The organism is Pseudomonas silensiensis, from assembly GCF_050434865.1.
GTDB lineage: Bacteria > Pseudomonadota > Gammaproteobacteria > Pseudomonadales > Pseudomonadaceae > Aquipseudomonas > Aquipseudomonas fluorescens_W.
Window position 1 is genome coordinate 1 of the sequence record NZ_JBNDJH010000028.1, and the last position, 54,176, is coordinate 54,176.

The window sequence follows — 54,176 nt, forward strand, 5'->3', positions numbered from 1 at the left end:
GCTTTTTCATGGCCTCGCCCTCGCTGTCGTTGGCTTCTATAAGAATGCCACCGTGGCGCACAGACGCCTCGGCTTGGGCGAGTCCATTCAATTACAGGTTTACACGATCCCTTGTAGGAGCTGTCGAGCGAAGCGAGGCTGCGATCTTTTTAATTAAACTCATCCCCAATCGGATACCGACTGGCATTCAAGCTTTCCTTGATCTTGCGCAAATGCGGCTGGAAGTCCACGCCTCGGCGCAAGGTCATGCCAGTGGCGAGCACGTCCAGCACGGTCAGCTGAATGATCCGCGACGTCATCGGCATATAGATGTCGGTGTCTTCCGGCAGCGGAATGTTCAGGCTCAACGTACTGGCCTTGGCCAGCGGCGAACCTTCGGCGGTCAGACCCAGCACCGAAGCACCGTTTTCCCGGGCAATACGCGCCACTTCCACCAGTTCGCGGGTACGCCCGGTGTAGGAAATGATCACGAACAACTCGCCGGTGTGTGCCACCGAGGCAATCATGCGCTGCATCAGCACGTCGGCATGGGCGGTGACCGCCAGGTTGAAGCGGAAGAACTTGTGCTGCGCATCCAGCGCCACCGGGGCCGAGGCGCCGAGGCCGAAGAAGTGGATCTGCCGGGCCTGGATCAGCAGGTCGACGGCGCGGCTGATCAGGTTCGGGTCCAGCGCCTGCAAGGCACTGTCCAGCGAAGCGATGGCGCTGCCGAAAATCTTCTTGGTGTACGCCTCGGGATTGTCGTCGGCCTCGACCGCACGGCTGACATACGCCGCGCCGCTGGCCAGGCTCTGCGCCAATTGAAGCTTGAGTTCCGGGTAGCCGCTGACGCCGAACGAACGGCAGAAACGGTTGACCGTCGGCTCGCTGACCTTTGAGGCCTGGGCGAGGGCGGCGATGCTGAACCGGGTGGCCTGCTGTGGGTTGAGCAGGATCACCTCGGCGACTTTGCGTTCTGCCTTGTTCAGGTCTTCAAGGCGATTCTGGATCTGTTCCAGTAAATTTCGCACGCGGTCCATATGGTTTCCTTGGTTCGCCTACAAGAGTGCATCTGCAATGCAAACAAGCGTGTTGCTATGCAAATTGGGCCTTTGATGCGGCCCCAAACGGTGGCCTATCCTACTGATGGCTCCGACCGTCCACCACTCGGAATCTGTATTTTGCGAAAATGTTGTGGTTATTACTACATTTTCCCTTGAGTGATGCCTTGAAAAAAGGTATTTGTAGCTTAACTTGATAAAAGAACAAACATCATGCCTTCGATTACGGTTGAACCGTGCACCTTTGCCTTGTTCGGCGCCCTTGGCGATCTGGCCCTGCGCAAGCTGTTTCCTGCCCTTTATCAGCTCGATGGCGCAGGCCTCTTGCACGAGGACACGCGAATTATCGCGCTGGCCCGTGAGCCTGGCAGCGAGCAAGAGCATTTGGCGTTCATCGCCTCCGAGCTGCGCCGCTACGTCGTCGCCAAAGAGCTGGACGAAGCCGTGGTCGAACGCTTTCTGGCCCGCCTGAGTTACCTGCACGTCGACTTCCTCAAGGCTGACGATTACGTCGCCCTGGCCGAAATGGCCGGCAGCGCCCAGCGAGTGATTGCCTACTTCGCGACACCGGCCGCCGTTTACGGCGCGATCTGCGAGAACCTGTCGAAGGTCGGCCTGACTGAAAACACCCGCGTGGTGCTGGAAAAACCCATTGGTTCGGACCTGGAATCCTCGCGCAAGGTGAACGACGCCGTGGCGCAGTTCTTCCCGGAGAACCGCACCTACCGCATCGACCACTACCTGGGCAAAGAAACCGTCCAGAACCTGATCGCCCTGCGTTTCGCCAACAGCCTGTTCGAAACCCAGTGGAACCAGAATTATATCTCCCACGTGGAAATCACCGTGGCTGAGAAAGTCGGGATCGAAGGCCGCTGGGGTTACTTCGACAAGGCCGGCCAGCTGCGGGACATGATCCAGAATCACCTCCTGCAACTGCTCTGCCTGATCGCCATGGACCCGCCGGCCGACCTGTCTGCTGACAGCATCCGTGACGAGAAAGTCAAAGTGCTCAAGGCGCTGGCGCCGATCAGCCCGGAAGGCCTTACCACTCAGGTGGTGCGCGGTCAATACATTGCCGGTTACAGCGAAGGCAAATCGGTTCCCGGTTACCTGGAAGAGCCGAACTCCAACACCCAGAGCGACACCGAAACCTTCGTTGCGCTGCGTGCCGATATCCGCAACTGGCGTTGGGCCGGTGTGCCGTTTTACCTACGTACCGGCAAGCGCATGCCGCAGAAGCTGTCGCAGATCGTCATCCACTTCAAGGAACCGTCCCACTACATCTTCGCTCCCGAGCAGCGCCTGCAAATCAGCAACAAGCTGATTATCCGCCTGCAACCGGACGAAGGCATTTCCTTGCGCGTGATGACCAAAGAACAAGGCCTGGACAAGGGCATGCAGCTGCGCAGCGGTCCGTTGCAGCTGAATTTTTCCGACACCTGGCGTAGCGCGCGGATTCCCGATGCCTACGAGCGGTTGTTGCTGGAAGTGATGCGCGGCAATCAGAACCTGTTTGTCCGTAAAGATGAAATCGAAGCCGCGTGGAAGTGGTGTGACCAGTTGATCGCCGGGTGGAAAAAATCCGGTGATGCGCCCAAGCCTTACGCGGCCGGGTCCTGGGGGCCGATGAGCTCCATTGCTCTGATCACGCGGGATGGGAGGTCGTGGTATGGCGATATCTAATTTGCAATTGCCTCAGGGCGTCAGCGCCCATGCGTTCAAAAGCCCGGTGCTGCTGGCCGAAGGCTTGGCGCTGAATGTGGCAAAACAACTGAGCGAGGCGATCGATGCCTCGGGCGCTGCGACGCTGGTAGTTTCAGGCGGCCGTAGCCCGGTGGCATTTTTCCAGCACCTGGCCAAGCAGACGCTGGACTGGTCAAAAGTCGTGGTGACCCTGGCCGACGAGCGCTGGGTACCGGTTGAACACGCCGACAGCAATGCCGGTCTGCTCAAGCGCTATTTGTTGCAAGGCCCAGCGGCCAAGGCTCAGTTTCTGAGCCTGTACAGCGCTACCGCGAACCTTGAGCTGGCAGCCGAGCAGGCGGACCGTTTGCTCGCCGAGTTGCCGCCGATCGACGTGCTGATACTCGGCATGGGCGACGACGGTCACACCGCTTCGCTGTTCCCCAACAGCCCGAACCTGAGCGATGCCTTGAAAGCCGACGGCACACGTCGTTGCTACCCGATGCTGGCGCCGACCGTGCCGCATCAGCGCCTGACCATGAGCCGCGCGCTGCTGGCCTCGGCCAAGACCACCGTTCTATCGATTTCCGGTCAGTCCAAGCTGACCACCCTGAGTGCCGCATTGGCCGGTGATGATGTCGCCGCCATGCCGATTCGCGCGTTTCTGCAACCTACGTTAGAGATTTACTGGTGCCCATGAGCCAAGGAACAGCCGCTATGACAACCCCATCCCCGACCGTTTCCATGGCGGACAAAGTTGCCCTGATCGACAGCCTCTGCGCCAAGGCGCGGATCCTGCCGGTGATTACCATCGCTCGCGAGCAGGACATCCTGCCGCTGGCCGACGCCCTCGCGGCCGGTGGCCTGACAGCCCTGGAAGTGACCCTGCGTTCACAGTTCGGCCTCAAGGCTATCCAGATTCTGCGCGAGCAACGCCCGGAACTGGTGACCGGTGCCGGTACTGTGCTGGATCGCAACATGCTGGCGGCTGCCGAAGCGGCCGGTTCGCAGTTCATCGTCACGCCGGGCATCACCCGTGACCTGCTGGAAGCCAGCGTCAACAGCCCGATTCCGCTGTTGCCGGGCATCAGCAACGCCTCCGGCATCATGGAAGGCTATGGCCTGGGTTATCGCCGCTTCAAGCTGTTCCCGGCGGAAGTCAGCGGCGGTGTCGCGGCCATCAAGGCCCTGGGCGGCCCGTTCGGCGAAGTGAAATTCTGCCCGACTGGCGGCGTCAGCCCGGCCAACATCAAGAGCTACATGGCGTTGAAAAACGTGATGTGCGTGGGCGGTAGCTGGATGCTTGATCCCGAGTGGATCAAGAACGGCGACTGGGCCCGCATTCAGGAATGCACCGCCGAGGCTCTGGCGCTGCTGGACTGATCGGCTTTACCAAACACTTCGTTGTGTGTTCTACGGCTTTACGGTGCGCTTGGTCGGTGCACCGTTTTTTTTTGCCCGGTGAAAACCGTGCAATGCGATAAATAATTACCGCACATCGGTTTTCGTCCCGCCCTAACCTGCGTTCATCTTATGGAAGAGAGAACGTCATGGACGACAACACTGCGGTTTCACCCTCACCAGCGGTTTACCTGCTTTCACCTGAACAGATCGCCGGGCCTTATTTCCGAAATCCGAAATTGATCAGACGAAACATCAGCGAAGGCATGGATGGCATCCCCTTGGTGCTGAGGCTGACGATCGTCGATGCCATGACGGGGCAGCCGGTGACAGACGCCCTGGTAGATATCTGGCATTGCAATGCACGCGGGGCGTATTCGGGCTGGACCAAGGTCAATCCGGACAAGGAAGTCGACGTCGGCGACATAGGCTCGATCCCGCGCACCGACGACGACACTTACCTGCGAGGCGGGCAGTTCACGGACAAAAACGGCATCGTGCGATTTACCACGATCTATCCGGGGTTCTATGCCGGCCGTGCCCTGCACATTCACGTCGTGGTACGCATTATGGAAGGCAACAACTACCTGGAAGAGCGACATGTTGCCTGGGTCGGTCAGCTCTACTTTCCCGAGGTGGCCTCGCGCTCGGTACTCAACGCCAGGGAGTACCGCGGCCGAGCCGTTTCGCCGCGGACCAACGAACAAGACTTTTTCTATGAAAACATGGGCGGCGAAGCCTCGACGCTGACCGTTCACACCCTGAGTCGAGATTCGAATAAAGACGGCTACTTCGGGCACACGACCATCGGCATCGACACCTTCGCGGTATCGACGCAGATCAAGCCCGAGGACTTCGACAAATACACCGTGTGACGTCAGCGCAGTTCGGTCAACGCCCGGACCAGTAGATCCATGTCTGCACCGGTGGTGGTAAGCCCCGGGGTGATGCGAATGCACGGACCACTCGCGGCACCACTGCGCGCCACGGTAAACAGGTTGTAGTCCTTGAGCAGCCGCTCGACCATCACCTGTTGATCGGCATGCCGGGTAAAGCGCATCGAGGTGATGCCGCAATACAGTCGCGGGTCGTCCGGGGTCATGACTTCGATCCCCGGCAACTCGCGTACCGCGCTCACCCAGCGGTTGCGCAGGTAATTGAGCCGAGCGCCCTTGGCGGCGGAACCGCCCATGGCCTGATGTTCCTCGAACACCAGCGGCAGGGTCAGCAGCGCCGGAATGTTGGGCGTGCTGTATGGCGTGCGGGCGCGAATATCGGTAGCCGGGAAATGCATCTCGCCCATGTCCGGATCGATGTCCGCCAGGCGGTCGGGGGCGATGTACATGAAGCCCAGCGTCAGCGGTGCACCGATCCATTTGTGCAGGGTGTAGCCAGCAAAGGCGATGCCCAGTTTATCGAGATTGAACTCGAGTTGGCCGAACGCATGGGCGCCGTCGAGGATCACGTCGATGCCATGTTCCCTGGCGGCTGCGGCAATGGCCTGCACCGGCATCACCAACCCGGAGCGATGGGTGACGTGGGTCAGGGCCATCAGTTTGAGTCGCGGATAACGCACGAAAGCTTCGCGGTAAGTGGTCAGCAAACTGTCGAAACTGGCGGGGTGCGCGTGTTCGATCTCGATCACCTCGACGCCGCGATGACGTGCCAGCCAGCGCATGGCCCCTTTGACCGTGTCGTATTCCAGATCAGATATCAGCACCTGGTCGCCCGGTGTCAGGCGGTTGTAGTTGCGGATCAGCGATTGCAGACCGTCCGAAGCGTTGCGGGTGAGGGCGACGGTGTCGGCGGGTACGCCCACCAGATCGGCGAGCTGTTTGCGAATCTTCAGGCTTTCGCCCTGTTCGAAGCGTTGTCGCACGTGCACCGAGTTGCTGCGATTGATCAGCTCGATATTGCGCTGATACTCCTCGACCACCGTGCGCGACATGCGCCCGAAGTACCCGTTTTCGAGGTTGACCGGGCCGGGTTCAACCGCATATCGGTCGGCAAAGGTTCGCCAGAAGGCTTCATCACGGGCACGGCGGGTGTTATCGGGCATGGGCTACTCAATCAGGGGCCAGGTATGGATGTCGGGTCAATGGCGCGGTGCGGGTTTGCCATGTTTGGCGCGTAGCGGTTCGAGCAGCTCCGACAAGCCGTTGTGATCGATTTCCTGCATCAAGGCCAGCAAGCCGCCGAGTTCACCATGGGGGAAACCTTCCCGGGCGAACCAGTTCAGGTATTGGCCGGGGAGGTCGGCAATGATCCGGCCCTTGTATTTGCCGAAGGGCATTTCACGGGTAATCAACAGTTCGAGCTTTTCAGGGTTCATCAATCAGTCGTCTTGATTCAAACAGTCTGGAAAATACAGGCATTCTGCATGCAGGCCAAATGACAGATCATGCAAAAAAAGCGGATACAGATTTCGGGTTGATCGATAAGCAATTGAAATATAAGAAATAATTTATCAATTCAAAGCTGGCATGCAGGGTGCAATACCTATTGCATCTTTCATCAACCCGCGAGGAATTGAAAATGACCGACATGAATAAAGAAGCCATCTCTGTACTCAACGACCTGATTGAAACCAGCAAAGACGGTCAGGAAGGGTTCAAGACTTGCGCTGAAGACATCAAACACCCTGAACTCAAAACCCTGTTCGTGCAACGCTCGGCGGACTGCGCCACTGCGGCTTCCGAACTGCAAGCGCAGGTGCGTTCGCTAGGCGGCGATCCGGAAACGTCCACCAGTGTCAGCGCTGACCTGCACCGTCGCTGGGTCGACGTGAAAGCGATGTTCACCGGCAAGGATGAAGAAGCCGTGCTGAACGAAGCCGAGCGGGGTGAAGACCATGCACTGAAGGCTTACAAAGAAGCCATGGAAAAAATCAACAAACACAACCTGGTGGGCATTCGTGACCTGGTTGAGCGTCAGTACCACGGCGTGCAACGCAATCACGATCAGGTAAAAGCCCTGCGTAACCAGGCTCGCGCACGCTCGTAAGCGTTCGTTGTCTGTCAAAAACGCCAGCCAGTCTGGCGTTTTTTTGTGTCCGGGAATTAGCACTGGACGGATGTTAGTTAGCTAGCTAATAATTTGTTTATCAAGTGACTGAACCGATCCCGACTATCGTTAAATCGTCTTTCCAAGAGTCCATTACGTGCCTATCACCCTGCAGGCTTTGTTTGCGCCTGACCGCCGCGCCTTACAGTTCGCAATCAAGACCTTGATCGGTGGCGGCCTGGCGCTGTGGCTGGCATTGCGCTGGGGCCTGGAGCAACCGGCATGGGCATTGATGACGGCGTTCATCGTCGCCCAGCCCTTGTCGGGTATGGTGGTGCAGAAGGGTTTGGCGCGATTGCTGGGGACGCTGGTCGGGACGATCATGTCCGTGGTGTTCATGGGGTTGTTTGCCCAGACGCCTTGGCTGTTTTTGTTGGCGTTGGCGTTGTGGCTGGGGTTGTGTACGGCAAGTTCGACCTTGCTGCGCAGCGCCTGGTCCTATTCATTCGTGCTGGCGGGTTATACGGTGGCGATCATCGCGCTGCCGGCCATTACTCATCCGCTGACGGTGTTCGATCAAGCCGTGGCGCGCTGCACGGAAATCTGCCTGGGCATTCTTTGCGCCACCGCCGCCAGTGCACTGCTCTGGCCGATGCGGGTCGAACGGCAACTGGCGGATCAGGCGCGAGCAGCGTGGCAAAGCGGGATGAACGCCGCGCGTGCGACCCTGGCCGGTGATGGTCAGGCGCGTAAAGGCTTGCTGGAAATCCTCGGGAGAATCGTCGCCGTCGATGCCCAGCGCGAACATGCCTGGTTTGAAGGAAGCCTGGGGCGGCAACGAGCGCGGGCGATCAGCGGCTTGAGCCAAAAGCTGTTGATGTTGCTGCGCATCGCCCGTTCGGTACGCCGTCAGTGGAAGCAATTGGAACCCCAGGAAGCCGAGCAACTGTTGCCCTGGATGACCGAGGTTCAAGAGGCGCTCGCCGGCTCCGATACCGCCACCCTCCAGGTCTTGCGGCCGCGGTTGCTCGACGCCTCCCACGGTCCACACGTCAGTTCTGCACAAAGCTATTGCCTGGTCCGTTTCACCTTGCTGGTCGATACCGCCATGGCGGCGACGGCGGCGTTGAAAGCGGTGGAGGAGGGCAAGGAAACGGTCGATCCACCGAGAACCCTGACCCCGCACCGCGACCTGTCATTGGCGCTGATGTTCGGTACCCGCAGTGCGCTGGCCTTTCTGGTGGTCTCGTGCTTTTGGCTAGCGACAGCCTGGCCTGCCGCTTCGGGTGCGTTGGTGCTGACCTGTGTGGTTTGCAGTCTGTTCGCCAGTCGCGAGAACGGTGCGCAAATCGGCATGAGTTTCCTGCGCGGGATCCTGTTGGCGATTCCCGCGGCGTTTTTCGTCGGACAGATTCTGCTGCCGCAATGGAGTGGTTTTGCGTTGCTGTGCATGGGCATGGGCGTGCCGTTGTTTCTCGGTGCATTGGGCATGGCCAAACCGCAGATCGGCGCCACGGCCACCTCGTTTTGTCTGCACTTCATTGTGTTGGTATCGCCGCTCAACACGATGAAGTTTGATGTCGCTACCTTTTTCAACAGCGCTCAGGCCATGCTGATCGGTGTTGGCGCCGCCGTGCTAGCGTTCCATTTGTTGATCCTGCGCGACCCGACGTGGCATGGCCGGCGTTTGCTGGCGGCAACCCTCGACGATCTGGTGCGCCTGACCCGGCGCAACCTGCGCGGTGCCGAAAGCTGGTTTGGCGGGCGCATGGCCGACCGCTTGCTGCAATTGGCGCGACACTATCCCGAGTTGCCGGAACCGGCGCGCAGTCGCTGGGACGATGGCCTGCTCGGCCTGGATATCGGCGACGAACTGCTGCATTTGCGTTTAAGTCTGGCGGTGGCACAGGCACCGGTCAGTGCGCCTCAGCGGCGTTATCTCGAACAGCTGCAAAAAATCCTCGAGCAAGGCCCGGCTGGCAGTCGCGCCGAGGCGTTGGCGCAGCCGAGTGAAGACTTTCTGAAGACCTTATACGCATTGCCCCCCAGCGATGCGGTGAAACTGGCCCAAGGCGCGGTGCTGCAATTGCAAAGCAGCTGGCGCGCCTGGTGCCGTCAACAGGAGCAAAGCCATGGGCTTGCGTGAGTGGTCGGTGGGTGGCGTGCTGCTCAGTCCGTTTCTGATTTATGTGTTGCTGGCGCTGCTCGTCACTGGAGCCTTGCGCATGCTCTTGCGCCTGACACCGGTGGGCCGCTGGATCTGGCACGAAGCATTGTTTGATTGCGCCTTGTACGTCTGTGTATTGACCTTGATCACCGTCGTCCTCGGACCTTTATAAGGAGTTGAAAATGCGTACACCCATACGTGTCGCGGTGACCTTGTGCCTGGTGGCGGCGGCGATTTTTGCCGGCTTCTATTTGTGGCAGTACTACATGCTCACGCCTTGGACCCGGGATGCGCGGATTCGCGCCGACGTGGTGGTGATCGCGCCAGATGTCTCGGGTTGGGTGCGTGAGCTCAAGGCTTTTGATAACCAGCAGGTCAAGGCCGGCGATTTATTGCTGAGCATTGATCGCGACCGTTTCGAAGCGGCGCTGGAGAAAGCTCAAGCGGTGGTGCAGACCCGTCAGCAGCAACTCAATCTGCGTGAACATGAAGCCAGCCGCCGTGCTGCGCTCGGTCCGCAGGCCATCAGTGCCGAGCTGCGTGAAAACGCGCAAATCAACGCCGGCATCGCCCGTGGCGAACTGCGCGAAGCCCAGGCCGAAGCCAAGGTGGCGGAACTCAATCTCGCCCGTAGTCAGGTTCATGCGCCACGCAATGGTCACATCACCAACCTGCGTCTGGCTGAAGGCAACTACGTGAATGCCGGGCAATCGGTGATGGCGTTGATCGACGATTCGACTTTCTATGTGCAGGCGTATTTCGAGGAAACCAAACTGCCACGGATTCGTGTTGGCGATCCGGTGAAGGTCTGGTTGATGAGCGCGGGGGAGGCGTTGCAGGGACATGTGGAAAGCATCAGTCGCGGGATTACCGATCGCAATACCACGCCGGATGGGCAGTTACTGGCGGAGGTGGAGCCGACGTTTAACTGGGTGAGATTGGCGCAGCGGATTCCGGTGCGGATCAAGATTGATCAGTTGCCGGAAGGGATGAATCTGAGTTCGGGGATGACGGCGAGTGTGCAGGTTGGGGAGGGTGAGCGGTCGCGGTGAGTTTTAGACCGATGCCTGATTTAAGAACCACCCCTCACCCCAGCCCTCTCCCCACGGGGGAGAGGGGGAAAGGGAGCTGATCTCTGTTGTTTCCAGAGCCTGAGTTCGACTCGGAATTACAGGTCGCAGTAGCTCGTCCAAACACCTCGGTCAGTCCCCTCGCCCCTCTGGGGCGGTCCGACGTTTCGGGAGGGTTAGGGTGAGGGGTGGATTCAGCTGACACCCCTCCCCGAATCAGCCGACGCTGATGGCCGGCAGCTTGGCCAACGTCACCGTCTGCTGCTTACGCGGCGCCAGAATCTCCGCCTCGCCATCCACGACCAACTCATCACGCTGGTTAAACACGCGAGTGGCAATCCGCACACGAAACTTCGGCAACTTCTCGAGAATCTCCAGACGCACGGTCAGCGTGTCGCCAATTTTCACCGGCTTCTGAAAGCTCATTTGCTGACCGATATAAATAGTCCCCGGCCCAGGCAACTCGCAGGCAACGGCAGCGCTGATCAGCGCACCGCTGAACATGCCGTGAGCAATGCGCTCCTTGAACATGGTAGCGGCGGCGAATTCAGCGTCCAGGTGCACCGGGTTGTGGTCGCCGGACATCTCGGCGAACAACTGAATGTCGCGCTCTTCGACCGTCTTGCTGTAGCTGGCGGTCTGGCCGACTTCAAGGGCTTCGTAAGGGGTGTTGGTAACCTGGGTCATCTGTTTCAATTCCTGTCACGAATAAATAAATTCAGAAAAAACTATTCCGATCTGGGTGGCCGACGGTGGCTCAGCGCCTGGGCGATCCAGCTCAACACGTCATTGATCACTTCATCGCGGTTGCTCTCGTTGAACAGTTCATGCCGTGCCTGCGGGTAAATAGTCAGTTGCAGGCTCCGGCTGCCGGCCGCTTGCAGCGCATGGGCCAGATCTTTCAGACGCTCGCCTTCGCTCACCGGATCACATTCACCGCCAATCACCAACAACGGCAGGCCAGGATCAATCTGAGCGAGATTGGACGCTTTGCTGATTTGCTGCAACCCACCGAGCAAATCGATCCACAGCTGATTGGTGCAGCGAAAGCCGCAGAGCGGGTCGTTGGCGTACAGGTCGACCTCCGCCGGATCGCGACTGAGCCAGTCGAACCGCGTGCGCACCGGTTTGAATTTCTTGTTGAACGAACCGAACGACAGCCATTCGATCAGCGCGCTGCGACCCTTCGGGCCCTGGCGCAAGCGTTCCAGCCGCGCAATCTGCCGCGCCGCGCGATAGAGCGCCACCGGTTGGAAGTTCGACCCACTTAGAACGGCCCCGTGCAGGCTGGCGCTGTGGTGCAGCAGATAGGCCTGGGCGATGTAGCTGCCCATGCTGTGACCGAGTAACACAATCGGCACTCCCGGATGTTGTTGGCCGATGTGCTGATTGAGGCTCGCCAGGTCGCCGACCACCTTGCACCAACCGTCATTGTCGGCGAAATGGCCGAGTGTCCCGTTTTCGGCAGTTTTGCCATGTCCACGCAGGTCCGGCGCATACACACCGTAGCCCTGATCACAGAGTTTTTCCGCCAGACGCGCGTAGCGGCCACTGTGTTCCGCCATGCCGTGCGCCAGCAGGATCACTGCTTTTAAAGGCGCGGCGGGCAGCCACTGGTTGACGAAGAGGCGGCTGCGGTCGCTCGCGGTCAGCCAGAAAGTGTCGTGGATCATGGCGGTTCCTTTGCATAGGGCTGCATGTGGCATGGACGTCGTTGCATTGTATAGCGCATCCAAAGCGTGCCGTCTGATCAGGCCACGCCACGGCAGCAAGATTCACACGATCAATGTCGACCGTGCGCATATTTGCCTGATTCGCCATAGCTGCTAGTGTCCGTGCAACCCGCTTTTTCGCTCTTTGTTTTGAAAAAGGACAGAAAAGCGGCCCCGGATAGGTTCAGGTAAAGAGGACAAGAACAATGCAACCTGATTTCTGGAATGACAAACGCCCGGCCGGCGTGCCCCTGGACATCGATCAAGGGGCCTATAAGTCGGTGATCGAGGTGTTCGAGCGTTCCTGCAAGAAATTTGCTGACCGCCCGGCATTCAGCAACATGGGCGTAACCCTGACCTACGCCGAACTGGAACGCTACAGCGCAGCGTTCGCCGGTTACCTGCAAGCCCACACCGACCTGGTGCCGGGGGATCGCATTGCGGTGCAGATGCCCAACGTCCTGCATTACCCGATTGCCGTGTTCGGTGCCTTGCGCGCCGGGCTGATCGTGGTCAACACCAACCCGTTGTACACCGCGCGGGAGATGCGTCATCAGTTCAAGGACTCCGGTGCCCGGGCGCTGGTCTACCTGAACATGTTCGGGGCCAAAGTCCAGGAAGTGCTGCCTGACACCGACATCCAGTACCTGATCGAAGCGAAGATGGGCGACCTGATGCCCGGCGCCAAGGGCTGGCTGGTCAATACGATGGTGAGTAAGGTCAAGAAGATGGTCCCGGCGTACTCCTTGCCGCAGGCCATTTCCTTCAAGAGCGCGCTGCGCCTGGGCCGGGGCCTGGGCATCAAGCCGCTGAAGGTCACGCTCGACGACATCGCTGTGCTGCAATACACCGGCGGCACCACCGGGCTGGCGAAGGGCGCGATGCTGACCCACGGCAACCTGGTGGCCAACATGCAGCAAGTGCGGGCATGCCTGGAGCAATTCGGCAATGACGGCCAGCCGCTGTTGCGCGAAGGGCAAGAGGTCATGGTCGCGCCGCTGCCGCTGTACCACATCTATGCGTTCACCGCGAATTGCATGTGCATGATGGTGTCGGGCAACCACAACGTGCTGATCACCAATCCGCGAGACATCAAGGGCTTCATCAAGGAACTGAAGAACTGGCGGTTCTCGGCGCTGCTGGGGCTCAACACCCTGTTCGTCGCGCTGATGGACCACCCGGATTTCAAGACTCTGGATTTCTCCAGCCTCAAACTCACCAACTCCGGCGGCACCGCGCTGGTCAAGGCCACGGCCGAGCGCTGGGAACAGCTCACCGGTTGCCGCATCACCGAAGGTTACGGCCTGACCGAAACCTCGCCGGTGGCCTGCACCAACCCGTACGGCGACAAGTCGCGCCTCGGCACAGTCGGCCTGCCGGTGCCGGGCACCACGCTGAAGGTCATCAACGATGAAGGCGTCGAGCAGGCGCTGGGCGAGCGCGGCGAACTGTGCATCAAGGGTCCGCAGATCATGAAGGGCTACTGGCAGAAACCCGAAGCCACCGCCGAAGTGCTGGATGCCGAAGGCTGGTTCAAGTCCGGTGACATCGCGGTGATCGACCCGGACGGTTTTGTGCGCATCGTCGATCGCAAGAAAGACATGATTATCGTCTCGGGCTTCAACGTGTACCCGAACGAAATTGAAGACGTGGTGATGGCTCACCCGAAAGTCGCCAACTGTGCGGTGATCGGCGTGCCGGACGAGCGTTCGGGGGAGGCGGTGAAGCTGTTTGTGGTGGCCCGTGAAACGGGTGTCAGCCTTGAAGAGCTGAAAGCCTACTGCAAGGAAAACTTCACGGCGTACAAAGTGCCCAAGCACATCGTCTTGCGTGAGTCGTTGCCGATGACGCCGGTGGGCAAGATCTTGCGGCGGGAGCTGCGTGATATCGCGTAATGAATTGTTAGCGACGCAGCATCAAAAAGGGGCGGCCAAATACGGACGCCCCTTTTTTTGTCTTCTGAGATTGGCTGTAAGCCCTGTTCTAGAGGGCTTTTAGCCTGTATAGAATTTTTGCTCTAAAAGAGACCATTGATTGGTCTTGAGTCACAAATGTGACTGTAGAGGCTGTTTTTGGCTCTAGTCGGCCTCTGGCAAAGCTGCTACTCTCGGCGCGCTTTGTGACTTCTCGGCCTATATATAAAGCCAGACTCACCAACACACAGACACCAATAAAAAACATACACCAATAATAATCGCATCAAATGCGGTGATGAATTCGCGTTGCTGAGGAGTGGGCTTCCATGATCGAAGACTTTTGGAAGGATAAGTACCCTGCCGGGATTGCTGCCGACATCAATCCGGACGAGTATCCGAATATTCAGGCGGTGTTGAAGCAGTCCTGCCAACGCTTTGCCGACAATCCGGCGTTCAGCAACCTGGGCAAGACAATCACCTACGGTGAACTGTACGAATTGTCCGGTGCCTTTGCCGCGTACCTGCAACAGCATACCGACTTGAAGCCGGGCGATCGAATCGCCGTGCAGTTACCCAACGTGTTGCAGTACCCGGTCGCCGTCTTCGGTGCCATCCGCGCCGGGCTGATCGTGGTCAACACCAACCCGCTGTACACCGCGCGGGAAATGGAACACCAATTCAACGACTCCGGTGCCAAAGCCCTGGTCTGCCTGGCCAACATGGCGCACCTGGCCCAGCTCGTCGTGCCGAAAACCGGCGTCAAGCACGTGATCGTCACCGAAGTGGCCGACCTGCTGCCGCCGCTCAAGCGCCTGCTGGTCAACAGCGTCATCAAGTACGTGAAGAAGATGGTCCCGGCGTATCACTTGCCCAAGGCCATCAAGTTCAACGATGTGCTGAACAAGGGCCACGGCCAGCCAGTGGTTGAAGCCAACCCGGCCAGCAGCGACGTTGCCGTGCTGCAATACACCGGCGGCACCACCGGCGTGGCCAAGGGCGCGATGCTGACCCACCGCAACCTGGTGGCCAACATGCTGCAGTGCAAGGCGCTGATGGGTTCCAACCTCAATGAAGGTTGCGAGATCCTGATCACGCCGCTGCCGCTGTACCACATCTATGCCTTCACCTTTCATTGCATGGCGATGATGCTGATCGGCAACCACAACATCCTGATCAGCAACCCGCGCGATTTGACGGCGATGGTCAAGGAACTGTCGAAGTGGAAATTCAGCGGTTTCGTCGGCCTCAACACGCTGTTCGTGGCGCTGTGCAACAACGAAGGCTTCCGCAAGCTGGACTTCTCGGCGCTGAAAGTCACCCTGTCCGGTGGCATGGCCCTGCAACTGGCTGCGGCCGAGCGCTGGAAAGCGGTCACCGGTTGCGCCATCTGCGAAGGTTACGGCATGACCGAAACCAGCCCGGTGGCCACCGTCAACCCGATTCAGAACATCCAGATCGGCACCATCGGCATTCCGGTGCCGTCGACCCTGTGCAAAGTCATCGACGATGCTGGCGTTGAACAGCCGTTAGGCGACATCGGCGAGCTGTGTGTGAAAGGTCCGCAAGTGATGAAGGGCTACTGGCAGCGTCAGGACGCCACCGATGAAATCCTCGACAGCGAAGGCTGGTTGAAGACCGGTGACATCGCGCTGATCCAGCCTGACGGTTACATGCGCATCGTCGATCGCAAGAAAGACATGATCCTGGTCTCCGGTTTCAACGTGTACCCGAACGAACTGGAAGACGTGCTCGCGACCCTGCCGGGCGTGCTGCAATGCGCAGCCATCGGCGTACCGGACGAGAAGTCGGGCGAGGCGATCAAGATCTTCATCGTCGCCAAACCGGGCGTGACCCTGACCAAGGAACAGGTGATGGAGCACATGCGCGCCAACGTCACGGGCTACAAGGTTCCGCGCTCCGTGGAGTTCCGCGACGCGCTGCCGACCACCAACGTCGGCAAGATCCTGCGCCGCGAGTTGCGCGACGAAGAGCTGAAGAAGCTCGGCGTCAAGAAGGTCAGCGCGTAACAAAAAAAAGCCCCGCAGATGCGGGGCTTTTTGTTGGTGCTCTTGTGGCGAGGGAGCTTGCTCCCGCTGGGTTGCGAAGCAACCCTGAAACCTGTAACCCCGTTTCGTCAGATGCACCGCGTACGCCGGGTTTGCGACTGCTTCGCAGTCGAGCGGGACGGTGCGGCGATCCGACAAGCTCCCTCGCCACAGGGGATGGGTGAAGTTACAGGCGGAACTGCGCGAAATTGACGTTGGTACCCGCCGGGCGCATGTCCTGGAGGTACGAGTCCTTGTCGGCGCTCAGTTCCAGGCTCAAGGCCGCTTTGCGTTTACCTTCGTTGCGCACCACCAGGCCTTCGAGCTTCTCGCGCAGGAATACTGTCGGCACTTTCAGGTGCAGCAGTTCGTCGGTATCCGGGGTGTGCATCAGCAGGTGAACCCACTCGTACTGACCAATGGCCAGGCGTGCGACCGGAATATCGAACCACCAGATATTACGGTTGCGGTTCAATTCGGTGAAATGGCAGTTGTTGACGCCAAGCACAGCACCGCCAAGTTCCTGGTTTCTGCGGGCAATGGCCTGCTTTTTATCGAGTTTCATAACATTCCTACGGGATTGGATCTTCAGTGCCATGGCCTGAATACGTTGCGCATTCTCGGGGGTTGGTCGGCAAACATAAAGCCCAACCTGCACTGAACGATGAAATGTCGCCGTGAAAATAAATGAAACTCCGCGCAAACGCCTCCGGTCAACCTTGTGTAACGACTTTCCCGTTGAATGGTTCACAGGAGAAACACCATGAGCAGCACTGGCGATAAAGTAAAAGGCATGGCCAACGAAGCCGTCGGCAACGTCAAGCAAGGCGTCGGCAAGGCTACCGGTAACGACAAAATGCGCGCCGAAGGCGTCGTGCAGGAAAAGAAAGGCGAAGTCCAGCAAGCGGTCGGCAAAGCCAAGGATGCTCTCAAAAAAGGCATCGACAAGGCGTGATCCGGCCTTTGATGAGCAACAGTAACGGCCATCCGCGGATGGCCGTTTTTGTGTCAGTCTGAACTTGCATAAGGAAATTGTTTCAAACTCGCCAAGTAGGCTACTTTGATGTAGAAAACGGCCCCTGAGTCGCCACGACTTCAACCTTTTTGCGGCGAACGGAGACGCTAATGTTTTTCCCACACATGAAAGGTCTGCGCCTGCACCGTGTCATGGTGCGCACGGTCACCGAGTTCGTCGACGACGAGATGTCGACCTATGCCTCGGCGTTGGCCTATCAAATGCTGTTCTCGCTGTTTCCCTTCATTCTGTTCCTGATCGCCCTGATCGGTTTCCTGCACCTCCCTGACTTCTTCTCCTGGCTGCGCCTGCAATCGGAACTGGTCCTGCCGCCCCAGGCGCTGGAACAGGTGAACCCGGTCATCGACCAGCTCCAGCAATCCAAGGGTGGCTTGCTGTCGGTCGGTATCGTGATTGCCCTGTGGACCGCATCCGCGGGTGTACGGTTGATGATGAGCGCGATGAACGCCGCCTACGACGTGGTTGAAGGCCGTCCGGCGTGGAAGCGCTTTCCGCTGTCGATTATCTACACCGTCGGCATCGCCGGCATGCTGTTGATCGCCGCCGCGCTGATGGTGCTCGGGCCGCAGGTGATGGCCTGGATCGCCTCGCAAGTCGGCCTCGAAGACTTTATCGTGACGCTCTGGACCATCGTGCGCTGGCCGGTGGTCGTGATTCTGTTGATGATGGCGGTGGCGCTGATTTATTACGTCATGCCCGACGTCAAACAGGAGTTTCGCTTCATCACCCCAGGCTCGGTGCTGGCGGTGGTGGTGTGGATCATCGCGTCGCTGGGTTTCGGTCTGTACGTCAAGATGTTCGCCAACTACAACGCCATGTATGGCAGTATCGGCGCGATCATCGTGCTGTTGCTGTACTTCTACATTTCCGCTGCGGTGCTGTTGCTCGGCGCGGAGATGAATGCCGTGATTGAGCACATGTCGTCCGAGGGCAAGAATGATGGCGAAAAAGTCCCCGGCGAACTCGCCCACGAAGAACCCAAACAACACGTGTCGGGACTGGGTCGGGACCACTCGATCAAGCCGACCACTGACGAAGTCATCAAATGATCCGTGAAATCCTGAAAATGGGCGACGAGCGCCTGCTGCGCATCGCCCCGCCGGTACCGGCCGAAATGTTCGACAGCCCGGAGCTGTGGCAACTGATCGACGACATGTTCCAGACCATGGAAAGCGTCGGTGGCGTTGGCCTGGCTGCGCCGCAGATCGGCGTCGACCTGCAACTGGTGATCTTCGGTTTCGAGCACAGCGAACGCTATCCAGACGCCGAAGCGGTGCCGCAGACGATTCTGATCAACCCGCTGATCACACCGTTGAGCCCGACGCTGGAAGAGGGTTTCGAAGGCTGCCTGTCGGTGCCCGGCCTGCGCGGTGCAGTGGATCGCTATCAGCACATCCGGTACGAAGGTTTCGATCCCAAGGGCAATCCGATCGTGCGCATAGCTTCAGGCTTCCACGCGCGCGTGGTGCAGCATGAATGCGATCACCTGATCGGCCGCTTATACCCGTCGCGCATCAGTGACTTCAGCAAGTTCGGGTTTACCGACGTGATGTTCCCGGATCTCGATCCTGCTGCAGACGACTGACGCCTTTCTGAGTCATCCAGAGGCTTCCAGCCCCATGGCGATCATCGGTTTGCTCCGCGCGTAACGGCTCAAGCGTTCCGCCATGGAGTAGGGCAGTGGCGGGTCGAAGGTAAAACCGCGACGTTCATAAAACCCGCGCAAGTCCGGATGACAAAACAGCCACACCGGGCCTTCAAGCTCCTTCAGCGCCTCGGCGATCAGCGCCGCCGCGATGCCCTGTTCACGGCAGGCCGGATCGACAAACAAACCCGTCAGCCAATGCCCGTCCGCCACCGGTCGCAAACACAGTGCGCCAATGATCTCCTCGCGCCTGGCCACCCAGAGTTGAGCGTCGCGGACGGCTTTCATCGACGATTGGTGAGCGCGATAAAACTTGTTCATCAAGGGCCATAAAGGCTCGGCGAGCAAGGTGTACTGGGTGTTGGGCATGGTCTTCGACTGTCGGTGCGCAAAGCGGGCGATTATAAAAGAACGCGCGCGCAGCGATAGGTGTATACCTGATCTCACATCCCGTATGAGTGGAGTACGTATCATGGCCAAAGGCATGGATTCAAAAAAAGCGGCAAAGAAGAAACCGGCGAAAACCGCCGATGAAAAGCGTGCGGACAAGAAGGCCAAGAAGGTGGATGTGTTCGGTCATTGATCCCGCGACAAGGGAGCCCGGCCCTCGGGCTCCTGCTGCTTCTAACGCAATAACCAAATAATCTGCAAGAAAACCCTGCGCCATTGCACAGAAGGGGACTGGTCCCCGATCTGAGCAACGCCATGCCCCATTACTTCGATACCGCCCACCGTGAAGAAATCGACACCCTGCGCCAACGCCTGACCGCTCGTACCGAGTGGCCGACCTGGCTGTTGCTGGTCGGCGTGTACGCTGGTTGGTTCAGCATTGTTTTGGGAAGCCATCGGCTGGGGCTCTGGTGGAGCACGGTGTTGTTGATTCCACTGGTGGTGCTCTGGTTATCGGTGCAGCACGAATTGCTGCACGGTCACCCCACCCGCTGGACATCGCTGAATAAGGTCCTCGGCTACGCGCCGTTCGCCGTCTGGTATCCCTACACCCTGTATCGCGACAGCCATTTGCTGCATCACCGCGACGAAGACCTGACCCTTCCGGGTCGTGATCCGGAAAGCCGTTACCTGAGCGCCGAGCAGTGGCAGGGCAGTTCACTGTTCGAACAGAGTCTGCACTGGCTGAACAAAACCGTGCTCGGCCGCTTCGCCCTCGGTGCACCGCTGGCCTTGCTGGCGCTGGCCCGGGAAGAACTGCAACGTCTGAAAGCAGGTGAGCGGCAGGCCTGGTTGATGTGGTTGAGCCATGGCACGCTGACCCTGCTGATGTTGCTGTTTATCGCCCGCTACAGCGTGCTGCCGGTGTGGCATTACCTGTTGCTGATCAGCGTGCCGGCGCTGTCGATTGCAATGATTCGCTCCTACTATGAACACCGTCCCCACGCCGAGCCCGAGCAAAGGACGGTCATCAATGAAGCCGCCTGGCCGTGGCGCTGGCTGTTCCTCAACCTCAATCTGCATTTGGTGCATCACGACTTGCCAGGGTTGCCCTGGTACGACTTGCCCCGCGCCTACCGCGCGCGTCGCGAGCAATGGCTGGCGCGCAGCGGCGAGTTTCTGGTGCAGGGTTATGGCCAGTTGTGGCGCCGGCACGGGGTGAAGGCCATCGACAGCCCTCGGCATCCGTTCAGTTGAGAAATCCAATGACTTCAGCCTACGCAGAACTTTTGATGTACGTCGCCCCCGAGACGATCCGCGAGGCCAATGAGCGCTGGCTGACGCGAATGCTCGAGGGACTGGGCGCCACCCGCCGCAACGCCGAAGGCCTTTCGCTGATGGACCTCTGGTTGTCCCCACACTTGTTGCTGACCCAAACCTGTGGCTATCCGCTGATGACCGCGTTGCGCGGTCGTGTTCGGGTCATCGGTCGTCCTCGCTATGAACTGCCGGACGCCAACGGCGGCAACCATTGCAGCCTGTTGCTGAGTCGCGCCGATGATCCACGGCGCAGCCTGCCGGCCTTTCGCGACAGCCGTGGGGTGATCAATGGCGACGACTCCAACAGCGGCATGAACCTGTTGCGCCACCGACTGGCGCCGCTGCATCGAGACGGGCAGTTCTTCGCCAGTGTCGGTATCAGCGGCAGCCACCGCGAAAGCCTGCGCTGGTTGCGTGAAGAGAGGGCGGACCTGGCGGCCATCGACAGCGTCACCTTCGCCTATCTGGCGCGGCACGCCGAAGAAGAAGTGGCCGGCCTGCGGGTCATTGCGCGAAGTGCGTTCAGTCCGACCTTGCCGTTCATCACCGCCGCGACCGTCACCGATGAACAGGCCGAGGAGCTGCGGCAGGTGATGAACACGACATTGCAGGAGTTGCCCGACGTCAGTGAAACACTCGGTCTGCGAGAGGTATTGCCGGCCGGCGAAAGCGACTATCGGATTGTGCTCGACTATCAGCAGGAGGCTGAGGCGTTGGGGTATGGGCGATTGCGGTAGGGGGGGAAGATCGCAGCCTCGTTTCACTCGACAGCTGCTACAGAAAGTCGGTGTGCATCTGTAGCAGCTGTCGAGTGAAACGAGGCTGCGATCTTTTGATGAATAATTCCAAAATAGAATATAAAAATGCTTTTTAAGTATTATTAATGAATAAGGCTCCTTGCTAGGATCGCGTCACCGGATCACCGGACATTCAGCGACCCCTAACCTTTGGAGCCTCTATGTCCGGCACCGACCTTTCCCATCGCAACGACGTGGGCGGCTTGTTCCGCGCGCATTACCCCTGGCTATGCGCACGGTTGCGCCGGCATCTGGGCGCCAGTTCCAGCGTCGAAGACATCGCAGCCGAAACCTTTCTACAACTGCTCGAATCGCCGGGGCTGACCCCGATCCGCGAGCCTCGCGCCTTGCTCACCACCATTGCCCAGCGATTGATCTATCAGCTCTGGCGCCGCCGTGATCTGGAGCGCCAACACCTCGATCAGTGGCAACACCTCGATCAGCAGCAAGCGATCTCACCAGAAGAACGGGTGCAACTGACCCAGGCGTTGCATGGCCTCGACCGTACGCTTGAGCGCTTGCCGGGCAAGGTGCGGGCAACGTTCCTGTTGTCGCGAATCGACGGTCTGACCTACCCGCAAATCGCTGCCGAACTGGGCATTTCCCAGCGTTCGGTCAGCGTTTACATGACGCGTACCCAAGCCCTGTGCGCCCGACACAGTGCCAACCAATCCTTGAACTCCCTGACCCAGAGGTCCGCATGAGATCGATCAAAACCCTGCTCGGCAGTTCGCTGCTGGCCCTGAGCCTTGTGGCAATCCATGTACCGGCCGCGGAGAAAACCGCGCCGATCCACTTCGGCGACATCACTTGGGAAAGCGGCAGCCTCATCACCGAAATCCTGCGATTGATCGTCGAGAAAGGTTACGGCTACCCGACCGATACCCTGCCGGGCAGCACCGTCAGCCTCGAAGCGGCTCTGGCCAAAAACGATATTCAAGTGATCGGTGAAGAGTGGGCCGGGCGCAGTCCGGCGTGGGTCAAAGCCGCCTCGGAAGGCAAAGTGTTTGGGCTGGGTGACACAGTCAAAGGCGCCACCGAAGGCTGGTGGGTGCCGGAATACGTGATCAAGGGCGACCCCGAACGCGGCATCAAACCCTTGGCCCCGGAGTTGAAATCCGTCGCTGATCTGGCACGTTACAAAGATGTGTTCCGCGACCCGGAAGACCCGAGCCGAGGACGCTTCCTCAACAGCCCGACCGGCTGGACCTCGGAGATCGTCAACAGTCAGAAGCTCAAGGCCTATGACCTGACCGGCAGCTTCGTCAACTTCCGCACGGGTTCTGGCGCTGCACTGGATGCCGAGGTGGCTTCGTCGATCCGTCGTGGCAAACCGGTGCTGTTCTACTATTGGTCGCCGACGCCGCTGTTGGGGCGGTTCAAACTGGTGAAACTCGACGAGCCGGCTTTCGATGCCGACGCCTGGAAAACTCTGGCCGACGCCAACAACCCGAATCCGAAAGGCACGCGGTCGATGCCGGCAAGCCTGGCGATCGGCGTGTCCGCGCCATTCAAGGCGCAGTACCCGGACCTGGTGGCGTTCTTCGAAAAGGTCGATCTGCCGATCGATCTGCTGAACCAGACGCTCGGCCAGATGAGCGAAAAGCGCCTGCAACCGCGTCAGGTGGCCGAAACGTTTTTGCGTGATCAGCCGCAGGTGTGGAAGGGCTGGGTGCCCGGTGAAGTGGCCACCAAAGTGAGTGCAAGTTTGTAGTTCGGTGGCGCTCTCGAAGGGATCTAAAGCCTTACTCCGACTCAGCGGCCAATGCAGCCTTCACGGCGGGCCGCTGATCAACCCGCGCCTGAAACTGCGCCAACGCCGGCCACTCATTCAAATCGATGGCAAACAGGTGCGCCCAGCGCAACACCGTAAACAAATACGCATCGGCAATGCTGAACCCGTCAGCCATCAAATAATCCTGGCGCTCCAGCGACTGACATAACACCGCAAACCGCTTGAACAGTTTCTCCTTGATCAGCACTTTGACCTCATCCGGGAACTGCGAACTGAACAGCCAACCCAGCCCGCCATGAATCTCGGTCGAGATGAAATTCAGCCACTCCTGCAACCGCACCCGCTCGAACGTCCCGCTCACGGGGGCCAGGTTCGCTTCGGGGCGCAGGTCAGCCAGGTATTGCAGGATCGCCGGACCTTCGGTCAGTACTTGGCCATTATCCAATTGCAGTGCCGCGACGTAGCCCTTTGGGTTGATGGCGAGAAAGTCGTCGCCGTTGGCGGTTCGCTTGGTGGTGTTGTCGACGCGGATCAACTCATATGGCAGATCGAGTTCGCGCAGCACGATATGTGGCGCCAGCGAGCAGGCGTGTGGGGCGTAATACAACTTCATCGACAGGGCTCTGGTTGGGGATTTGCGCCAGTGTCATAGTGCGCGGCACCCTCGGTAAAATTAATCTTTCAGAAAGCCGCCATAAGGAAAGCTACTGCCATGATGAATCTGATGCACTGGCGAATGGTGGTGGCCGTGGCTGACACGGGCAACATTACGCGGGCTGCCGAGCGGGTCGGCATGACGCAGTCCGGTGCCAGCCAGGCCTTGGCGTTGATTGAAGAAACCCTGGGCGTTCAACTGTTCAGTCGAGAGAATCGCCAGACTTTGCCGACGGCAATCGGCCTGTCTGTGATCGAACACGCGAGAACCATGCTTGGTGCTCTGGAAACCATTCGCAGTACTGTCGATTCCACCAAAGACATTCAGCGCGGGACGATTCGCCTGGCCAGTTTCCCCATGGTGTTGGCGACTTTCCTGCCGCCGCTGCTGCGTCAGTTCAACCGGCTTTATCCCGGCATTCAGGTGGTCGCGCTGGAGGTCAGCGACGATGAAGTGGAAACGCTGCTCGACGCCGGGTTGGTGGATGTCGGCGTGGTGTTGAACCCGGCACCGGAGCGCAATGCCGGTCGACTGGGACGTGATGCCTGGATGGCGGTGGTGCCCGGAGGCCATCCCTTGGCTCGCCGTTCGAATGAAGAAGGCGTCTCCCTGGCGGAGTTGGCGGAACAACCTTTTGTACTGGCCACAGGCGGTTGTTCGACCAACGCTCGCAGCCTGGCAGAGGATGCCGGGCTGCAACTGCTTGATGTGCGGGTCGAGGTCCGTGAATGGAGCAGTGCGTTCACTCTGGTGCGGGAAAACATCGGCGTGACGCTGGTGCCGGAGATGACACTGCCGGGCCAACTTCAGGGGCTGCGTGTGGTGCCGGTCAAACCGCGCATCGATCGAGAGTTTGCATTGGTGGCCGCTGCGAATAAGCCACCTTCGGCAGCAGTGCAGGCGTTAATGGGCATGCTCGCTGAGAAATGACGCATACCGATGCTGAACCGATTTTGTCCTCGATACTGGCCGACTAGTGGCCTTGCGTACCTTCCTCGCCTGTCTATGCTGACTCGTAACTAACTATGTCTGCCATGTGAAGGCCGTCATACACGTTAGAAGTGCGCGCAACCCAAGGCGCCGACGCTGAACAACATGGAGCTGTCCGGTCAATGGAATGTCTTATCAGAACGTTAGGGCTGGCCCGATTCCGGGCTATCAAGAGAAGGATGTCTTGATAAGAGCGTTGCAATATGGACTCTCCGATTAAACATCATTGATCACCTGACCCAGTCCTTCCTGTGGAGGGATGCGTGTGCCTGTTCCTTGGAACGTAGTGCTGGAGCTGTTGAAAGACCAAAGAACTTTCATCAAACAAAAGACCGCGCTGAAGGTGATATGACTATGTTTAACCGACGTCACAAGTCTGACTTGCTGGAAATCGAACGATTCAATTGCGCGCTGACCGAGGCTAACGCGAAGTTGGCCGCGGTCAGCCGCTCGATGGCGATGATTGAGTTCACCCCCGAAGGGATCGTGCTCGATGCCAACGACAACTTTTGCAGTGTCATGGGTTACAGCGCCGAAGAAGTGCGCGGAAAACATCATCGGATATTTTGCGAAGAAGCGTTTTATCGAAGCGAAGCCTACGCCAAGTTGTGGCGTGACCTGGCCCGCGGCGAACCGGTGAGCGGGACCTTTTTACGCTTGGACAGGAGCGGCAAGGAGATCTGGCTCGAAGCCAGCTATATGCCGGTGTTCGGCGCCGATCGTCAGGTCCGGAGTGTGATCAAAGTCGCCACTGACATCTCAGCCAGGACCTACAAGGAACACGAAAACGAGAGCGTGCTCGCGGCGATCAGTCGTTCCATGGCCGTGATCGAATTCACCCCGGATGGCAAAGTCATCACGGCCAACGACAACTTCTTGAAGACGATGCATTACTCGCTCAACGAAGTGGTTGGCCAGCACCACAGCCTGTTTTGTCATCGTGCTGAAGCTGAATCTCAGGCCTACAAAGCGTTCTGGGCCTCGCTCAATCGCGGCGAATATCAATCGCGCCGTTTCGAGCGCAAAGATAAACACGGTCATACGGTTTTCCTGGAGGCTTCCTACAACCCGCTGTTCGACACCAAGGGGCGGTTGTACAAAGTGGTCAAGTTCGCCAGCGACATCACCGATCAAGTGACCACCCTGCAAACCGCCGCAGAGTCGGCCCACAGCACCTCGGTTCAAAACGACGCCTGTGCGCAGAAGGGTTCTGAGGTGGTGCAGCAAACGGTGCAGATCATCCAGGACATTTCCAAAAACTTGAACGAAGCGGCGCTGAGCATTGATGCCGTCAGCAAACAGTCCGACATCATCGGCACCATCGTTCAGACCATTCGTGGAATTGCCGATCAGACCAACCTGTTGGCGCTCAACGCCGCGATCGAAGCGGCCCGGGCCGGGGAACACGGGCGCGGGTTCGCGGTAGTCGCCGATGAAGTTCGCAGCCTTGCGGCACGAACGAGCCAGGCAACGGTGGAGATCGTTGAAGTGGTGCGCAAGAACCACGATTTGTCATTGAGTGCGGTGTCGAGCATGCAGTCCAGTTTGGGTCGAACCGGGCTTGGGGTGGAACTGGCGAATGAGGCGGGAGCCGTGATTCTGGAGATTCAACAAGGGTCGCGGCATGTGGTGGATGCGATCAGTCAATTCAATTCGACCTTGCAGATAAGTTGATAGCGGCACATTGAAAAGGGTCCTTCGAAGGGACCCTTTTTTATTGATTGCAGGTTCGCTCGCGCCAAGGAACAACCCGAGAAACGTCGCCGAGGCGAAGGCGGCCTGATCGGAGGGTTTATGGCGCAATCGGGATATCGAACGTCTGAAACGCATCATCCACCGGCCGGTAACCCAACACCCGCATGGTTTCGCTGAGGTCCAGACGCTTGAAGCGGTTGTTGGAAATGCCGTGGGCGATCAGGTGTTGCACGCCTTCGACCTCCACCGAACGTTGCAGCAACTGTACCGCATCGCGCGGGCTCAGCCAGGCGCTCAGGTCTCGGGCATTGGTCAGTTCATGACGGTCCGGGAATTCGAAAGCGCCGATCCGTATCGCGATAGTCGAGAGGTTGCGTTTGGCAGCATAGAACGCACACAACGCTTCGCCGTAACACTTGCTGACGCCATACAGATTGGCCGGCATGACCTGCATGCCCGGGGTGATCTGCCGGTCCACCGGATAGCCTTCGATGGTTTGCGCACTGCTGGCGAACACCAGTCGTTTGCAGCCAGCCGTTACCGCAGCTTCGAACAGGTAAGTGGTGGCAAGAATGTTATTGGGCAGCAGCTCATTGAAAGTGGCAGTGGCGTGAGGAATGCCGGCCAGGTGCACGATGACGTCGATCCCTTTCAATACTTCGACCATGGCCGCGGGGCTGGACAGGTCCAGGCTGACGAAACGGTGAGGCGCATCGACCACAAAGTCGGGCTCGATGCGATCCGTCAGGACGAAGGTGTAGCGGTCTTTTGAGGCTTCGAAAAAAGTTTTGCCGATTCTGCCGCAGGCACCGGTCAGCAGTACGTTGAGTCCGTTCATGAGTCTCTCTTTTCAGGGTAGGAGCGTTGCGGGTTTGGCGTTATGGCAGGCCGTTGCAGCCATGTTTCAGGAATCCCGGGCGTTGTGCCAACCGTTGGAAATACTCGTCGATGGCCGGGTAGTCGGGGCGTTCCATCGGTGTCATCAGCCAGCGGTTGATCGACAGCCCGATGACGATGTCCGCCAGCGTGAAGTGAGGCCCGGCGACATACGCTTTGGTGGCCGCGAGCTGATGCTCGAGGATGCCCATTTTCTGATTCCAGCCGTGTACACCGGCGGCAATGTGATGCGCGTCCTGGAACTCCGGATCTTTGCGTACCAATGCCGTGAACGCATAGCTCCAGGAGGCATTGAGTTCAGTCGCTTGCCAATCCATCCACTGTTCCACCCGAGCGCGGGCCGCCGGTTCGTGGGGTAGCAGATCGGTGTTGTGGTGTTTACCGGCCAGATAGCGGCAGATGGTGTTGGACTCCCACAGCACGCCGGCCTCATCGATGATCACGGGCACCAGTGCGTTGGGGTTGAGCCTGAGAAACTCCGGCGTGTGGGTCGACGCATAACCGCCGCCCCAGTCTTCACGTTCGTAGGCAACACCCAGTTCCTCACAGGTCCACAGGACTTTTCTGACGTTGATGGACGAGGCTTTACCCAGAATCTTCAGTGCATGTTCCATTGAGCTACTCCGTTAGCGATTCGACGCTTCAGGAATCTAACAGACATTCAGCGTATTCAAACCGGATCCGGCAGCGCCGAAGTTGGCAAACCAAACGTGCGATCACATAACCAGTTGGATGAGGAACACTATCAAGGTTAGTTGAAAACCCACGGCATGGGCGATGCGCCGTTTAACGGTGCGGGTTCGCGAAGGCTGGCGACTTAACCAGCGCTCGAACAGCGTGGTGTAGATGTAATTCCAGGTCACCGCGATGGTGGTGATGATCACGGCCAATGGGCGAGGAGCGTTGATGCTCGGACAGGGGTGACTTTTGTTCGAAGAGTCACTAAGTTGCTGGCCACTTGTCTGGTTCGGACAGGGCTATCAAGGGAGTGACGGCGAGTGAACAAGGGAATGCTCAAGTGGGGCTATGTGGCAGGTTTGTTGGCGCCGATCTGGTTGCTGGTCGGTGTAGTGATTGCCGGCAGCTTGTATCCCGGATATAGCCATCTCAATCAGGCGATGAGTGAGCTGGGTGCCATCGGGGCACCGACTCATGTCCTGTCGCCACAGATCAACAACTTCCCGTTGGGTGTGTTGTTTATCGTCTTCGGTCTGGCCGCGTTCGCGACTTTCCATACCTCGAAACTCGCTCGACTGAGCGCCGTGCTGATTGTGCTGCACGGTGTTGCCAGTTTCGGCACCGGGTATTTTTCCTGCGATATCGGCTGTGCCCTGGCGAATCCCTCCGACAGTCAGAAGTTGCATAACCTTTCGGGTCTGGCGATGTTTCTGACGCTGCTGATCGCCAACGCGCTATGGATCTATCTGGCGTCGCGAGTATTGGGCTTAAAGTGGTTCGCCTGGTTTTCCCTGGTGTGCACGCTTGGGGCGTTGTCGGTGCTGCCATTGATGGGACAGGCCGTTGAGGCGGGGCAGGGGTTCGGTTTGTATCAGCGGATCAACTATGGGGTGTCAATCCTTTGGGTGGGCGTGTTTGCCGGGGTGCTGATAAGCCGACGCGCTTAGTAACCGATCGTTCCCACTCTGCGTGGGAACGATCAAGGTGCCGTGTCAGGTACTCTCGCGCACCTTCAACTCAAACCCCATGTCCTGCACCGGTTTGGCGACCGTGTTGCCAGCCATCAACGTCAACATCTGCTCCGCCGCGCGCCGGCCGATGGCTTCTCGCGGGGTGCTGATGCTGCTCAGGCGCGGCACCATGTGGGCCGAGGCCGGCAGGTCGTTGAAGCCGAGGATCGCCACTTGTTCGGGAATCTTGATCCCGCAGCGCAGGGCTTCGAGCAGTGCGCCCTGGGCCAGGTCGTCGTTGCCGAAGAAGATCGCATCGACATCGGGATGACTGGCGAGCAGTTGCAGGAACAGTTCACCACCGAGACCGACCGACGAAGAGCGAGGTGTCAGCACTTCCAGATCCGGGTCATACAAACCGGCCTTTTGCAGGGCTTTGCGGAAACCTTCGCCGCGCAGCAACGTGCGTTGATCGAGTTGCGCGCCGATGTAGGCCAGACGCTTACGACCGCGTGACAGCAAATGCCCGGCCGCTGTCTCGCCGGCAGCGAGTTGCGAAAAACCCACGCAATTCAGGCCGGCGGCGCTGTCCAGTTCCATCATGTACACGCAGGGAATGTTGCTGGCTTCGATCATCCGTCGCGAACTTTCGGTGCGGTCGAAACCGGTCAGCAGTAAACCGCGAGGCTGATACGCCATGTAGTTGCGCAGCAGGTTTTCTTCTTCATCACGTGAGTAATGGAAGTTGCCGATCAGCACTTCGAAGCCCTTTGGTCGCAAAACCTGATGAATGGCTTCTAGCGTGTCGATGAACAATAAGTTGGACAGCGACGGCACCAAAACCACCACCGAATGGCTCTGGGCCGAGGCTAACGCGCGGGCGGCGGGGTTGACCACGTAGTTAAGGTCGAGGGCGGCTTTCTGGACTTTTTCCACCAGTTCGGTGGCCACCGTGCTGACTCCGCGCAGGGCGCGAGAGGCGGTGATCGGGCTGACACCGGCCAGGCGTGCGACTTCGTTCAAAGTGGGGCGGCCAGTGGTGCGCGTATTTTTATCGTTTTTAGGGGAGATCATCGGACGGCTTGCCAAACAAAATTCGAGGCACTAAGGTAGCGCTGTCTCGACGCAGCTGCAAATGCGTGAGCGGGGTTTGCCTGATCCCCGCTTTTCGGCGTCGGGAACGAACATGCTGCAACCCACAAAAATGACAAGAAGGCGTCGGCAACTTCTACCTTTGTTCTAGTGTCATAACCGGCAAAGGTAGCGCTGTCTGCGCGCTGAGGTGTTACATGAATCATCCCATCACCGCCCTGGTCATCATGGGCGTTGCCGGTTGCGGCAAGACTTGCGTCAGCGAGGCCTTGTGCCAACTCAGCGGCGCGACCGCCATTGAAGGCGACACTTTCCACCCTGCCGCCAATATCGAAAAGATGAGCGCGGGGATCCCCCTGAACGACGACGACCGTGCCGGCTGGCTCGACAGCCTGTGCGATGAATTGCGCCGCATCGACGCCAAGGGCGAACGCCCGGTGCTGACCTGCTCGGCCCTCAAACACATTTACCGTGAACGTCTGCGCAGCGCCTTGCCGGGCCTGGGCTTCGTGTTCCTTGAACTGACCCCTGAAGTCGCCGCTGATCGTGTCTCCCATCGGCCGGGCCACTTCATGCCGTCAACCTTGATCGACAGCCAGTTCGCCACCCTTGAATCACCCGTTGGTGAGCCCCTGACCCTGGCTCTGGACGCTTCGACTCACAGCGTCGACCAATTAGCGAAGCAAGCTCATGACTGGTGGCAGGCTCATGGCCTGAAACACGCCGTATGAGTTTTGCCAGAAGAGATAGCGCTGTCCTGTTGGCTTGCGAATTACCCGCTTTAATAACAACAACAACCAGGAGACACCCCTAATGTTTGGCATGTCCCACGAGACGTTCCTGCTGCTCGATGCAGTGGTCACGGTGATCGGGCTTATCGTCCTGATCACCAAGTTCAAGCTTCACCCGTTCATTGCCCTGATCATCGCCGCCGCTTTTCTCGGGCTGACCTCCGGCATGCCGATCGGCACCATCATCAAGGCGTTCCAGGACGGCTTCGGTGGGGTGCTCGGGTTCGTCGGGATCATCCTCGCGCTGGGCACCATGCTCGGCAAAATGATGGCCGAGTCGGGCGGGGCGGATCAGATTGCCCAAACCCTGATTCGCGCGTTCGGCAAGGACAAGGTGCAATGGGCGATGATGTTTGCCGCGTTCCTGGTCGGCATTCCGCTGTTCTTCGAAATCGGCTTCGTGCTGTTGATCCCGCTGGTGTTCATCGTGGCCCGGCGTACCGGCGTGTCGATCATCAAGATCGGTATCCCGCTGCTGGCCGGTCTGTCCGCGGTGCACGGTCTGGTTCCGCCGCACCCGGGCCCGTTGCTGGCCATCGGCGTGTTCGGTGCCGACATCGGTAAAACCATTCTCTACGGCCTGATCGTTGCGCTGCCGACGGCCATCATCGCCGGCCCGATCTACGGCACGTTCATCGCCAAGTACATTCCGGGTCATCCTAACCAGGAACTGGTCGATCAATTGGCGCGCGAGCCAGACGCGGCTGAACTGCCGAGCTTCAGCATCACCCTGATCACCGTGCTGTTGCCGGTGTTCCTGATGTTGCTCAAGACCTTTGCTGACGTGGTGCTGCCGGACGGCAACTTCTTCCGCACCTTCATGGACCTGATCGGTCACCCGATTTCGGCGCTGCTGCTGGCGTTGCTGCTGTCGCTGTACACCTTCGGCCACCGTCAGGGCATGGGCTCGAACAAGATCCTCAAGTTGCTCGACGCGAGCCTTGCGCCGACTGCCGCGATCATTCTGATCATCGGTGCCGGTGGTGGCTTCAAGCAGATGCTGGTGACCAGCGGCGTGGGTGACGTGATCGGCCACATGGCGGTGAACGCACAGATCTCGCCGATCCTGCTGGCCTGGCTGGTAGCAGCGGTGATCCGTATCGCCACCGGTTCGGCAACCGTGGCGACCATTACTGGTGCGGGCATCGTGGTGCCGGTGGTGGGGATGATTCCAGGTGTGAACCGTGAGCTGCTGGTACTGGCGACCGGTGCTGGTTCGTTGATCCTGTCGCACGTCAATGACGCGGGTTTCTGGCTGGTGAAGCAGTACTTCAACATGACCGTGGCGGAAACCTTCAAGACCTGGACCGCGATGGAAACCATCCTGTCCGTGGTGGGCCTGGGCTTCATCCTGCTGTTGTCGCTGTTCGTCTGACACAAACGCCAAACACAAAAAAACCGCAGCGATGCGGTTTTTTTGTGGGTGATGAATTCATGACTCAACACATCACCATTGTAGGAGTGAGCCTGCTCGCGATAGCGGTGGCGCCAGTTCACACCTCAATTGGAGGTGATGGCCTCATCGCGAGCAGGCTCGCTCCTACGGGTTATGTGTTAACCGTTAGTTTTCGGTACCAACCCATCCGCCCGGAACATCCCGCGAATCCCGCGTACGGCCTGACGAATCCGGTCCTGGTTTTCGATCAGCGCAAAGCGCACGTGATCATCCCCATACTCACCAAACCCTACGCCCGGCGAGACGCAAACCTTGGCCTCGGCCAGCAGTTTCTTGGCGAACTCCAGCGAGCCCAAGTGCGCATAAGCCTCGGGAATCTTCGCCCAGACATACATCGACGCTTTCGGATTCTCGACCATCCAGCCCAGTTCATGCAGGCCTTTGACCAGCACGTTGCGACGCTGACGATACTGCTCGGCGATGTCTTTGACGCACTGCTGATCACCTTCCAGCGCCGCAATCGCCGCGACTTGCAGCGGGGTAAACGTGCCGTAGTCGTGGTAGCTCTTGATCCGCGCCAGGGCATTGACCAACTCGGCATTACCGACCATGAAGCCGATGCGCCAGCCCGCCATGTTGTAGCTCTTGGACAGGGTGAAAAACTCCACCGCAATATCCTTGGCGCCTGGCACTTGCATGATCGACGGGGCTTTCCAGCCGTCGTAGACGATGTCGGCGTAAGCCAGGTCGTGCACCACCAAAACGTCGTACTGCTTGGCGAGGGCGATCACCCGCTCGAAGAAGTCCAGCTCCACGCATTGAGCAGTGGGATTCGACGGGAAGCCGAGGATCATCATTTTCGGTTTCGGAATCGAGCCGCGAATGGCGCTTTCCAGTTCGGCGAAGAAGTCCACGCCCGGAATCAACGGCACCGAACGCACCTGGGCGCCGGCAATCACCGCGCCGTAGATGTGAATCGGGTAGCTCGGGTTCGGCACCAGAACGGTGTCGCCCTGGTCGAGGGTGGCCAGCATCAAATGCGCCAGGCCTTCCTTGGAACCGATGGTGACGATGGCTTCGCTTTCCGGGTCGATGTCGACCTCGTAGCGATCCTTGTACCAATTGGAAATCGCCCGGCGCAGACGCGGAATGCCCTTGGACGTCGAATAACCATGGGTGTCTTCGCGCTGGGCGACGGTCACCAGTTTTTCGACGATGTGGGGCGGAGTAGGGCCATCGGGGTTGCCCATGCTGAAGTCGATGATGTCTTCGCCACGACGACGGGCGGCCATCTTCAGCTCGGCAGTGATGTTGAATACGTAAGGGGGGAGTCGATCTATGCGCGCAAAGCGGCGCGGCGAACCTGGGTTAGCCATTGTTGCCTCGGATAACGTGAGCGCCCGGAACCGTCCGAGCGACGCTGGTCACTGCGGTGACCTGTGGCGGAATGTAAGGGCTGATGTGGCAAACTGTCCAGCGACTATGTAAACAAATTTGTCCGAAGGAAATCGGTTGATGGAATTTACCAGTGGCTTCTTGCTGAGCCTTTCGCTGTGCCTGGACATCGGCGTGGCCAACATCGCGATGATCACGCTGGCGATGCAGCGCGGCTATTTTCAAGGCTTTGCATTGGGTTTGGGGACGTGCGTCGGCGACCTGATCTACGCCGTGCTGGCCTTGGCCGGGATGACCGTTTTGCTGCAATACGAAACGGTGCGCTGGGTGCTGTGGATCGGCGGTTCGGCGCTGCTGCTGTACTTCGCGGCGAAGATGATCTATTCGGCGATTCACCATGAGGCGGTACTGGCGCAGGCCGAAGACGTGGGGCAGAACTCCCATCGACGCGAGTTTTTCCGCGGGATCTTCCTCGCCATGTCGTCACCCAGCGCCATTCTCTGGTTCGCGGCGGTGGGCGGCACATTGATCGCTCGTTCCGGCGGCGGTGGCGCCCTCAGCTCGGCGCTGTTTCTTGGCGGGTTTCTCTGTGCCGGGCTGCTCTGGTGCGTGGCTTTGTGCTTCGCGGCGAGTCACGGCGGCAAGTTGCTGGGGGACAAACTGTTGCGCTACTCCTATATGGCATCGGCGGCGATCTTCTGCTATTTCGCGGTCTACGTGATCCTATCAGGGTATAACGAGTTCGTCGGCGCAGGTGCCATCGAGCAGTTGCACGCACTGTAATTGGGCGAATCGGGTTTGGCTTCTATACTCCCAGCCGAACCCACTTTTTTGTTCCAGGAGTTGAGTCATGGATGAGCAAACAGGCGTCGAAACCGCCAAGCCACGTTTCGAGCACGGGCACTTCCTGCTCATTGCAGGGCTTGGCGGACGATTTACTGCAGACACCACTAAAGGCATTCCCGATCTCTGGGAGAAATTCATTCCCGAGATTGGCAAAATTCCCGGTCAAAAAAGCGAAGTGACCTACGGCATCTGCTGCAATCCGGATGGCAAGGGCGGCTTCGAATACATTGCTGGCGTTGAAATCAGCAAGCTCGACGACCTGCCCGAAAAGTACCGCTGGGTTGAGGTTCAACCTCAGCATTACGCGGTGTTCGAGCACAAGGGCTCTCTCGATCAGTTGCCCCAGACCTTCCAATACATCTGGAAAACCTGGCTGCCGCAGTCCGGTTATCAAGCGGCGGACGCGCCGGAATTCGAACGCTACAGCGAAGACTTCAACCCGAAGCTCAACACCGGCGTGCTGGAAATCTGGCTGCCACTCAAACCGTAATGACTGCATCGGGAGGCGGATCGGTGATTCGCCTCTCGATGTCGTGGTGGCGCTGATTTATGATCCCCAGCCATTCCCTCGCTGATTTCGAGCTGCCATGAACACCGTCATCCGCCACGTCACACCTGCTGATCTGGACCGCTGCTACGCCATCGAGACCGTTGCCTATGAAGGCGACGAAGCCGCCACCCGCGAAAAAATCGCCACGCGCATTGCCACCTGGCCCGAAGGTTTCATCGTGGCCGAAGTCGATGGCGTTGTAGCCGGTTTCATCAATTCCGGTGCGGCGTTTCAGGTAGAAATGTCGGACGAGGCGTTCAAGGAACTGATCGGCCACGACCCGGCTGGCCCGCACGTGGTGATCATGTCGGTGGTGGTGCACCCGGATTATCAGGGGCAGGGGCTGGCGAAACGGTTGATGGGCGAATTCATCGAGCGGATGCGGGTGTTGGGCAAGACCAGCATCCATCTGATGTGCAAGGAGCGGCACATTCCGCTGTATGCCGGGTTCGGGTTTGCCTACGTCAAGCCTTCAGCGTCTGACCATGGCGGGATGGCGTGGCATGAGATGGTGTTGGAGTTGTAACCACAATCTCTCGAGCACCGCAGAACACCTGTGGGAGCGTTGTGTCAGTAGAGGCTGTCGCGCACCCGAGCCGGCGCTGCTGTTGAGCATAGCCACCTCAGAAAATCAGACCCATGCGCCGTTCGTAACCGATCCGCCCCCTGTAGGCTTCGCCGCTGTCGACCCAGCCGAATTTTGCGTAAAGCGCGATGGCCGATGCGTTATCCGCATCCACCGACAACTCCAGCCCCTTTATTTCCGGAAACGCCTGACGCGCCACCTCGGGCAGGGCTTGCAGACAGGCCTTGCCATAGCCTTTGCCCTGAGCCCGATGATCGACTTGCAGTGCGTGAAGGGTGGCGCTGTGTTCATCGGCCCACGCTGGCAATACGGGCGGGCGTTTGAGCAGCAGAAAGGCTACGGGAATATCCTCAACCAGTAGCGCGAATCCTTTGACGCCGGGGCCGGGTTTGGACAGCAAGGTGTGCAACGCACCGTGGATGTCGCCGGAGAACCTGATTTGTTCTTTATGAACTTCAATGGCCTCGACCTGCTGGCGCTGGAGCGCGTTCAGGCTGTCGTAAGGCACGAGTCGGGCTGTCACTGGAGTGTCCTTTTTCCAACATAAATGTGTTTCGAATTCTAACGAGTTTGCGTCCATGGATTATTTTTTATTTGACTGTCGATTTGGCTTTTCGCCAGACGACTAAGGGTGTCTTCACAACAAAAACCACGGAGAACCACCATGAACGCTACCCACGAAATCCAGGCCCTGATCGACACCTATCGTCAGGCGGTCATCGCCAAGGATGTCGAGAAACTCATGTCCCTGTATGCCGAGGACATCGTCTCCTATGACGCGGTCAAAGCCCTGCAATTTCGGGGCAAGGCCGCCTACCGCGCGCATTGGCAGGAATGCATGGAAATGTGCCAGGGCGCGCACACGTTCGACTTCGATCATATGAACATCGTCGCGGACGAGCACATCGCCTTCGCCCATTGGCTGGCCCATTGCGGTGGCACCAACGAGAAGGGCGAAACCCAGGCCTGCTGGATGCGCGTGACTGCCTGCTATCGGCGCGACGATGGGCACTGGCGCATCGTCCACGAACACTGGTCGGTCCCGTTCGACATGATGAGCGGCACGGCACTGTTCAACCTGGAACCCTGAGCGTCAGGCCGATTCGTCGGGAATGTCGCGAAAGCGTCAATCAGCAGCCATAGTTGATCCGTTCGATTCAGGAGAGCCCCATGAAGTATTTATGCCTGGTCTACAGCAACGAGCACGAGTTGCACTCGCTGCCCGAAAGCCCGAATGACGCGGAATGCATGGCCTACGCCGAGGCGATTCAGGGCAGCGGTCGAATGGTCGCCGCCGAGGCGCTGGAGTCGGTGCAGACCGCGACGACCGTGCGTATGCGCAACGGGAAGATGTCGATCACCGACGGCCCGTTCGCCGAAACCAAGGAGCAATTGGCCGGCTTCTACCTGATCGATGCCAAGGACCTGAATGAAGCCATCCAGGTTGCCGGCAATATTCCGGCGGCCCGGGTCGGCTGTGTCGAGGTGCGTCCCGTTCGTCAGTTGAATCCCGGCGCCTGATGTCGGCCGAGTCGGTACGGGCGCAGGTTGAGCAGGTTTACCGCGAGGACTCACGGCGGATTCTGGCGACCCTGATCCGTTTGCTCGGCGATTTTGACCTCGCCGAAGAAGCCTTGCACGAGGCGTTTTTCGTCGCCGTCGAGCGCTGGCAGCGTGACGGTGTGCCGGACAATCCGCGTACCTGGCTCGTGTCCACGGGGCGCTTCAAGGCCATCGATGTGTTGCGTCGACGTGCACGCTTCATCGCGTCGCAACCGATGTTGATCGATCAACTGGAGGCGCTGGAGCAGGCCGACTGGAGTGACGAAGACGTGGAAGACGATCGCCTGCGCCTGATTTTCACCTGTTGTCACCCGGCACTCGCGGCGGACGCCCAGGTGCCGTTGACGCTGCGGGAAGTCTGCGACCTGACCACGGAAGAAATCGCCCGGGCCTTCCTGTCGGCGCCAGCGACCATCGCCCAGCGCATCGTGCGGGCTAAAGCAAAAATCCGTGACGCGAAAATTCCTTATCAAGTGCCAACCCTGGCGGAATTGCCCGAGCGCCTGGACAGCGTGCTGCGGGTGATTTACCTGGTGTTCAACGAAGGCTATTCCGCGTCCATGGGCGCGGAACTGACCCGTGAGGATTTGACCCGCGAGGCGATTCGGCTCGGTCGCCTGTTGATGGAACTGTTGCCCGAACCCGAGGTGATGGGGCTGCTGGCGCTGATGCTGTTGCATGAGTCCCGACGCCCGGCCCGGACGTCGGCGAGCGGGGAGTTGATCGTGCTGGATGAGCAAGACCGTTCGTTGTGGGACGCTTCGATGATCGAAGAAGGTTGCGCACTGGTGGAGCGGGCGCTGACGACTCGGCAATTCGGTCCTTATTGCCTGCAAGCAGCGATAGCGGCGTCGCATGCCGAAGCGCCCACGGCGGCGGAAACGGACTGGCGGGAGATTGTGGGTCTGTATGACGTGCTGTTGCGGGCGGCGCCTTCGCCAGTGATCGAACTGAACCGTGCGGCGGCGATCTCCAAACGGGATGGGCCGTTGGCGGGGCTGACGTTGGTTGAAGGGATTCTGGCGCGGGGTGATTTGCTGGATTACCACTTGGCGCACGCGGCGCGGGCGGAGTTTTGTCGGCAGCTGGGAAGGATTGATGAGGCGCGGGCGGCTTATGAGCGGGCGTCGGAGTTGACGCAGCAAGTTCCGGAGCGGCGGTTTATTGAGGCCCGGTTGCGGGAGTTAGATCGACCCCTCACCCTAACCCTCTCCCCAGGGGGTAGAGGGGACTGACCGAGGTGTTCTTTCGAGTTACATCGACCTGAAAAATCGAGTCGAACTCAGGTTCTGAAAACTATGGAGATCGAGCTCCCTTTCCCTCTCTTCCCCGTGGGGAGAGGGCTGGGGAGGGGTGGCCCTTACCATCGCCAACGCTATTCCAGCATCTTGCCAAGCAACCAACTCCCCGCCGGCCCTGGCGGATGCAGCCGCGACCACAGTGCATCGACGAACACCGGTTTCGGCCAGCCGCGCACGTCCAGTTCCTGCAACGTCCCTGGCCCAAACCGCTCCACCAGCCACCGCGGCAACGGCGCCCAGCCGAATCCGCCCTGGGCCATTTCCAGCAGCATCAGATAACTCGGCGCCGACCAGACGCGCCCCTTCGCACGGCTTTCATACGGATTGACGATCGTCGCCAGGCGCAGCTCACGGTGTTGTTGCAGCACGTCTTGATCGATGTGGTCTAGCGCCGCCAACGGATGCTCGCGGGACACGAACAGGGCAATTTCGGTCCGTTCTTCCACGGTCGAACTGACCAGGTCCGGCGGGTAACTGTCTTGCTTTTCGGCGAAGGCCACATGCGCCCGGCCCCGTTGCACCAAGGCCACCAGGTCATCGCACTCGGCGATCAGGCATTCAAGTTCCAGATCTGGATAACGTTGCTCGAAAGCACTGAGCGCCGCTTCGAAGCGGTCGGACTGATACGTGTCGGAAATCGCCACGGTCAGTTTTGGCTCGACCCCTTGGGACAGTTGGCTGGCAGTCATTTCCAGTCGGCTGGTGGCGGCCAGGATTTCCTCGGCCCGTTGCAGCATCACGTGCCCGGCCGGTGTCAGGCTCGGCTTGCGGCTGCTGCGGTCGAACAGGGTCAGGTTCAAGTCGATTTCAAGGCTGGCCACGGCGGCGCTGATGGTCGACTGACTGCGGCCCAGTTTGCGCGCTGCGGCGGAAAACGAGCCTTGAGTCGCTGCCTGAACGAAGGCCTGCAACACTTCTTGAGAGGCCATGAACTATCGCCTTGATCGATGGTTATTGGTTATGAAGTATCGGTGTGAAGAAGGATCATGGCAACCACAGTCACTCAGAGGAGTCTGGCCATGAGCGCCAACAAATCCATCACTGAACGTATTTTCCAGGCCATTGGTTTCGAATTGCTGGCCATCCTGATCTGTACCCCGTTGCTGGCGTGGATCATGGACAAACCGATGCTCGACATGGGCCTCGTGACCATGGCTCTCGCGGCACTCGCCCTGGTCTGGAACGTGATCTTCAACGGATTGTTCGACCGTGCGCTCAAACACTACGACATCGCGCACAACGCGTGGGTCCGTGTCGTCCATGCGCTGTTGTTCGAAGGCGGTCTGGTCGCGGTGGGTGTGCCGTTGATAGCCTGGTGGCTGAAGGTCAGCCTGTGGCAAGCGTTCGTGCTGGATATCGGCGTGTTGCTGTTTTTCCTGCCGTACACCTACGTCTACCACTGGGTCTATGACGTGGTGCGCGAGCGGGTGCTGATGCGCCAGGCTGTCTCGGGATAGAAGCAAAAGATCTTGGTGGCGTTTACAAAAACACCACCTGATCTCAGAACAACCGGGTGAACAACCAATACAAACTGCCCGACAACAGAATCGCCGCCGGTAAGGTCAACACCCAGGCCATCAGCAAGTTGCGGATGGTCTTCATCTGCAAGCCACCGCCGTTGGCGACCATGGTCCCGGCCACGCCCGAAGACAACACGTGCGTGGTTGAGACCGGCAGGCCGAACATGTCTGCCGCGCCGATGGTCAGCATCGCGACGGTTTCCGCCGAGGCGCCTTGCGCATACGTCAGGTGGGTCTTGCCGATCTTCTCGCCGACCGTCACCACGATGCGCTTCCAGCCGACCATGGTGCCCAACCCCAGGGCGATGGCCACCGCGATTTTTACCCACAGCGGAATGAACCGCGTGGCGTTGTCGATCTGCTGCTTGAACAGTTGCAGTTTGCCGGTGGTGTCGGCGTCGAAGTTGCCGACCTTGTTTTTGTCCATCAGGCGAATGGTTTCGCTGGTCAGGTACATGTCGTTACGCACGTTGCCCATGGCCTCGGCGGGGACTTTCGAGAGCGAGCCGTAGCCCTTCACTTCGTTACCGATATTGCCGGTCAACGCGGCGAGGGCGGGGATCAGTTGCGGCGTGACTTCCTTGCTGCGCACGTAATCGGACAGCACCGGACGCGGGTCGGCCGGCGCTGGCAGCGGCGCACTTTTGACCAGTGCTTGCTGGGTGACTTCGGCCACGGCGGCAAACTGCAGCGCCTGGTCCGCCGGCATGGTGCGGTTCAGCGCATATGCCATCGGCAGCGTGCCGACCAGAATCAGCATGATCAGGCCCATGCCTTTCTGGCCATCGTTGGAACCGTGGGCGAAAGACACGCCAGTGCACGTCAGGATCAACATGCCGCGAATCCACCACGGTGGCGGAGTGTCACCCTTCGGTGCTTTATACAGCGCACGATTCTTCACGAAAGCACGCAAGGCCAGCAGCAACAGCGCGGCAAACGCGAAGCCGATCAGCGGCGACAGCAACAGCGCATAGCCGACTTTGGTTGCCTGCGCCCAGTCCACACCGCTGGTGCCGTCACGACCGTGCATCAGGGCATTGGCCACGCCGACGCCGATGATCGAGCCGATCAGGGTGTGCGACGAAGACGCCGGCAAGCCCAGCCACCAGGTGCCGAGGTTCCACAGGATCGCGGCGATCAACAGGGCGAAGATCATCGCGAAACCGGCGGAGGAACCGACTTGCAGAATCAGCTCCACCGGCAGCAGGGCGATGATGCCGAACGCCACCGCGCCGCTGGACAACAGCACCCCGAGGAAGTTGAAGAACCCGGACCAGGCCACCGCGAAATTCGGCGGCAAGGAGTTGGTGTAAATCACCGTGGCCACGGCGTTGGCGGTGTCGTGGAAACCGTTGACGAACTCAAAGCCGAGGGCAATCAGCAGCGCCACGCCCAACAGCAGAAACGGCGTCCATGTGGTCACCACGGTGCCGAGTTCGTTCATGTCGTGCATCAGGCTGTAGGCGGTGAACAACAGCCCGCAGCCCAGCACGGCGAAGAAAATAACGATGGTCAATAAGCTGGGCTTTTTATCGAGTTGCGGTTTGGCGCTACGGGCGGGCGCCTGGGCGGCGGTGAAGGAAGGAGTAGCCATGACGGACAATCCTGAGGGAAGAAGGAGTGTCGCCCATGATCGTTGCTGAATGTTACAGGGAAGCTGCGCTGGGTCAGTGTTTTGGGTTTTTACAGATCCGTTGATCCGAGTCCACCGGTGAACCCTGTAGCAGCTGGCGAAGCCTGCTGCTACAGGTGCTGTGTGAGGCTCAATAATCCTGGCGCTTGCGAAACGCCCAACGCCCGGCGATCACGGTAAACGTCGCGACCAATGCCACCAGAATCCAGAACCCTTCCGGGTCGCCGGAAAGTGGCACGCCACCGACGTTCATGCCAAAAAAACCGGCGATGATGTTGATCGGCAACGCCAGCACCGTGACCACGGTCAGGGTGAACAGCGTGCGGTTGCTCTGTTCGTTGAGGTTGGCGGCGATTTCTTCCTGCAACAGCTTGATCCGTTCGCCCAGCGCCGTGAGGTCGTTGATGATCAGCGCGAACTCCTCGGTGGACTTGCGCAGCTCCTTGACGTCCTCCTTTTGCAACCACTGCGGCGGGCGATTGAGCAGGCGCAGCAACGAGCCCGGTTCCAGCGCCAACAAGCGTTGCAGGCGCACCAGCACCCGTCGGTTGGCACCCAGTTCGGCACGATTAGTCGACAGCCGCGAGGACAGCAGCTCATCTTCGATCTGGTCGACACTGAGGCTGGTCTTGCGCACGATCTGGGTCAGCACTTCGCCTTGATCGCGCAGCAGATGCACCAGCAATTCCAGCGGCGAGCGAAAGCACTCACCGGCCTTCACCGACGAGCGCAGCTTGTCCACCGAATGCAGCGGTTGCAGGCGTGCGCTGACGATCAGCCGACTGCGGGCGCAAACCCACAGCGTCGAAACATCGGACGAGACCATGCTGCTGAGGTTAAACACCACATCGTTGACCACCGCCAGCAACGCCGAATCCACATGCTCGATGCGCGTCGAACGGGAGCCCTCATGCAGCGCTTCGAAAAATTCGTCGGGCAATTCCAGATGGCTTTTCATCCAGCGCTCGCACGCCGCATGAGCCAGATTCAGGTGCAGCCAGAGAAATTCGTCGTTGTCGCCGGGATGTTGCAGGCACTGCAAGGCCTTGGCCGAATCGAGCTCCCGCCCGCGCTCGCCGGGGCGAAAACTGAAACCGTACAGCAGACCGAACAGGTCCGTGTCGCGATGACTTTGGTCGATGCTGTGGTTCATGAGGTCTCACTGAAGGAGGCGCTGTCGGTCACTTTGTGTAGCAGGTCGCGTTACGGCGGATTTTGCAGGTTCACTTGAGCCGCATCATCGCAAGGAGTTTTGACGGTTTTGTGACAGTTGGATGGCGGCAAAATAGTGGCCGTACCGATGGTCGGATTTCATTCAAGAACCGCTCTGGGACGCCGATTACGCTGACGTTAACTTGCACGGCTTTGGCCACGAACCAAGGTCGCAGACAGGGATGTCCGGACACCTTTCACGCCTTGTTGCGGCGTGCCTCATTCCTGTCATGAGTACCTCCCGATGTTTTTGCAAAAGTCCTTGAGAGCGCAAATTCTCGCCCTGCTGAGCGGCAGTCTGTTCGCGATGCTGCTGATCGCCCTGGCCTGCTTTCACTTTCTGTCCAGCGGTGTTCAGAACTACGCGAATCTGGTCGAAGGCCCACTGCACACCTCGCAATTGATCGATGAAGCCAACCTGCAATTCAAGGTGCAGGTACAGGAGTGGAAAAACGTCCTGCTACGCGGCAAGCAGCCTGCGGACCTGGACAAATACTGGAAGCAATTCGAAGACCGTCAGCGCGACGTGCAGGGCATCCTCGGTGAACTGGCCGGACAGAAGGGTATCGAGCCGTCACTCAAGACTCGCATCGAACGCCTGCGGGACGAACATCGTCTGTTAGGCGCGGCTTATCAGAAGGGCCGTGACGCCTACGTGGCGGCAGGCGCCGACCCAACGGCTGGCGACACTGCGGTCAAAGGGGTGGACCGCGCAACCAGCGATCAGATGAGCGAGTTGGTCAGCGAATTGCGCAAGCAGGGTGCCGAGCAATCGAAACTGATCAGCGCCGACGCCGACCGCACCGTGTTGCTGGGGATCATCGTGATGCTCGCCTCGGGTCTGCTGATCGGGTTGTTGAGCCTGTGGCTGATCAACCGCAACCTGGTCGAACCGATTCGCAAACTGATCGAATACGTGGCGCAACTCAGCCAAGGCAAGTTTGCCGAACGCGTGGCCAGCACCCGTCAGGATGAGTTGGGCAGGTTGGCGGTAGCGGCCAACACCTTGCGCGACTTCCTCGCCGAAACCTTCAGCCGTTTACAGCGCAGCGCCAAGGATCTGGACAGTGCCAGCGGTGAGCTGAATTCCATCGCCACCCTGATGGCCAGCGGCACTAACGAGCAGTTCAACCGCACCGATCAGGTGGCCACGGCGATGAACGAAATGTCTGCTACCGCACAAGAAGTCGCACGTCACGCAGCCGACGCGGCACGTGCCGCCGATGATGCCGACCAGTCCGCCCAGCAGGGCGAAAAGGTCATGCAGGGCACCATTCACACCATCACCCAAATGCGCGGCGAAATCGCCAATACCGCCACGGTCATCCGTCGTCTGGAAACCGACAGCGGGCGCATCGGCAAGGTACTGGAAGTGATTCGCGGCATCGCCGAGCAGACCAATCTGCTGGCGCTCAACGCCGCCATCGAAGCAGCCCGTGCCGGTGAAGCCGGGCGCGGTTTTGCGGTGGTGGCCGATGAAGTCCGCAGCCTGGCCCAGCGCACGGCGGCGTCGATCATCGAGATCAACCAGATCATTCAAACGGTGCAAACCGGTGCGGTGGACGCCGCTCAGGCGATTGAAAGCGGTCAGTCACGCAGTGAGGAAAGTGTCGAGCAAGTGACTCAGGCCGGCGCCATGCTGGAGCGCATCACCCTTGCCGTGGAAGCCATCCGCGACATGAACCGCCAGATCGCCACCGCCGCGGAAGAGCAGACGTCGGTGGCCGAAGACATCTCGCGCAACCTCACCGAGATCACCAGCATCGCCAGCACCAATCTGGACAACGTACAGCGCACCGAAGCGGCCAGCCACAACCTGCACGGGTTGTCGGGGCAGTTGAATGAAGTAACGGCACGTTTAAGCGCGTAACGGGAATGGCTGTGTACCGGTTTGCTTACCGAGTCGGTACACAGTCGATCTCAAGTCCGCAGTGTCGATGTCGATGACCACGGTAATCCTATAAACCCAATGGAGAACCGCCATGGTCAGCATCACTTCCGTTTCGATCCCCCCGACGGCCACGACTGCTTCGAACAAGACTGCTGTCAGCGACAGCACCGAAGACACGTCGGTCACTGCAACCGCTGAGGCGTCCAGCGACACCACCAAGGTATCCGCCGGTGGCGCCCCCGCAGCGAGCGGCAGCAGTTCCAGCAGCAGCGAAGAATCCGACACGGTGAAAGAGCTGCGCAAGCAGATCGCCGAGCTGCAAAAGCAATTGCAGGAACAACAGCAGCAACTGCAAGCGGCGCAGGCCAAACAGGAAAGCGCCGAAGCCAAAGCGGCGGACGTCGCGGCGGTTCAGTCGCAGATGGCGGCCACTTCAGCTTCGTTGCAGACCGCGACGGCGGCGTTGTTGCAGGCGTTGCAGGATGAAGGTGGCAGCACTTCCGGTTCCTTGGTCAGTACGACCGCTTAAGTCCGGATTGGAAGGCTGAAGGTAAACGTCGTGCCCTGTTGCTCGGTCGAGACCACGTCCAGTTTTTCGCCATGGGACTGCGCAATCTGACTGGCAATGTACAACCCCAACCCGAGGCCGGCCTGCGGTGTTCCGCAGGCCGATCGCGAGTAGGGCCGGAATAGATGGGGCAACGTATCCTGCGCAATCAACCCCTGATTGTTCACGCTCAGCACGAACTGTCCTTCATTGATCTGTGCGCTGATATCGATCGGGCCGTCGGGATCGCCATGAGCAACCGCGTTCGCCACCAGATTGGAGAGTAACTGTGCGACCCGCTCGCGATCACACTGAACGCTGTGCAGGTCGCCGATGGACGATTGAAGGGTACGGCCGGGATGGACGCTCTGAACTTCAGAAATCACACGCCGCAATGCATCCTCGAGATCCGGGCACGGCTTGATGTTCACTGGAATGCCACGGCCCCAAGAGCCGCGAGCGAAATCCAGAACGTCATCGACCAGTTTGGCTGCACGTCGGACGCTGGTGAGGATGTGCCGGGCCCGCTGCTGATTCGCCGGATCGGGTAGTTTGCGCAGGAACATTTCGGCACCGGCGCTGATGGCGAACAAAGGGTTGCGCAGATCATGCCCGAGCACGGCGATGAACTGTTCGCGCAGTTCGGCGGTTTCCCGTTCCTTGCGCAGCGCTGCTTCGGTTTTTTGCAGGTTCTCTTCGGCCTCGATTTGCAGCGTCAGCATCCGGGCGAAGGATTCCATGGTGCTCTGGATCGTGCTGGATTTGAGGGGCGCAGGGTTGGGGTCAAAGGCGCAGAGGGTGCCGAAAAAACGTCCGTCGGTGCGAAAAATCGGCACGGCGATGTAGCTTTCGAACGGATAGAGGCGAGGGGTGTGGTGATCGCGGTAACGCGGGTCATCACTGGCCTTGTCGATGACCACCGACTGATGCGCCTGACGAATTTCGTGGCACAGGGTCGTGACAAGATCCAGCTCATCGCCGACCTGCAAACCGACATTCAGCTGGTCGAGTACCGCACACGCTGTCCACGAATGTTCGGTGATCCGGGCCACGGCGGCGAAGCGCAGGCCCGTCAGTTCTCGGATCACTTGAAGAATCGCCGGCACCGCGCTGATCCGACCGATCATGGCGATGTCTGCTGCCGCTGCTTGCCCCATTTCAATCTATCCCTGTATGAATGGTGTGGTGGGATTCTAACGGGCTGGCGCTGTGTTGGCGCGACTTGATTGCCTGAATTTGACGTGCAAAAAAGCCGCACGATCCGAAGATCGTGCGGCTTGGTGTTTGTGCATCAGGTGTCTTGTTTGTCGCTCAGGACTTTGCCGGTGGCGGCATCGAAATCCACGTCCCACTCGGTGCCGTCAGCGGCTTTCAGTTCGACTTCGTATTCATAGTTGTTGAAATGGTTATCCAGATCCGTGTCGGTGATGGTCGCACCCGGATGCAGTTTCAGCGCAGCCTGATTCATTTCTTCCAATGGCTTGATCTTGCCGCTTTTGACCAGCTCAGGGATCTGGTCGACGCGGACATCGGCCTGGGCCAGGCCAGCGGTGAGGGTCAGCGCAGCGGCGGTGAACAGGGCAGTCAGGGTTTTCATGAGGTTCTATCCTTGGGTGATCTGTTTAAGTGGGATCAGGCTAACCGGCGCAACTTAATCCACCCTTAATTCTCCCAACGCGACTGAGCGAAGATCGCCCCCTCGTTCATCAGTAACCGTTGTTCTGCAGCAACTGCGCAACACTGGCCGCCGCCGGGCGTTTGTAGAACTTGAGCAGTTCGCTGGCGCGGTTGGTGAAAATGCCGTCGACGCCGGCGTCCATGACTTTCTGGTAATCCACGGCATCGTCGATGGTGTACACGTGCACCAACAAGCCCTGATCGTGGGTGTATTGGTTCATCCAGGGTTGCACCAGATCCGAGTAACTCTGATCACCACCCTGGGTCAGCGCGGCAGAAGGGCCGGTGCCGATTGCGCCCTGGGCTTTGGCGTACTCGACCCATTGCTGGAATTCGGCTTTGTCTTTCGGTTGCTGTTTGGCGTAGTAAGTGGCTTTGTCCTTGTCGCCGGACTCGGCAAACGTCACCTTGGATTTCGGTTCGATGCTGCCTTCGCCGACCCACAACAACAGGATTTTCGGCACTTTCGGCATTTCCTTCTCGAGCAGTTCGAGGCTGCTTTTCTCGAAGGTTTGCAGCACGACTTTACCTTTGCCCTGGCCAACCGCCAGATCGCTCTTCGCCAGTTTCGAACCCGCCGGGCTCAACCAGCCGCGATCCTGGAGTTTTTCCTTGAGGTCGCGCTCGATCCCGGGAAACTGCTTCGGTTCTTTGGTTTCGATGTACAGGCCGGGTTTGTGCAGCGGGTTGCCTTGGGCAATGTCGATGATTTCGTCGAGGGTCAGAACTTTCAGACCGACGTACGCAGGACGCGCGCGATCCGGGTAGGCGGTGTTGAACCAGCTGCCGGCATCGAGGGTTTTCAGCTCGGCGATAGTGAACTCGTTGGCCGGGCGGTCCTTGCGTTCAGGGAATTTGCTGGCGACGTCGGTGGTGCGTTGCAGGTTGTTGTCGTGCAGGGCGAAGAGCACGCCATCCTTGCTGCGTTGCAGGTCCAGTTCCAGGTAATCGGCACCCAGATCGCGGGCCAGTTTGTAGGCGGCGGCGGTGGATTCCGGTGCATCGAAGGACGCGCCACGGTGGGCGATCACGGCCGGATGCGGAATGCCCATGCGGGTGGCCAGCGCGGTGGGGCTTGGCTCGCTGGCGGCCTGTGCCTGGCCGAGACCCAGCATCAGACTCAGCAGCAGGGCACTCTTGGTGAAGGTAACAGGCATGGTCGAGGTCCTTTCGCAGATTTTCAAAGACGTATCTTTTAACAACTGAGCGCCGCTTGCGCTATCGCCAGACCGACATAAACGTGTTTAAAGCAGATTTTTTCAGCGCTTTTGTGCGCTTCTTTGCAGTACTCTTGGCCCCGGCAGTTACCCCGGCAGAGGGAACACCCATTCGCTTGCCCTGCGTGTAAACCATCGATCACCGGTCCTTTGCGACCTTCTGTGAGGTTTATCATGCGCATCACTTCCGAGCTCATCTGCCAGGCCGCCGACCAACTCAAAGGCTTCGTCGGCCTCAATCGCAAGACTGGCCAGTACATCGTTCGTTTCAGCGAAGACTCTTTCGGCATGGACGTGGCGGATGACGGCATTATTCCCACCAGCGAATTCGTCTGGGCCCCAGGTTCCGCGCAGGCCATGACGCTCAAGCGTGAGTTGATTCAGTTGTTGCTGGATCAAAATATCGATGACCGGATCAACATCACCGAGCCGTTGCGGGTGTACATGAATCGGCGGGAAGTGCCGGAGATTTCGGCGGTTCGCAGTCTGGTGCAGAGCTGTTGCGGTGGCTGTGGTGGCGTTCTTCAGAGCGCCAAGTAGTCACTGATCAAACCGATACGCCCGCTCGACCTTGCACACCCGCGTATGGCAAGATGAATACCAGGTCGAGCGCCCGCGTTCGAGAATCTCACTGTGCTCGGGATGATGTTTCCACGCCAGGATCGCCGCTTCGCTGGCCCAGTAGGACACCGTTATCCCGAGCCCGTCTTCACCCCGAGCCGATTCCACACCCAGGAAACCGGGTTGCTCACGGGCCAGTTCGACCATGCGCGTGGCGGCCTGCTCGTAACCCTGATCACCGTCGGTGCGCAGGGAGGTAAAAATCACCGCGTAGTAAGGCGCTGGCGGAGTCTTGGCGATCATGACTTCTGCCTCTTGCAAGCTGCGATCAACGCACGGACCAGCGGCGGCAGCTTGCCCTTGAGTGCTGCGCGTTCAGGTTGGAACAGCGTCGCGACGAAGAACGGATGCCCTTTGAGTTCCACCGCACGCAAGTCGCCCGAAGCATCGTGTCCAACAGCGCACAACTGTTGGGTCAATAACTCATGTTCGAACGCTGGATTAACGCCGTAGCGGCAGCGATATCCTTCGACAATCTCAGCGCTTTCGTACGCCTCGGCGATCAACGAGCCTTCAACCAGATGAATGTTGTCGACGGCCTCCACCAGGGAACAGCTCAGTGGCGTGATCAGCGCTCGCGTCGCATCGGGCGATGTCTCGCCGTGTTCGGCATCTTCCCAGCCCAGAACATGTCGGGCGTATTCGAGTACTGCGTGTTGAAAACCGCCACAGGTACCCAGGAAGGGGCGTTGCTGTTCACGGGCAAAACGAATCGCCCGCAACGCACCGTCCATATCGCGGTAAGGGCTGGCGGGCACGCACCAGAAACCGTCGAAGCCAGCCAATGGCGCATCGGTGCCGATGCGGTCGGTGGCCAACCACTGGAGCTGCACGTCTGTGTTCACATCTTCAGCGGCCATGCCGAGGGCGATGGGGATGGCCTGGTGAGCGGTGACGTGCGGGTCGTAATCGCCGATCAGTGCGATGCGGATTGGGCGGGTTTCCATGAGTGCGCTCCACGCTTGTTGATTCCTGGTACCCACTATAAATTGGCGTTCACGCACTCAATATTGGCGTTATCCCAATTGATCAATGCACCGACGCACTATCGACTGGAGTACCCCGACCTGTCCCTGATCCTCGCGCTGGTGCGCGGCGGCTCTCTGGCCCGGGCGTCGACGCTGTTGAAAGTCGACGTCTCGACAGTGTTTCGCGCGGTGCGCCGACTGGAAGCGGCGCTGGGCCAGCAACTGTTCGAAAAGAGCCGCGCCGGCTACTTGCCCACCACGTTGGCGCAAACCCTGGCCGAGCAGGCTGAGCGGGCCGAACAGGCGCTGGAGGCGGCGCGCATTGGCGTGGAGCAGGGCGGTGAAGTCATCAGCGGCACGGTGCGCCTGACCTGCACCGACTCGGTCTTGCAAGGCTTGCTGCTGCCGGCGTTGGCGAAGTTCATGCCCGGCTACCCGGCGCTGACCATCGAGTTGAGCACCTCCAACGACTTCGCCAACCTCAGCCGCCGGGACGCGGATATCGCCTTGCGCCTGACTCGTACACCGCCCGAGCACTTGGTAGGCCGGCGATTGGCCCAGGTGTCGTATCGAGTCTGCGCCAGCGAGGCGTATCTGAAATCGGTCGATTCCGAAGACTTGGCTTCGCTGACCTGGATCGCCCCGGACGACTTCCTTCCCGATCACCCCACCGTCGCGTGGCGCCGTCAGCAGTTGCCCGGCGTCACACCGGGTTATCGCTGCAACAGCATGTTGTCGGTGACTGAACTGGTGCGGGCCGGGCTTGGTGTCGCGGCATTGCCGGACTTCCTCATCGGTGACGGGCTGCAACCGTTGAGTGAGCCGCTACACGGTTACGACACGGCGCTCTGGTTGCTGACCCGCCCGGACTGCCGCGCCTTGCGCTCGGTGGTGACGTTGTTCGATGAGTTGGGGCGGGCGCTTCGATTGCCTTGACCGAGCGCTAAACCTTCGGCTGATCCTTGCGCACGAAGTGTTGATGCATTTCCGAGGTCAGGCTTTCAATGCGTTCGGTGAGGGCCTTGGTCATTTCGGTGAGCCGGGTGTTTTGTTCGAGCAACTCCAGCAGTTGCGCGGTGTTCTGCGCCGCTTGCGCCTGACGTTCACTGTTGGCGACGGCCAGGGTTTCGCGGTGCAGGGCGTCGGCGTCGGACTGGGCTTTATCCCGCGCCGCTTGACGGGTCTGGGCCAGCAGAATCAACGGCGCGGCATACGCCGATTGCAGGCTGAACGCCAGGTTGAGCAGGATGAACGGGTAGAGATCGAAGTGCGCCACGCCAAACACATTGAGGCAAACCCATAACACCACGATCAGCGTCTGCGCACCGAGAAAGGTCGGCGTGCCGAAGAACCGCGCAAAGGCCTCGGCACGCAGCGCAAATTTGTCGTTGCCGAACGTGGGCGCAAGGTGGGCATGGGGGCGATGAAAGCGCAGATGGTCAACGGGGAGGGCGGGTTGAGTGTCGGAGGTCGTGGTGGTCATGGTGCTCTCTGCATGGCGCTGGGACTGAGGCTCACTATAGCCCCAGCGCCAGTTTCATTCTGAAACACATTGCGGTGTTTTATTCAGAGCGACCTGTGATCGGTAAATCGGCAGACCTTGTCATTTATTGCAACTCGATTCAGAGCTGATAACAGGCCAGGAACATGTCCAGCGCCGAATCCACCACCGTGGTCTGCATCTCGGCTGACAGGCCGGGCAGGCCCATGGAAATCTGTGGCCAGAACGCAAAGGATTTGAGCATTCCCTGGATCTGTTGTGCGGCGAATTCGGGGGCGACTGGTTTCAAACGGCCATCGGCCTGAGCGGCGCGGATCCACACAGTCAGGCCTTCTTCGCGCTCACCCATTCGGGCAACCATGTTCTGCGCACGCTCAGGGGAATGGATGGTGGCGGCGATGGCCACTCGCGCCAAGTCGAGAAAATTGTCATCGCCCATCATCTGCAATTTCGCCATCAGCATCCGGCGCATCTGGTCGCGCAGCGGCTGGTCAGGGTGGTAGGGCGTTTCCTGTTCTGACGTCACCCGCGCCCATAATTGATTGAGGATTTCGGCGAACAACTCTTCCTTGCTGGGGAAATGGTTGTACACCGTGCGCTTCGACACGCCGGCGGTGGCGGCGATCTTGTCCATGCTGGTGATGTCGAAACCGTTGGCACGGAATTCGGCAATCGCAGCCTGAATGATGGCTTCGCGTTTTCGGTCGGTGAGGCGCTGTGGAGCTGTCATAAGTACGCTTCGGCAGGAAGAAGTGGAGAATTACACTTGGCAGTTTACTTGTGATCGGGTTTGATGCAACCTAGAAACTACACTGTGCAGTGTAATGTTTTGTTAATCCTGCGCAGTGAACAATAGATCTCCGGCTGATGCGTGCGTGCCTTGGCCATTTATCGTCTTAAGCGGAAAACTGCGAATCATGAGGTTTTCCTGGAGTCATTCAGTCATGGCCACTTCAACTTCCCCTGCGGACAACGCCTCCACACCTGAAGCATCCCGTCAGGCAGAAGGGCACTTCCGAAACCATGCGCCCGTGCAACGTGAAGGCTTTCGCAAAATGGTGCGCATCATGTGGAACATGATCTTCCACAAACCGCGTAACACCCGCCCGATGGCGCCTGTCCCGGTGCAAACCCTGACTCAGGCAGCGTTGATCGCCGCCCCCAACCACAGCGTTTACCGTCTCGGTCATTCCACCGTACTGCTGAAACTGCGGGACAAATTCTGGATCACCGACCCGGTCTTCGCCGAGCGCGCCTCACCAGTGCAATGGGCCGGCCCGAAGCGCTTTCACCAGCCGCCGATCAGCCTCGAAGAACTGCCGCCGATCGAAGCGGTGATCCTGTCCCACGATCATTACGACCACCTCGATTATCAAGCGGTGCTCAAACTGGCGGACAAGGCCAAGTACTTCCTCACGCCGCTGGGCGTGGGCGACACCCTGATCAAATGGGGCATCGACGCCAGCAAAGTCCGACAACTGGACTGGTGGCAAGGCACTGAGGTCGACGGAATTCAGTTCATCGCCACCCCTTCGCAACACTTTTCCGGCCGCGGTCTGTTCGATGGCAACAGCACGCTGTGGGCCTCGTGGGTGATGATCGACGGCGACACGCGAATCTTCTTCAGCGGCGACAGCGGTTATTTCGACGGCTTCAAACGCATCGGCGAACAGTACGGCCCATTCGACCTGACACTCATGGAAACCGGTGCCTACAACGTCGAGTGGCCGCATGTGCACATGCAGCCGGAGCAAACCCTGCAGGCGCACATCGACCTCAAGGGGCGCTGGTTATTACCGATTCACAACGGCACGTTCGATTTGTCGATGCATGCCTGGTTCGAACCTTTCGACCGCATTCTGGCGTTGGCATGGGAGCGGAATGTGTCGATTACCACGCCGCAGATGGGTCAGGCGTTCAATGTGATGTATCCGCTGCGAGGTAGCACTTGGTGGTCGGAGATGGAAAACGTTGGCGAGCAGGTGGAGCCTCAGAACGCTTGATGATCTGTCGCCGGGCTGCTTACCGCTGCAAGCGGCCCGGGCCGACACCTCACTCAACCATCGCATAATCCGCACGCCCCACCGGATCAGGCGTAGACCCTTTCACATTCATCCCTCGACCCGGCGCAAACCCGGGGAAGAACACCAACCCCTCCGATTCAAACCGATAAGCCAACGCTAGCCGCGTAACATCCAGCACATCGCGCTCATCCTCAAATCGCTGTATAGCGTCAACCGAAACCCCGGATTCCCGAGACAGTTCCTCCACACTCCAACCCAGCATCGCTCGGGCCTGAACGCTATGCGCGGGGGTGAATTGGAAAAGGGCGATACGTTCCAGGGTGATTTTCATCGCAAGAGAGGCCATGGTGTTCTCCGGGCTCAAGAGTGCTGATTCAAAAAATACTGTGTTTTTGTACAGTTGTTTTGAGCCCGAATCAAACTCATTTTTTGATCGGTTCTATCTCGTCCCGTCCAGCCAGGCCGTTGGCGCCTGTCCCAGTACGCGGCGGAACATCGTGGAGAACGCCGCCGGGCTGTCATAGCCAAAATCCAGGGCAATGCGCGTCACCGGTTCGCCCACCACCAGCCGCGCCAGAGCCAGCACCACGCAGGCCCGCTGCCGCCATTGGCTGAAACTCATACCGGTTTGTTGGCGGAACAAGCGATTGAACGTACGCAGGCTGATGTGCAACTGATCGGCCCATTGCTGTGGCGACTGGTGGGCGTCGGGCCGCTGCACAAAGCCTTGGCACAACGCGAGCAGCCGCGCATCGACGGGCAGCGGAATGTGCAACGGCAGGTGAGTGCTGCGCGCCAGTTCATGCAGCAGCAAGCCGATCAGCGTACCGTCGCGCCCGCGTTCGTCATACGCCAGCGGGATCTCCACCGCCTCCATCAGCAAATGCCGCATCAATGGCGAAACGCTGATCACCTGGCAGCGATCCCCCAGATCCACCGCCCCCGGCTCGATATACACACTGCGCGTGCTCACCCCCAGCATCAGCACCTCATGCGCCACCCCCGGCGGAATCCACACCG

At 59.3% G+C, this 54,176-nt stretch carries 58 protein-coding genes and 3 pseudogenes (1 of these 61 running past the window's edge); 35 read left to right on the top strand and 26 right to left on the bottom strand.

The genetic code is table 11. The annotated features are described in order from the left end of the window. Positions 1 to 149: 149 nt before the first annotated feature. Complete coding sequence (locus tag QF010_RS28875) at positions 150 to 1,010, bottom strand: MurR/RpiR family transcriptional regulator (protein WP_177318169.1); 861 nt, start codon at positions 1,008 to 1,010, stop codon at positions 150 to 152. A 243-nt stretch (positions 1,011 to 1,253) separates the two neighbouring features. Here QF010_RS28875 and zwf point away from each other — a divergent pair, with 243 nt between their 5' ends. From zwf to QF010_RS28895, 4 genes are all read left to right on the top strand, one after another. Then, positions 1,254 to 2,723 (top strand): glucose-6-phosphate dehydrogenase, encoded by a 1,470-nt coding sequence (gene zwf, locus QF010_RS28880; RefSeq protein WP_033056817.1) that lies wholly within the window; start codon positions 1,254 to 1,256, stop codon positions 2,721 to 2,723. Then, positions 2,710 to 3,423 (top strand): 6-phosphogluconolactonase, encoded by a 714-nt coding sequence (gene pgl / locus QF010_RS28885; RefSeq protein ID WP_429534444.1) that lies wholly within the window; start codon positions 2,710 to 2,712, stop codon positions 3,421 to 3,423. The genes zwf and pgl overlap by 14 nt, the downstream gene beginning before the upstream one ends. A gap of 17 nt (positions 3,424 to 3,440) precedes the next feature. Continuing rightward, on the top strand, positions 3,441 to 4,106 hold the full coding sequence (locus QF010_RS28890) for a bifunctional 4-hydroxy-2-oxoglutarate aldolase/2-dehydro-3-deoxy-phosphogluconate aldolase (RefSeq protein ID WP_008151112.1): 666 nt from the start codon (positions 3,441 to 3,443) through the stop codon (positions 4,104 to 4,106). Positions 4,107 to 4,273: 167 nt separating this feature from the next. Next, positions 4,274 to 4,999, top strand: a complete 726-nt coding sequence (locus QF010_RS28895; RefSeq protein WP_033056815.1) for an intradiol ring-cleavage dioxygenase — start codon at positions 4,274 to 4,276, stop codon at positions 4,997 to 4,999. Positions 5,000 to 5,001: 2 nt separating this feature from the next. Here the strand turns inward: QF010_RS28895 and QF010_RS28900 are convergent, their stop codons facing one another. Together QF010_RS28900 and QF010_RS28905 are read right to left on the bottom strand one after the other, a co-directional pair. Beyond that, a complete protein-coding gene (locus QF010_RS28900; RefSeq protein WP_429534445.1) occupies positions 5,002 to 6,183 on the bottom strand; it encodes an aminotransferase class V-fold PLP-dependent enzyme in 1,182 nt (393 codons plus the stop codon). 36 nt (positions 6,184 to 6,219) lie between these two features. Further along, the gene (locus tag QF010_RS28905) at positions 6,220 to 6,456 is read right to left on the bottom strand and encodes a DUF3820 family protein (protein ID WP_007949456.1); all 237 of its coding nucleotides are present in this window, start codon (positions 6,454 to 6,456) and stop codon (positions 6,220 to 6,222) included. A gap of 203 nt (positions 6,457 to 6,659) precedes the next feature. On the opposite strand from QF010_RS28905, the gene QF010_RS28910 reads away from it, so the two are divergent. From QF010_RS28910 to QF010_RS28925, 4 genes are all read left to right on the top strand, one after another. Beyond that, positions 6,660 to 7,127 (top strand): PA2169 family four-helix-bundle protein, encoded by a 468-nt coding sequence (locus QF010_RS28910; RefSeq protein WP_429510900.1) that lies wholly within the window; start codon positions 6,660 to 6,662, stop codon positions 7,125 to 7,127. A 157-nt stretch (positions 7,128 to 7,284) separates the two neighbouring features. Continuing rightward, on the top strand, positions 7,285 to 9,273 hold the full coding sequence (locus QF010_RS28915) for an FUSC family protein (RefSeq protein ID WP_429534446.1): 1,989 nt from the start codon (positions 7,285 to 7,287) through the stop codon (positions 9,271 to 9,273). Further along, a complete protein-coding gene (locus QF010_RS28920) occupies positions 9,260 to 9,466 on the top strand; it encodes a DUF1656 domain-containing protein (protein ID WP_008151119.1) in 207 nt (68 codons plus the stop codon). The genes QF010_RS28915 and QF010_RS28920 overlap by 14 nt, the downstream gene beginning before the upstream one ends. Before the next feature lie 10 nt (positions 9,467 to 9,476). Next, entirely contained in the window at positions 9,477 to 10,346 is an 870-nt protein-coding gene (locus tag QF010_RS28925; protein WP_429534447.1) for an efflux RND transporter periplasmic adaptor subunit, read from the top strand. A 234-nt stretch (positions 10,347 to 10,580) separates the two neighbouring features. Here the strand turns inward: QF010_RS28925 and QF010_RS28930 are convergent, their stop codons facing one another. Both QF010_RS28930 and QF010_RS28935 read right to left on the bottom strand, forming a co-directional pair. After that, a complete protein-coding gene (locus tag QF010_RS28930; protein ID WP_033056810.1) occupies positions 10,581 to 11,051 on the bottom strand; it encodes a MaoC family dehydratase in 471 nt (156 codons plus the stop codon). A 41-nt stretch (positions 11,052 to 11,092) separates the two neighbouring features. Then, on the bottom strand, positions 11,093 to 12,037 hold the full coding sequence (locus tag QF010_RS28935; protein ID WP_429534448.1) for an alpha/beta hydrolase: 945 nt from the start codon (positions 12,035 to 12,037) through the stop codon (positions 11,093 to 11,095). 245 nt (positions 12,038 to 12,282) lie between these two features. On the opposite strand from QF010_RS28935, the gene fadD2 reads away from it, so the two are divergent. Then, on the top strand, positions 12,283 to 13,971 hold the full coding sequence (gene fadD2 / locus QF010_RS28940; protein ID WP_429534449.1) for a long-chain-fatty-acid--CoA ligase FadD2: 1,689 nt from the start codon (positions 12,283 to 12,285) through the stop codon (positions 13,969 to 13,971). Positions 13,972 to 14,318: 347 nt separating this feature from the next. Next, positions 14,319 to 16,019, top strand: coding sequence for a long-chain-fatty-acid--CoA ligase FadD1 (fadD1, locus tag QF010_RS28945; protein WP_429534450.1), 1,701 nt, complete (start codon positions 14,319 to 14,321; stop codon positions 16,017 to 16,019). Between the two features lie 205 nt (positions 16,020 to 16,224). Here fadD1 and QF010_RS28950 read toward each other — a convergent pair whose 3' ends face one another. Next, entirely contained in the window at positions 16,225 to 16,602 is a 378-nt protein-coding gene (locus tag QF010_RS28950) for a hypothetical protein (protein WP_033056806.1), read from the bottom strand. 198 nt (positions 16,603 to 16,800) lie between these two features. Here QF010_RS28950 and QF010_RS28955 point away from each other — a divergent pair, with 198 nt between their 5' ends. The 3 genes from QF010_RS28955 (at position 16,801) to def (ending at position 18,658) form a co-directional block, all read left to right on the top strand. Next, positions 16,801 to 16,992: a CsbD family protein gene (locus tag QF010_RS28955; RefSeq protein WP_033056805.1), complete on the top strand. Its 192-nt coding sequence runs from the start codon at positions 16,801 to 16,803 to the stop codon at positions 16,990 to 16,992. Positions 16,993 to 17,162: 170 nt separating this feature from the next. Further along, a complete protein-coding gene (locus tag QF010_RS28960; RefSeq protein ID WP_429534451.1) occupies positions 17,163 to 18,122 on the top strand; it encodes a YihY/virulence factor BrkB family protein in 960 nt (319 codons plus the stop codon). Beyond that, positions 18,119 to 18,658, top strand: coding sequence for a peptide deformylase (def, locus tag QF010_RS28965; RefSeq protein WP_033056803.1), 540 nt, complete (start codon positions 18,119 to 18,121; stop codon positions 18,656 to 18,658). The genes QF010_RS28960 and def overlap by 4 nt, the downstream gene beginning before the upstream one ends. 12 nt (positions 18,659 to 18,670) lie before the next feature. Here def and QF010_RS28970 read toward each other — a convergent pair whose 3' ends face one another. Continuing rightward, positions 18,671 to 19,087, bottom strand: a complete 417-nt coding sequence (locus QF010_RS28970; protein ID WP_033056801.1) for a GNAT family N-acetyltransferase — start codon at positions 19,085 to 19,087, stop codon at positions 18,671 to 18,673. A 336-nt stretch (positions 19,088 to 19,423) separates the two neighbouring features. Between QF010_RS28970 and QF010_RS28975 the strand changes: the two genes are divergently transcribed. The 4 genes from QF010_RS28975 to QF010_RS28990 all read left to right on the top strand — a co-directional run bounded on the left by QF010_RS28975 (position 19,424) and on the right by QF010_RS28990 (position 22,939). Beyond that, entirely contained in the window at positions 19,424 to 20,365 is a 942-nt protein-coding gene (locus QF010_RS28975; protein WP_429534452.1) for a fatty acid desaturase, read from the top strand. An 8-nt stretch (positions 20,366 to 20,373) separates the two neighbouring features. Then, complete coding sequence (locus tag QF010_RS28980; protein ID WP_429534453.1) at positions 20,374 to 21,165, top strand: phosphate/phosphite/phosphonate ABC transporter substrate-binding protein; 792 nt, start codon at positions 20,374 to 20,376, stop codon at positions 21,163 to 21,165. 221 nt (positions 21,166 to 21,386) lie between these two features. Continuing rightward, positions 21,387 to 21,929, top strand: coding sequence for a sigma-70 family RNA polymerase sigma factor (locus QF010_RS28985; protein ID WP_429534454.1), 543 nt, complete (start codon positions 21,387 to 21,389; stop codon positions 21,927 to 21,929). Then, on the top strand, positions 21,926 to 22,939 hold the full coding sequence (locus QF010_RS28990) for an ABC transporter substrate-binding protein (RefSeq protein ID WP_429534455.1): 1,014 nt from the start codon (positions 21,926 to 21,928) through the stop codon (positions 22,937 to 22,939). The genes QF010_RS28985 and QF010_RS28990 overlap by 4 nt, the downstream gene beginning before the upstream one ends. 31 nt (positions 22,940 to 22,970) lie before the next feature. Here QF010_RS28990 and gstA read toward each other — a convergent pair whose 3' ends face one another. After that, positions 22,971 to 23,573, bottom strand: a complete 603-nt coding sequence (gene gstA / locus QF010_RS28995) for a glutathione transferase GstA (protein ID WP_429534456.1) — start codon at positions 23,571 to 23,573, stop codon at positions 22,971 to 22,973. 99 nt (positions 23,574 to 23,672) lie between these two features. Here gstA and QF010_RS29000 point away from each other — a divergent pair, with 99 nt between their 5' ends. The 3 genes and pseudogenes from QF010_RS29000 to QF010_RS29010 all read left to right on the top strand — a co-directional run. Beyond that, positions 23,673 to 24,545: a LysR family transcriptional regulator gene (locus tag QF010_RS29000; RefSeq protein ID WP_429534457.1), complete on the top strand. Its 873-nt coding sequence runs from the start codon at positions 23,673 to 23,675 to the stop codon at positions 24,543 to 24,545. Between the two features lie 519 nt (positions 24,546 to 25,064). Continuing rightward, positions 25,065 to 25,736: pseudogene (locus tag QF010_RS29005) on the top strand (PAS domain-containing protein); the annotation flags it as partial. Between the two features lie 117 nt (positions 25,737 to 25,853). Continuing rightward, a pseudogene (locus QF010_RS29010) lies at positions 25,854 to 26,279 on the top strand (methyl-accepting chemotaxis protein); the annotation flags it as partial. 118 nt (positions 26,280 to 26,397) lie between these two features. Here QF010_RS29010 and QF010_RS29015 read toward each other — a convergent pair. The 3 genes and pseudogenes from QF010_RS29015 to QF010_RS29025 all read right to left on the bottom strand — a co-directional run. Further along, entirely contained in the window at positions 26,398 to 27,138 is a 741-nt protein-coding gene (locus QF010_RS29015; RefSeq protein WP_429534458.1) for an NAD-dependent epimerase/dehydratase family protein, read from the bottom strand. Positions 27,139 to 27,178: 40 nt separating this feature from the next. Next, entirely contained in the window at positions 27,179 to 27,811 is a 633-nt protein-coding gene (locus QF010_RS29020) for a glutathione S-transferase family protein (RefSeq protein WP_033056791.1), read from the bottom strand. A 56-nt stretch (positions 27,812 to 27,867) separates the two neighbouring features. Further along, positions 27,868 to 28,090, bottom strand: a pseudogene (locus QF010_RS29025) (chlorhexidine efflux transporter); the annotation flags it as partial. Positions 28,091 to 28,207: 117 nt separating this feature from the next. Here QF010_RS29025 and QF010_RS29030 point away from each other — a divergent pair. Continuing rightward, positions 28,208 to 28,822, top strand: coding sequence for a DUF998 domain-containing protein (locus QF010_RS29030; protein WP_429534487.1), 615 nt, complete (start codon positions 28,208 to 28,210; stop codon positions 28,820 to 28,822). 45 nt (positions 28,823 to 28,867) lie between these two features. On the opposite strand, the gene gntR is transcribed toward QF010_RS29030, so the two are convergent. Then, positions 28,868 to 29,899, bottom strand: a complete 1,032-nt coding sequence (gene gntR, locus QF010_RS29035) for an HTH-type transcriptional regulator GntR (protein WP_429510886.1) — start codon at positions 29,897 to 29,899, stop codon at positions 28,868 to 28,870. Between the two features lie 215 nt (positions 29,900 to 30,114). On the opposite strand from gntR, the gene QF010_RS29040 reads away from it, so the two are divergent. Together QF010_RS29040 and QF010_RS29045 are read left to right on the top strand one after the other, a co-directional pair. Further along, entirely contained in the window at positions 30,115 to 30,648 is a 534-nt protein-coding gene (locus QF010_RS29040; protein ID WP_033056788.1) for a gluconokinase, read from the top strand. An 82-nt stretch (positions 30,649 to 30,730) separates the two neighbouring features. Continuing rightward, positions 30,731 to 32,083 carry a GntP family permease gene (locus tag QF010_RS29045; RefSeq protein WP_033056787.1) on the top strand — a complete coding sequence of 451 codons (1,353 nt, stop codon included), beginning with the start codon at positions 30,731 to 30,733 and terminating at the stop codon, positions 32,081 to 32,083. Between the two features lie 179 nt (positions 32,084 to 32,262). On the opposite strand, the gene alaC is transcribed toward QF010_RS29045, so the two are convergent. Next, positions 32,263 to 33,480, bottom strand: a complete 1,218-nt coding sequence (gene alaC, locus QF010_RS29050) for an alanine transaminase (protein ID WP_033056786.1) — start codon at positions 33,478 to 33,480, stop codon at positions 32,263 to 32,265. 139 nt (positions 33,481 to 33,619) lie between these two features. Between alaC and QF010_RS29055 the strand changes: the two genes are divergently transcribed. From QF010_RS29055 to QF010_RS29065, 3 genes are all read left to right on the top strand, one after another. Beyond that, entirely contained in the window at positions 33,620 to 34,282 is a 663-nt protein-coding gene (locus tag QF010_RS29055; RefSeq protein WP_429534459.1) for a LysE family translocator, read from the top strand. A gap of 67 nt (positions 34,283 to 34,349) precedes the next feature. Beyond that, positions 34,350 to 34,835, top strand: a complete 486-nt coding sequence (locus QF010_RS29060) for a GyrI-like domain-containing protein (protein ID WP_033056784.1) — start codon at positions 34,350 to 34,352, stop codon at positions 34,833 to 34,835. Positions 34,836 to 34,932: 97 nt separating this feature from the next. Beyond that, positions 34,933 to 35,421 (top strand): GNAT family N-acetyltransferase, encoded by a 489-nt coding sequence (locus QF010_RS29065; RefSeq protein ID WP_033056783.1) that lies wholly within the window; start codon positions 34,933 to 34,935, stop codon positions 35,419 to 35,421. 97 nt (positions 35,422 to 35,518) lie between these two features. Here the strand turns inward: QF010_RS29065 and QF010_RS29070 are convergent, their stop codons facing one another. Further along, positions 35,519 to 36,004, bottom strand: coding sequence for a GNAT family N-acetyltransferase (locus QF010_RS29070; RefSeq protein WP_033056781.1), 486 nt, complete (start codon positions 36,002 to 36,004; stop codon positions 35,519 to 35,521). A 141-nt stretch (positions 36,005 to 36,145) separates the two neighbouring features. On the opposite strand from QF010_RS29070, the gene QF010_RS29075 reads away from it, so the two are divergent. The 3 genes from QF010_RS29075 to QF010_RS29085 all read left to right on the top strand — a co-directional run bounded on the left by QF010_RS29075 (position 36,146) and on the right by QF010_RS29085 (position 38,279). After that, positions 36,146 to 36,571 (top strand): YybH family protein, encoded by a 426-nt coding sequence (locus tag QF010_RS29075; protein ID WP_429534460.1) that lies wholly within the window; start codon positions 36,146 to 36,148, stop codon positions 36,569 to 36,571. An 80-nt stretch (positions 36,572 to 36,651) separates the two neighbouring features. Further along, entirely contained in the window at positions 36,652 to 37,002 is a 351-nt protein-coding gene (locus QF010_RS29080) for a YciI family protein (protein WP_008151161.1), read from the top strand. Beyond that, positions 37,002 to 38,279, top strand: a complete 1,278-nt coding sequence (locus QF010_RS29085; RefSeq protein WP_429534461.1) for an RNA polymerase sigma factor — start codon at positions 37,002 to 37,004, stop codon at positions 38,277 to 38,279. The genes QF010_RS29080 and QF010_RS29085 overlap by 1 nt, the downstream gene beginning before the upstream one ends. A gap of 140 nt (positions 38,280 to 38,419) precedes the next feature. On the opposite strand, the gene QF010_RS29090 is transcribed toward QF010_RS29085, so the two are convergent. Next, positions 38,420 to 39,274, bottom strand: a complete 855-nt coding sequence (locus QF010_RS29090) for a LysR family transcriptional regulator (RefSeq protein WP_429534462.1) — start codon at positions 39,272 to 39,274, stop codon at positions 38,420 to 38,422. A gap of 90 nt (positions 39,275 to 39,364) precedes the next feature. On the opposite strand from QF010_RS29090, the gene QF010_RS29095 reads away from it, so the two are divergent. Further along, a complete protein-coding gene (locus QF010_RS29095) occupies positions 39,365 to 39,802 on the top strand; it encodes a multidrug/biocide efflux PACE transporter (RefSeq protein WP_429534463.1) in 438 nt (145 codons plus the stop codon). Between the two features lie 43 nt (positions 39,803 to 39,845). On the opposite strand, the gene QF010_RS29100 is transcribed toward QF010_RS29095, so the two are convergent. Further along, positions 39,846 to 41,459, bottom strand: a complete 1,614-nt coding sequence (locus tag QF010_RS29100; RefSeq protein WP_429534464.1) for an inorganic phosphate transporter — start codon at positions 41,457 to 41,459, stop codon at positions 39,846 to 39,848. Positions 41,460 to 41,628: 169 nt separating this feature from the next. After that, positions 41,629 to 42,651 carry a transporter gene (locus QF010_RS29105; RefSeq protein ID WP_046056195.1) on the bottom strand — a complete coding sequence of 341 codons (1,023 nt, stop codon included), beginning with the start codon at positions 42,649 to 42,651 and terminating at the stop codon, positions 41,629 to 41,631. Between the two features lie 303 nt (positions 42,652 to 42,954). Between QF010_RS29105 and QF010_RS29110 the strand changes: the two genes are divergently transcribed. Then, a complete protein-coding gene (locus QF010_RS29110; protein ID WP_429534465.1) occupies positions 42,955 to 44,580 on the top strand; it encodes a methyl-accepting chemotaxis protein in 1,626 nt (541 codons plus the stop codon). A 112-nt stretch (positions 44,581 to 44,692) separates the two neighbouring features. Then, positions 44,693 to 45,130, top strand: coding sequence for a hypothetical protein (locus tag QF010_RS29115; RefSeq protein ID WP_429534466.1), 438 nt, complete (start codon positions 44,693 to 44,695; stop codon positions 45,128 to 45,130). Here QF010_RS29115 and QF010_RS29120 read toward each other — a convergent pair. The 3 genes from QF010_RS29120 to QF010_RS29130 all read right to left on the bottom strand — a co-directional run bounded on the left by QF010_RS29120 (position 45,127) and on the right by QF010_RS29130 (position 47,982). Further along, complete coding sequence (locus tag QF010_RS29120) at positions 45,127 to 46,305, bottom strand: GAF domain-containing sensor histidine kinase (RefSeq protein WP_429534467.1); 1,179 nt, start codon at positions 46,303 to 46,305, stop codon at positions 45,127 to 45,129. The genes QF010_RS29115 and QF010_RS29120 overlap by 4 nt on opposite strands. A gap of 134 nt (positions 46,306 to 46,439) precedes the next feature. Beyond that, positions 46,440 to 46,745: a PepSY domain-containing protein gene (locus QF010_RS29125; RefSeq protein ID WP_033056770.1), complete on the bottom strand. Its 306-nt coding sequence runs from the start codon at positions 46,743 to 46,745 to the stop codon at positions 46,440 to 46,442. A gap of 109 nt (positions 46,746 to 46,854) precedes the next feature. Beyond that, complete coding sequence (locus tag QF010_RS29130) at positions 46,855 to 47,982, bottom strand: glycerophosphodiester phosphodiesterase (RefSeq protein ID WP_429510873.1); 1,128 nt, start codon at positions 47,980 to 47,982, stop codon at positions 46,855 to 46,857. A 234-nt stretch (positions 47,983 to 48,216) separates the two neighbouring features. Here QF010_RS29130 and QF010_RS29135 point away from each other — a divergent pair, with 234 nt between their 5' ends. Continuing rightward, entirely contained in the window at positions 48,217 to 48,582 is a 366-nt protein-coding gene (locus tag QF010_RS29135; protein WP_050482808.1) for a DUF2025 family protein, read from the top strand. Here the strand turns inward: QF010_RS29135 and QF010_RS29140 are convergent, their stop codons facing one another. Together QF010_RS29140 and QF010_RS29145 are read right to left on the bottom strand one after the other, a co-directional pair. Next, positions 48,583 to 48,906: an antibiotic biosynthesis monooxygenase family protein gene (locus QF010_RS29140; RefSeq protein ID WP_429534468.1), complete on the bottom strand. Its 324-nt coding sequence runs from the start codon at positions 48,904 to 48,906 to the stop codon at positions 48,583 to 48,585. It abuts the gene before it with no gap. After that, a complete protein-coding gene (locus QF010_RS29145; protein WP_429534469.1) occupies positions 48,903 to 49,610 on the bottom strand; it encodes a CTP synthase C-terminal region-related (seleno)protein in 708 nt (235 codons plus the stop codon). The genes QF010_RS29140 and QF010_RS29145 overlap by 4 nt, the downstream gene beginning before the upstream one ends. A 15-nt stretch (positions 49,611 to 49,625) precedes the next feature. Here QF010_RS29145 and QF010_RS29150 point away from each other — a divergent pair, with 15 nt between their 5' ends. Beyond that, positions 49,626 to 50,567 carry a LysR family transcriptional regulator gene (locus tag QF010_RS29150; RefSeq protein ID WP_429534470.1) on the top strand — a complete coding sequence of 314 codons (942 nt, stop codon included), beginning with the start codon at positions 49,626 to 49,628 and terminating at the stop codon, positions 50,565 to 50,567. Positions 50,568 to 50,574: 7 nt separating this feature from the next. Here QF010_RS29150 and QF010_RS29155 read toward each other — a convergent pair whose 3' ends face one another. Both QF010_RS29155 and QF010_RS29160 read right to left on the bottom strand, forming a co-directional pair. Next, the gene (locus tag QF010_RS29155; protein ID WP_429510868.1) at positions 50,575 to 51,114 is read right to left on the bottom strand and encodes a DUF1003 domain-containing protein; all 540 of its coding nucleotides are present in this window, start codon (positions 51,112 to 51,114) and stop codon (positions 50,575 to 50,577) included. 139 nt (positions 51,115 to 51,253) lie between these two features. Continuing rightward, positions 51,254 to 51,862: a TetR/AcrR family transcriptional regulator gene (locus tag QF010_RS29160; protein ID WP_429534471.1), complete on the bottom strand. Its 609-nt coding sequence runs from the start codon at positions 51,860 to 51,862 to the stop codon at positions 51,254 to 51,256. A gap of 214 nt (positions 51,863 to 52,076) precedes the next feature. Here QF010_RS29160 and QF010_RS29165 point away from each other — a divergent pair, with 214 nt between their 5' ends. Next, a complete protein-coding gene (locus tag QF010_RS29165; RefSeq protein ID WP_429534472.1) occupies positions 52,077 to 53,135 on the top strand; it encodes an MBL fold metallo-hydrolase in 1,059 nt (352 codons plus the stop codon). A gap of 49 nt (positions 53,136 to 53,184) precedes the next feature. Here the strand turns inward: QF010_RS29165 and QF010_RS29170 are convergent, their stop codons facing one another. Continuing rightward, the gene (locus QF010_RS29170; protein ID WP_033056760.1) at positions 53,185 to 53,502 is read right to left on the bottom strand and encodes a helix-turn-helix domain-containing protein; all 318 of its coding nucleotides are present in this window, start codon (positions 53,500 to 53,502) and stop codon (positions 53,185 to 53,187) included. A gap of 93 nt (positions 53,503 to 53,595) precedes the next feature. Continuing rightward, positions 53,596 to 54,176: the 3' portion of an AraC family transcriptional regulator gene (locus QF010_RS29175; protein ID WP_429534473.1), read on the bottom strand. The gene runs 187 nt beyond the window's last position; the window shows 581 of its 768 coding nt (coding positions 188-768); the start codon falls outside the window, past its right edge; the stop codon is at positions 53,596 to 53,598.

What these genes read in the sequence shown, in the direction of transcription:
- QF010_RS28890 (WP_008151112.1), top strand. Translation starts at nt 3,441, where the DNA reads ATGACAACCCCATCCCCGACCGTTTCCATGGCGGACAAAGTTGCCCTG.
- QF010_RS28985 (WP_429534454.1), top strand. Translation starts at nt 21,387, where the DNA reads ATGTCCGGCACCGACCTTTCCCATCGCAACGACGTGGGCGGCTTGTTC.
- QF010_RS29160 (WP_429534471.1), bottom strand. Translation starts at nt 51,862, where the DNA reads ATGACAGCTCCACAGCGCCTCACCGACCGAAAACGCGAAGCCATCATT.
- QF010_RS28935 (WP_429534448.1), bottom strand. Translation starts at nt 12,037, where the DNA reads ATGATCCACGACACTTTCTGGCTGACCGCGAGCGACCGCAGCCGCCTC.
- QF010_RS28970 (WP_033056801.1), bottom strand. Translation starts at nt 19,087, where the DNA reads ATGCCCAACACCCAGTACACCTTGCTCGCCGAGCCTTTATGGCCCTTG.
- QF010_RS29170 (WP_033056760.1), bottom strand. Translation starts at nt 53,502, where the DNA reads ATGGCCTCTCTTGCGATGAAAATCACCCTGGAACGTATCGCCCTTTTC.
- alaC (WP_033056786.1), bottom strand. Translation starts at nt 33,480, where the DNA reads ATGGCTAACCCAGGTTCGCCGCGCCGCTTTGCGCGCATAGATCGACTC.
- gntR (WP_429510886.1), bottom strand. Translation starts at nt 29,899, where the DNA reads ATGATCTCCCCTAAAAACGATAAAAATACGCGCACCACTGGCCGCCCC.
- gstA (WP_429534456.1), bottom strand. Translation starts at nt 23,573, where the DNA reads ATGAAGTTGTATTACGCCCCACACGCCTGCTCGCTGGCGCCACATATC.
- QF010_RS29100 (WP_429534464.1), bottom strand. Translation starts at nt 41,459, where the DNA reads ATGGCTACTCCTTCCTTCACCGCCGCCCAGGCGCCCGCCCGTAGCGCC.
- QF010_RS29055 (WP_429534459.1), top strand. Translation starts at nt 33,620, where the DNA reads ATGGAATTTACCAGTGGCTTCTTGCTGAGCCTTTCGCTGTGCCTGGAC.
- QF010_RS29080 (WP_008151161.1), top strand. Translation starts at nt 36,652, where the DNA reads ATGAAGTATTTATGCCTGGTCTACAGCAACGAGCACGAGTTGCACTCG.
- QF010_RS29040 (WP_033056788.1), top strand. Translation starts at nt 30,115, where the DNA reads ATGAATCATCCCATCACCGCCCTGGTCATCATGGGCGTTGCCGGTTGC.
- QF010_RS29000 (WP_429534457.1), top strand. Translation starts at nt 23,673, where the DNA reads ATGATGAATCTGATGCACTGGCGAATGGTGGTGGCCGTGGCTGACACG.
- QF010_RS29125 (WP_033056770.1), bottom strand. Translation starts at nt 46,745, where the DNA reads ATGAAAACCCTGACTGCCCTGTTCACCGCCGCTGCGCTGACCCTCACC.
- QF010_RS28975 (WP_429534452.1), top strand. Translation starts at nt 19,424, where the DNA reads ATGCCCCATTACTTCGATACCGCCCACCGTGAAGAAATCGACACCCTG.
- QF010_RS28900 (WP_429534445.1), bottom strand. Translation starts at nt 6,183, where the DNA reads ATGCCCGATAACACCCGCCGTGCCCGTGATGAAGCCTTCTGGCGAACC.
- QF010_RS29140 (WP_429534468.1), bottom strand. Translation starts at nt 48,906, where the DNA reads ATGATCGCCAAGACTCCGCCAGCGCCTTACTACGCGGTGATTTTTACC.
- QF010_RS29155 (WP_429510868.1), bottom strand. Translation starts at nt 51,114, where the DNA reads ATGACCACCACGACCTCCGACACTCAACCCGCCCTCCCCGTTGACCAT.
- QF010_RS29060 (WP_033056784.1), top strand. Translation starts at nt 34,350, where the DNA reads ATGGATGAGCAAACAGGCGTCGAAACCGCCAAGCCACGTTTCGAGCAC.
- QF010_RS28930 (WP_033056810.1), bottom strand. Translation starts at nt 11,051, where the DNA reads ATGACCCAGGTTACCAACACCCCTTACGAAGCCCTTGAAGTCGGCCAG.
- QF010_RS28920 (WP_008151119.1), top strand. Translation starts at nt 9,260, where the DNA reads ATGGGCTTGCGTGAGTGGTCGGTGGGTGGCGTGCTGCTCAGTCCGTTT.
- QF010_RS28905 (WP_007949456.1), bottom strand. Translation starts at nt 6,456, where the DNA reads ATGAACCCTGAAAAGCTCGAACTGTTGATTACCCGTGAAATGCCCTTC.
- QF010_RS29075 (WP_429534460.1), top strand. Translation starts at nt 36,146, where the DNA reads ATGAACGCTACCCACGAAATCCAGGCCCTGATCGACACCTATCGTCAG.
- QF010_RS29135 (WP_050482808.1), top strand. Translation starts at nt 48,217, where the DNA reads ATGCGCATCACTTCCGAGCTCATCTGCCAGGCCGCCGACCAACTCAAA.
- zwf (WP_033056817.1), top strand. Translation starts at nt 1,254, where the DNA reads ATGCCTTCGATTACGGTTGAACCGTGCACCTTTGCCTTGTTCGGCGCC.
- QF010_RS29110 (WP_429534465.1), top strand. Translation starts at nt 42,955, where the DNA reads ATGTTTTTGCAAAAGTCCTTGAGAGCGCAAATTCTCGCCCTGCTGAGC.
- QF010_RS29145 (WP_429534469.1), bottom strand. Translation starts at nt 49,610, where the DNA reads ATGGAAACCCGCCCAATCCGCATCGCACTGATCGGCGATTACGACCCG.
- QF010_RS28990 (WP_429534455.1), top strand. Translation starts at nt 21,926, where the DNA reads ATGAGATCGATCAAAACCCTGCTCGGCAGTTCGCTGCTGGCCCTGAGC.
- QF010_RS29105 (WP_046056195.1), bottom strand. Translation starts at nt 42,651, where the DNA reads ATGAACCACAGCATCGACCAAAGTCATCGCGACACGGACCTGTTCGGT.
- QF010_RS28895 (WP_033056815.1), top strand. Translation starts at nt 4,274, where the DNA reads ATGGACGACAACACTGCGGTTTCACCCTCACCAGCGGTTTACCTGCTT.
- QF010_RS29165 (WP_429534472.1), top strand. Translation starts at nt 52,077, where the DNA reads ATGGCCACTTCAACTTCCCCTGCGGACAACGCCTCCACACCTGAAGCA.
- QF010_RS29030 (WP_429534487.1), top strand. Translation starts at nt 28,208, where the DNA reads ATGCTCAAGTGGGGCTATGTGGCAGGTTTGTTGGCGCCGATCTGGTTG.
- QF010_RS29130 (WP_429510873.1), bottom strand. Translation starts at nt 47,982, where the DNA reads ATGCCTGTTACCTTCACCAAGAGTGCCCTGCTGCTGAGTCTGATGCTG.
- QF010_RS29120 (WP_429534467.1), bottom strand. Translation starts at nt 46,305, where the DNA reads ATGGGGCAAGCAGCGGCAGCAGACATCGCCATGATCGGTCGGATCAGC.
- QF010_RS28960 (WP_429534451.1), top strand. Translation starts at nt 17,163, where the DNA reads ATGTTTTTCCCACACATGAAAGGTCTGCGCCTGCACCGTGTCATGGTG.
- def (WP_033056803.1), top strand. Translation starts at nt 18,119, where the DNA reads ATGATCCGTGAAATCCTGAAAATGGGCGACGAGCGCCTGCTGCGCATC.
- fadD1 (WP_429534450.1), top strand. Translation starts at nt 14,319, where the DNA reads ATGATCGAAGACTTTTGGAAGGATAAGTACCCTGCCGGGATTGCTGCC.
- fadD2 (WP_429534449.1), top strand. Translation starts at nt 12,283, where the DNA reads ATGCAACCTGATTTCTGGAATGACAAACGCCCGGCCGGCGTGCCCCTG.
- QF010_RS28955 (WP_033056805.1), top strand. Translation starts at nt 16,801, where the DNA reads ATGAGCAGCACTGGCGATAAAGTAAAAGGCATGGCCAACGAAGCCGTC.
- QF010_RS28910 (WP_429510900.1), top strand. Translation starts at nt 6,660, where the DNA reads ATGACCGACATGAATAAAGAAGCCATCTCTGTACTCAACGACCTGATT.
- QF010_RS29015 (WP_429534458.1), bottom strand. Translation starts at nt 27,138, where the DNA reads ATGAACGGACTCAACGTACTGCTGACCGGTGCCTGCGGCAGAATCGGC.
- QF010_RS28950 (WP_033056806.1), bottom strand. Translation starts at nt 16,602, where the DNA reads ATGAAACTCGATAAAAAGCAGGCCATTGCCCGCAGAAACCAGGAACTT.
- QF010_RS28980 (WP_429534453.1), top strand. Translation starts at nt 20,374, where the DNA reads ATGACTTCAGCCTACGCAGAACTTTTGATGTACGTCGCCCCCGAGACG.
- QF010_RS29095 (WP_429534463.1), top strand. Translation starts at nt 39,365, where the DNA reads ATGAGCGCCAACAAATCCATCACTGAACGTATTTTCCAGGCCATTGGT.
- QF010_RS29115 (WP_429534466.1), top strand. Translation starts at nt 44,693, where the DNA reads ATGGTCAGCATCACTTCCGTTTCGATCCCCCCGACGGCCACGACTGCT.
- pgl (WP_429534444.1), top strand. Translation starts at nt 2,710, where the DNA reads ATGGCGATATCTAATTTGCAATTGCCTCAGGGCGTCAGCGCCCATGCG.
- QF010_RS28925 (WP_429534447.1), top strand. Translation starts at nt 9,477, where the DNA reads ATGCGTACACCCATACGTGTCGCGGTGACCTTGTGCCTGGTGGCGGCG.
- QF010_RS29020 (WP_033056791.1), bottom strand. Translation starts at nt 27,811, where the DNA reads ATGGAACATGCACTGAAGATTCTGGGTAAAGCCTCGTCCATCAACGTC.
- QF010_RS29065 (WP_033056783.1), top strand. Translation starts at nt 34,933, where the DNA reads ATGAACACCGTCATCCGCCACGTCACACCTGCTGATCTGGACCGCTGC.
- QF010_RS29045 (WP_033056787.1), top strand. Translation starts at nt 30,731, where the DNA reads ATGTTTGGCATGTCCCACGAGACGTTCCTGCTGCTCGATGCAGTGGTC.
- QF010_RS29085 (WP_429534461.1), top strand. Translation starts at nt 37,002, where the DNA reads ATGTCGGCCGAGTCGGTACGGGCGCAGGTTGAGCAGGTTTACCGCGAG.
- QF010_RS29090 (WP_429534462.1), bottom strand. Translation starts at nt 39,274, where the DNA reads ATGGCCTCTCAAGAAGTGTTGCAGGCCTTCGTTCAGGCAGCGACTCAA.